General features: G+C 55.3%; 49 protein-coding genes, 1 pseudogene and 1 other annotated feature (1 of these 51 running past the window's edge). Of the genes and pseudogenes, 19 read left to right on the top strand and 31 right to left on the bottom strand.

Annotation, left to right across the window (positions count from 1 at the left end):
* The 5 genes from araA to rluA form a co-directional block, all read left to right on the top strand.
* A protein-coding gene (araA, locus tag SK53_RS16245; RefSeq protein ID WP_003856405.1) for an L-arabinose isomerase crosses the window boundary here: on the top strand, positions 1-962 show its 3' portion. 541 nt of this gene lie to the left of the window's left edge; the window shows 962 of its 1,503 coding nt (coding positions 542-1,503); its start codon lies beyond the left edge, outside the window; it ends in the stop codon at positions 960-962.
* An 86-nt stretch (positions 963-1,048) separates the two neighbouring features.
* On the top strand, positions 1,049-1,744 hold the full coding sequence (gene araD, locus SK53_RS16240; RefSeq protein WP_045330930.1) for an L-ribulose-5-phosphate 4-epimerase: 696 nt from the start codon (positions 1,049-1,051) through the stop codon (positions 1,742-1,744).
* 156 nt (positions 1,745-1,900) lie between these two features.
* Positions 1,901-4,258 (top strand): DNA polymerase II, encoded by a 2,358-nt coding sequence (polB, locus tag SK53_RS16235; protein ID WP_048209785.1) that lies wholly within the window; start codon positions 1,901-1,903, stop codon positions 4,256-4,258.
* Between the two features lie 127 nt (positions 4,259-4,385).
* Entirely contained in the window at positions 4,386-7,292 is a 2,907-nt protein-coding gene (rapA, locus tag SK53_RS16230) for an RNA polymerase-associated protein RapA (protein WP_003856411.1), read from the top strand.
* Positions 7,293-7,304: 12 nt separating this feature from the next.
* On the top strand, positions 7,305-7,964 hold the full coding sequence (gene rluA / locus SK53_RS16225; protein ID WP_003856412.1) for a bifunctional tRNA pseudouridine(32) synthase/23S rRNA pseudouridine(746) synthase RluA: 660 nt from the start codon (positions 7,305-7,307) through the stop codon (positions 7,962-7,964).
* Positions 7,965-7,994: 30 nt separating this feature from the next.
* On the opposite strand, the gene djlA is transcribed toward rluA, so the two are convergent.
* On the bottom strand, positions 7,995-8,810 hold the full coding sequence (gene djlA / locus SK53_RS16220; protein ID WP_023315375.1) for a co-chaperone DjlA: 816 nt from the start codon (positions 8,808-8,810) through the stop codon (positions 7,995-7,997).
* 239 nt (positions 8,811-9,049) lie between these two features.
* Here djlA and lptD point away from each other — a divergent pair, with 239 nt between their 5' ends.
* From lptD to apaH, 6 genes are read left to right on the top strand one after another with little or no spacing between them, the layout of a single operon-like run.
* A complete protein-coding gene (gene lptD, locus SK53_RS16215; RefSeq protein WP_048209784.1) occupies positions 9,050-11,401 on the top strand; it encodes an LPS assembly protein LptD in 2,352 nt (783 codons plus the stop codon).
* A 53-nt stretch (positions 11,402-11,454) separates the two neighbouring features.
* A complete protein-coding gene (gene surA / locus SK53_RS16210; protein WP_003856417.1) occupies positions 11,455-12,741 on the top strand; it encodes a peptidylprolyl isomerase SurA in 1,287 nt (428 codons plus the stop codon).
* Complete coding sequence (gene pdxA / locus SK53_RS16205) at positions 12,741-13,727, top strand: 4-hydroxythreonine-4-phosphate dehydrogenase PdxA (RefSeq protein ID WP_003856419.1); 987 nt, start codon at positions 12,741-12,743, stop codon at positions 13,725-13,727. Before surA ends, pdxA begins: the two co-directional genes overlap by 1 nt.
* Entirely contained in the window at positions 13,724-14,545 is an 822-nt protein-coding gene (gene rsmA / locus SK53_RS16200; protein WP_003856423.1) for a 16S rRNA (adenine(1518)-N(6)/adenine(1519)-N(6))-dimethyltransferase RsmA, read from the top strand. The genes pdxA and rsmA overlap by 4 nt, the downstream gene beginning before the upstream one ends.
* A gap of 3 nt (positions 14,546-14,548) precedes the next feature.
* Positions 14,549-14,926 (top strand): Co2+/Mg2+ efflux protein ApaG, encoded by a 378-nt coding sequence (apaG, locus tag SK53_RS16195; protein ID WP_003856425.1) that lies wholly within the window; start codon positions 14,549-14,551, stop codon positions 14,924-14,926.
* 4 nt (positions 14,927-14,930) lie between these two features.
* On the top strand, positions 14,931-15,779 hold the full coding sequence (gene apaH, locus SK53_RS16190; protein WP_023324139.1) for a bis(5'-nucleosyl)-tetraphosphatase (symmetrical) ApaH: 849 nt from the start codon (positions 14,931-14,933) through the stop codon (positions 15,777-15,779).
* A gap of 39 nt (positions 15,780-15,818) precedes the next feature.
* Here apaH and folA read toward each other — a convergent pair whose 3' ends face one another.
* From folA to kefF, 3 genes are all read right to left on the bottom strand, one after another.
* A complete protein-coding gene (gene folA / locus SK53_RS16185) occupies positions 15,819-16,298 on the bottom strand; it encodes a type 3 dihydrofolate reductase (RefSeq protein ID WP_003856431.1) in 480 nt (159 codons plus the stop codon).
* A 114-nt stretch (positions 16,299-16,412) separates the two neighbouring features.
* Positions 16,413-18,278 carry a glutathione-regulated potassium-efflux system protein KefC gene (gene kefC / locus SK53_RS16180; RefSeq protein WP_048209783.1) on the bottom strand — a complete coding sequence of 622 codons (1,866 nt, stop codon included), beginning with the start codon at positions 18,276-18,278 and terminating at the stop codon, positions 16,413-16,415.
* Entirely contained in the window at positions 18,271-18,801 is a 531-nt protein-coding gene (gene kefF / locus SK53_RS16175) for a glutathione-regulated potassium-efflux system oxidoreductase KefF (RefSeq protein WP_003856435.1), read from the bottom strand. Before kefF ends, kefC begins: the two co-directional genes overlap by 8 nt.
* 374 nt (positions 18,802-19,175) lie before the next feature.
* On the opposite strand from kefF, the gene SK53_RS16170 reads away from it, so the two are divergent.
* On the top strand, positions 19,176-22,169 hold the full coding sequence (locus tag SK53_RS16170) for an autotransporter family protein (RefSeq protein ID WP_082137263.1): 2,994 nt from the start codon (positions 19,176-19,178) through the stop codon (positions 22,167-22,169).
* A gap of 48 nt (positions 22,170-22,217) precedes the next feature.
* Here the strand turns inward: SK53_RS16170 and SK53_RS16165 are convergent, their stop codons facing one another.
* The 10 genes and pseudogenes from SK53_RS16165 to SK53_RS23950 form a co-directional block, all read right to left on the bottom strand.
* Positions 22,218-22,451 (bottom strand): YgdI/YgdR family lipoprotein, encoded by a 234-nt coding sequence (locus SK53_RS16165; protein WP_003856439.1) that lies wholly within the window; start codon positions 22,449-22,451, stop codon positions 22,218-22,220.
* A gap of 140 nt (positions 22,452-22,591) precedes the next feature.
* Positions 22,592-25,816 carry a carbamoyl-phosphate synthase large subunit gene (carB, locus tag SK53_RS16160; protein ID WP_023315370.1) on the bottom strand — a complete coding sequence of 1,075 codons (3,225 nt, stop codon included), beginning with the start codon at positions 25,814-25,816 and terminating at the stop codon, positions 22,592-22,594.
* A gap of 18 nt (positions 25,817-25,834) precedes the next feature.
* Positions 25,835-26,983 (bottom strand): glutamine-hydrolyzing carbamoyl-phosphate synthase small subunit, encoded by a 1,149-nt coding sequence (gene carA / locus SK53_RS16155; protein WP_023324136.1) that lies wholly within the window; start codon positions 26,981-26,983, stop codon positions 25,835-25,837.
* Between the two features lie 454 nt (positions 26,984-27,437).
* Positions 27,438-28,259 carry a 4-hydroxy-tetrahydrodipicolinate reductase gene (dapB, locus tag SK53_RS16150; RefSeq protein ID WP_032661540.1) on the bottom strand — a complete coding sequence of 274 codons (822 nt, stop codon included), beginning with the start codon at positions 28,257-28,259 and terminating at the stop codon, positions 27,438-27,440.
* A 205-nt stretch (positions 28,260-28,464) separates the two neighbouring features.
* Entirely contained in the window at positions 28,465-29,415 is a 951-nt protein-coding gene (gene ispH / locus SK53_RS16145) for a 4-hydroxy-3-methylbut-2-enyl diphosphate reductase (protein ID WP_048209782.1), read from the bottom strand.
* 1 nt (position 29,416) lies between these two features.
* Entirely contained in the window at positions 29,417-29,866 is a 450-nt protein-coding gene (gene fkpB / locus SK53_RS16140; RefSeq protein ID WP_003856450.1) for an FKBP-type peptidyl-prolyl cis-trans isomerase, read from the bottom strand.
* A gap of 116 nt (positions 29,867-29,982) precedes the next feature.
* Positions 29,983-30,483, bottom strand: coding sequence for a signal peptidase II (gene lspA, locus SK53_RS16135; RefSeq protein ID WP_003856452.1), 501 nt, complete (start codon positions 30,481-30,483; stop codon positions 29,983-29,985).
* Entirely contained in the window at positions 30,483-33,299 is a 2,817-nt protein-coding gene (ileS, locus tag SK53_RS16130) for an isoleucine--tRNA ligase (RefSeq protein ID WP_039268722.1), read from the bottom strand. The genes lspA and ileS overlap by 1 nt, the downstream gene beginning before the upstream one ends.
* Positions 33,300-33,344: 45 nt before the next feature.
* Positions 33,345-34,271 (bottom strand): bifunctional riboflavin kinase/FAD synthetase, encoded by a 927-nt coding sequence (ribF, locus tag SK53_RS16125; RefSeq protein ID WP_003856456.1) that lies wholly within the window; start codon positions 34,269-34,271, stop codon positions 33,345-33,347.
* 7 nt (positions 34,272-34,278) lie between these two features.
* A pseudogene (locus SK53_RS23950) lies at positions 34,279-34,484 on the bottom strand (DUF2575 domain-containing protein); the annotation flags it as partial.
* A 115-nt stretch (positions 34,485-34,599) separates the two neighbouring features.
* Between SK53_RS23950 and rpsT the strand changes: the two are divergent.
* The gene (gene rpsT / locus SK53_RS16120) at positions 34,600-34,863 is read left to right on the top strand and encodes a 30S ribosomal protein S20 (protein WP_003856458.1); all 264 of its coding nucleotides are present in this window, start codon (positions 34,600-34,602) and stop codon (positions 34,861-34,863) included.
* A 58-nt stretch (positions 34,864-34,921) separates the two neighbouring features.
* Here the strand turns inward: rpsT and nhaR are convergent, their stop codons facing one another.
* From nhaR to dnaK, 4 genes are all read right to left on the bottom strand, one after another.
* Positions 34,922-35,821 carry a transcriptional activator NhaR gene (gene nhaR, locus SK53_RS16115; RefSeq protein ID WP_003856462.1) on the bottom strand — a complete coding sequence of 300 codons (900 nt, stop codon included), beginning with the start codon at positions 35,819-35,821 and terminating at the stop codon, positions 34,922-34,924.
* 58 nt (positions 35,822-35,879) lie between these two features.
* Entirely contained in the window at positions 35,880-37,055 is a 1,176-nt protein-coding gene (gene nhaA, locus SK53_RS16110) for a Na+/H+ antiporter NhaA (protein WP_022650383.1), read from the bottom strand.
* A gap of 173 nt (positions 37,056-37,228) precedes the next feature.
* A complete protein-coding gene (gene dnaJ / locus SK53_RS16105; protein WP_008502040.1) occupies positions 37,229-38,374 on the bottom strand; it encodes a molecular chaperone DnaJ in 1,146 nt (381 codons plus the stop codon).
* A gap of 87 nt (positions 38,375-38,461) precedes the next feature.
* Positions 38,462-40,375, bottom strand: coding sequence for a molecular chaperone DnaK (gene dnaK, locus SK53_RS16100; protein WP_003856470.1), 1,914 nt, complete (start codon positions 40,373-40,375; stop codon positions 38,462-38,464).
* Positions 40,376-40,670: 295 nt separating this feature from the next.
* Between dnaK and satP the strand changes: the two genes are divergently transcribed.
* A complete protein-coding gene (gene satP, locus SK53_RS16090) occupies positions 40,671-41,237 on the top strand; it encodes an acetate uptake transporter (RefSeq protein WP_023324131.1) in 567 nt (188 codons plus the stop codon).
* Here the strand turns inward: satP and SK53_RS16085 are convergent.
* The 3 genes from SK53_RS16085 to tal all read right to left on the bottom strand — a co-directional run bounded on the left by SK53_RS16085 (position 41,214) and on the right by tal (position 44,310).
* Positions 41,214-42,536, bottom strand: a complete 1,323-nt coding sequence (locus tag SK53_RS16085; RefSeq protein ID WP_048209781.1) for an MFS transporter — start codon at positions 42,534-42,536, stop codon at positions 41,214-41,216. The genes satP and SK53_RS16085 overlap by 24 nt on opposite strands.
* A 122-nt stretch (positions 42,537-42,658) precedes the next feature.
* Positions 42,659-43,246: a molybdopterin adenylyltransferase gene (mog, locus tag SK53_RS16080; RefSeq protein WP_003856479.1), complete on the bottom strand. Its 588-nt coding sequence runs from the start codon at positions 43,244-43,246 to the stop codon at positions 42,659-42,661.
* A 110-nt stretch (positions 43,247-43,356) separates the two neighbouring features.
* On the bottom strand, positions 43,357-44,310 hold the full coding sequence (gene tal, locus SK53_RS16075; RefSeq protein ID WP_003856481.1) for a transaldolase: 954 nt from the start codon (positions 44,308-44,310) through the stop codon (positions 43,357-43,359).
* A 262-nt stretch (positions 44,311-44,572) separates the two neighbouring features.
* On the opposite strand from tal, the gene SK53_RS16070 reads away from it, so the two are divergent.
* Entirely contained in the window at positions 44,573-46,006 is a 1,434-nt protein-coding gene (locus SK53_RS16070; protein WP_022650382.1) for an alanine/glycine:cation symporter family protein, read from the top strand.
* 66 nt (positions 46,007-46,072) lie between these two features.
* Entirely contained in the window at positions 46,073-46,846 is a 774-nt protein-coding gene (yaaA, locus tag SK53_RS16065) for a peroxide stress protein YaaA (protein ID WP_022650381.1), read from the top strand.
* Positions 46,847-46,877: 31 nt separating this feature from the next.
* On the opposite strand, the gene SK53_RS16060 is transcribed toward yaaA, so the two are convergent.
* The 7 genes from SK53_RS16060 to yjjY form a co-directional block, all read right to left on the bottom strand.
* A complete protein-coding gene (locus SK53_RS16060) occupies positions 46,878-47,165 on the bottom strand; it encodes a DUF2502 domain-containing protein (RefSeq protein ID WP_003856489.1) in 288 nt (95 codons plus the stop codon).
* Between the two features lie 246 nt (positions 47,166-47,411).
* Positions 47,412-48,698 (bottom strand): threonine synthase, encoded by a 1,287-nt coding sequence (thrC, locus tag SK53_RS16055; RefSeq protein ID WP_048209780.1) that lies wholly within the window; start codon positions 48,696-48,698, stop codon positions 47,412-47,414.
* A 3-nt stretch (positions 48,699-48,701) separates the two neighbouring features.
* Complete coding sequence (gene thrB, locus SK53_RS16050; RefSeq protein ID WP_003856492.1) at positions 48,702-49,631, bottom strand: homoserine kinase; 930 nt, start codon at positions 49,629-49,631, stop codon at positions 48,702-48,704.
* A 1-nt stretch (position 49,632) separates the two neighbouring features.
* Positions 49,633-52,095, bottom strand: coding sequence for a bifunctional aspartate kinase/homoserine dehydrogenase I (gene thrA, locus SK53_RS16045; protein ID WP_045347318.1), 2,463 nt, complete (start codon positions 52,093-52,095; stop codon positions 49,633-49,635).
* Positions 52,096-52,119: 24 nt separating this feature from the next.
* Positions 52,120-52,237: a sequence feature (Thr leader region), on the bottom strand.
* On the bottom strand, positions 52,176-52,244 hold the full coding sequence (thrL, locus tag SK53_RS22895) for a thr operon leader peptide (RefSeq protein WP_015572623.1): 69 nt from the start codon (positions 52,242-52,244) through the stop codon (positions 52,176-52,178). Its footprint overlaps the feature before it by 62 nt.
* 211 nt (positions 52,245-52,455) lie before the next feature.
* Complete coding sequence (locus tag SK53_RS16040; protein ID WP_003856496.1) at positions 52,456-53,142, bottom strand: tRNA/rRNA methyltransferase; 687 nt, start codon at positions 53,140-53,142, stop codon at positions 52,456-52,458.
* A gap of 399 nt (positions 53,143-53,541) precedes the next feature.
* On the bottom strand, positions 53,542-53,682 hold the full coding sequence (gene yjjY / locus SK53_RS23645; protein WP_001541509.1) for a YjjY family protein: 141 nt from the start codon (positions 53,680-53,682) through the stop codon (positions 53,542-53,544).
* 95 nt (positions 53,683-53,777) lie between these two features.
* Here yjjY and arcA point away from each other — a divergent pair, with 95 nt between their 5' ends.
* Entirely contained in the window at positions 53,778-54,494 is a 717-nt protein-coding gene (arcA, locus tag SK53_RS16035; RefSeq protein WP_003856501.1) for a two-component system response regulator ArcA, read from the top strand.
* Positions 54,495-54,543: 49 nt separating this feature from the next.
* On the opposite strand, the gene creA is transcribed toward arcA, so the two are convergent.
* Positions 54,544-55,014 carry a protein CreA gene (creA, locus tag SK53_RS16030; protein ID WP_048209779.1) on the bottom strand — a complete coding sequence of 157 codons (471 nt, stop codon included), beginning with the start codon at positions 55,012-55,014 and terminating at the stop codon, positions 54,544-54,546.
* A gap of 215 nt (positions 55,015-55,229) precedes the next feature.
* Between creA and robA the strand changes: the two genes are divergently transcribed.
* Positions 55,230-56,099: an MDR efflux pump AcrAB transcriptional activator RobA gene (robA, locus tag SK53_RS16025; protein ID WP_003856504.1), complete on the top strand. Its 870-nt coding sequence runs from the start codon at positions 55,230-55,232 to the stop codon at positions 56,097-56,099.
* On the opposite strand, the gene gpmB is transcribed toward robA, so the two are convergent.
* Positions 56,096-56,743, bottom strand: coding sequence for a 2,3-diphosphoglycerate-dependent phosphoglycerate mutase GpmB (gene gpmB / locus SK53_RS16020; protein ID WP_032661523.1), 648 nt, complete (start codon positions 56,741-56,743; stop codon positions 56,096-56,098). The two genes, robA and gpmB, sit on opposite strands and share 4 nt — an antisense overlap.
* Before the next feature lie 48 nt (positions 56,744-56,791).
* Between gpmB and yjjX the strand changes: the two genes are divergently transcribed.
* A complete protein-coding gene (gene yjjX / locus SK53_RS16015; RefSeq protein WP_022646994.1) occupies positions 56,792-57,307 on the top strand; it encodes an inosine/xanthosine triphosphatase in 516 nt (171 codons plus the stop codon).
* A 27-nt stretch (positions 57,308-57,334) separates the two neighbouring features.
* Here the strand turns inward: yjjX and trpR are convergent, their stop codons facing one another.
* Entirely contained in the window at positions 57,335-57,664 is a 330-nt protein-coding gene (trpR, locus tag SK53_RS16010; protein WP_003856511.1) for a trp operon repressor, read from the bottom strand.
* Positions 57,665-57,671 lie beyond the last annotated feature (7 nt).

Raw genomic sequence — 57,671 nt, 5'->3', positions numbered from 1 at the left:
TCGGCGACAACATGCGCGAAGTGGCGGTCACCGACGGTGATAAAGTGGCCGCGCAGATTAAATTTGGCTTTTCCGTCAACACCTGGGCGGTGGGCGACCTGGTGCAGGTGGTGAATGACATCAGCGATGGCGACGTTAACGCGCTGGTGGACGAGTACGAAAGCAGCTACCGTCTGACGCCTGCGGCACAAATCAACGGCGACAAGCGCCAGAATGTGCTGGACGCGGCGCGCATCGAGCTGGGCATGAAGCGCTTCCTGGAACAGGGCGGCTTCCACGCTTTTACCACCACCTTTGAAGACCTCCACGGTCTGAAACAGCTGCCGGGTCTGGCGGTACAACGTCTGATGCAGCAGGGCTACGGCTTTGCGGGCGAAGGCGACTGGAAAACTGCCGCTCTGCTTCGCATCATGAAGGTGATGTCGACCGGTCTACAGGGCGGCACCTCTTTTATGGAGGACTACACCTACCACTTCGAGAACGGCAACGATCTGGTGCTCGGCTCGCACATGCTGGAAGTGTGTCCATCCATCGCGGTTGAAGAGAAACCGATCCTCGACGTGCAGTACCTCGGCATTGGCGGCAAAGCGGATCCGGCCCGTCTGATCTTCAACACCCGTACCGGCCCGGCCATTAACGCCAGCCTGATCGACCTCGGCGACCGTTTCCGCCTGCTGGTGAACTGCGTCGATGCGGTGGAAACTCCGCATTCTCTGCCGAAACTGCCGGTCGCCAACGCCTTGTGGAAAGCGCAGCCTGACCTGCCAACCGCGTCGGAAGCCTGGATCCTGGCCGGCGGCGCGCACCACACCGTATTCAGCCACGCGCTTGACCTGAACGATATGCGTCAGTTTGCCGAGCTGCACGACATCGAACTGACCGTGATTGATAACGATACCCGTCTGCCAGCCTTTAAAGACGCGCTGCGCTGGAACGAAGTCTATTACGGTTCAAAACGCTAAGCCCTGAATGCCCGGTGGCACTTCGTTTACCGGGCCTACGGTTCTGTAGGCCGGATAAGCGAAGCGCCATCCGGCAGGAGACGACAATGTTAGAAGATCTCAAACGTCAGGTACTCGAAGCCAACCTGGCGCTGCCAAAACATAACCTGGTGACCCTGACCTGGGGCAACGTCAGCGCCGTTGACCGGGAAAAAGGGGTGTTCGTGATCAAGCCTTCCGGCGTGGATTACACGGTAATGACCGCAGAAGACATGGTGGTGGTCAGCATCGAAACGGGTGAAGTGGTTGAAGGCAATAAAAAGCCCTCCTCCGATACGCCCACTCACCGCCTGCTGTATCAGGCCTTCCCGACCATCGGTGGGATTGTGCATACCCATTCGCGTCACGCGACCATCTGGGCGCAGGCGGGCCAGCCTATTCCGGCGACCGGCACCACCCACGCGGACTACTTTTACGGCACCATTCCCTGCACGCGTCTGATGACCGATGCGGAGATCAACGGTGAGTACGAATGGGAAACCGGGAACGTGATCGTCGAAACCTTCGAAAAACAGGGAATCGACGCGGCGCAAATGCCCGGCGTGCTGGTGCACTCCCACGGCCCGTTTGCCTGGGGTAAAAACGCGGAGGACGCTGTGCACAACGCGATCGTGCTGGAGGAAGTCGCCTATATGGGGATCTTCTGCCGCCAGATGGCACCGCAGCTGCCGGACATGCAGCAAACCCTGCTGGATAAGCATTACCTGCGTAAGCACGGTGCGAAAGCCTACTACGGGCAGTAAACCTTTGCCCGGTGGCGCTGCGCTTACCGTGACTGCGGAACCTCTAGGCCGGATAAGCGCAGCGCCATCCGACTGAACAGGCACTGTATAAAACCCCAGCAAACACCCCTCAACCAGGCTATAATCAGGCCTGGTTTTGTTTTATGGGATAACGCCGTGACGCAGGCGCAAGAAGGCTTTTTACTGACCAGACACTGGCGGGATACCCCTCAGGGTACTGAGGTTGAATTCTGGCTGGCAACGGACAACGGCCCGCTAAACGTTACGCTCCCGCCGCAGGAGTCCGTGGCCTTTATTCCTGAAGCTCACGTCGAGAAAGTGAAACAAATGCTGCGCGGCGAAAACGGCTGGCGCATAACCCCGCTTGAACTGAAAGATTTCCACCGCCAGCCGGTTTACGGCCTCTATTGCCGCGCCCATCGCCAGTTAATGCGCTATGAAAAACTGCTCCGTGAAGCGGGCGTGACGCTTTACGAGGCCGACATTCGCCCGCCTGAACGCTTTCTGATGGAGCGGTTTATCACCGCCCCCGTCTGGGTAGATGGCACCGCGCAAAATGGCAGGATCGTTAACGCGCGCCTCAAGCCTAGCCCGAATTATCGCCCCCCGCTCAAGTGGGTCTCGCTGGATATCGAAACCACCCGCCACGGCGAACTGTACTGCATTGGTCTGGAAGGCTGTGGGCAGCGGGTTGTCTATATGCTCGGGCCGCCAAACGGCGATGCGTCCGCGCTGGATTTTAATCTGGAGTACGTCAACAGCCGCCCGCAACTGCTGGAGAAGCTTAACCAGTGGTTTGCCGAGCACGATCCGGATGTTCTGATCGGCTGGAACGTAGTGCAGTTTGACCTGCGCGTGCTGCAAAAACATGCCGAGCGTTACCGTATCCCGCTGATGCTGGGGCGCGGAAACAGCGAGCTGGAGTGGCGCGAGCATGGTTTTAAGAACGGTATTTTCTTCGCGCAGGCCAATGGTCGCCTGATTATCGACGGCATCGAGGCGCTGAAATCCGCCTTCTGGAACTTCTCTTCCTTCTCGCTGGAAGCGGTCGCCCAGGAACTGCTCGGCGAAGGTAAATCCATCGACAATCCCTGGGACCGAATGGACGAGATCGACCGGCGCTTTAATGAAGACAAACCCGCGCTCGCCACCTATAACCTGAAAGATTGCGAGCTGGTGACGCAGATCTTCCACAAAACCGAGATCATGCCCTTCCTGCTGGAGCGGGCGACGGTGAACGGCCTTGCGGTCGACAGGCACGGCGGCTCGGTAGCGGCCTTCAGCCACCTCTATTTCCCGCGGATGCACCGGGCGGGCTATGTCGCCCCTAACCTCGGCGACGTGCCGCCGCAGGCCAGCCCCGGCGGTTACGTGATGGATTCACGGCCCGGGCTGTATGACTCGGTGCTGGTGCTGGATTATAAAAGCCTGTATCCGTCCATTATCCGCACGTTTCTGATTGATCCGGTGGGGCTGGTGGAGGGGATGGCGCAGCCAGACGATGCGCACAGCACCGAAGGTTTTCTTGGAGCACGCTTCTCGCGGGAAAAACACTGCCTGCCCGAAATTGTGGGAAACATCTGGCACGGCCGCGATGAGGCCAAGCGCCACGGCAACAAGCCGCTCTCACAGGCGCTGAAAATCATTATGAACGCCTTTTACGGCGTGCTGGGTACCAGTGCCTGCCGCTTCTTTGATCCCCGTCTGGCGTCGTCCATCACCATGCGCGGGCACGAGATTATGCGCCAGACCAAAGCGCTGATTGAATCCCGGGGCTATGATGTGATTTATGGCGATACAGACTCCACCTTTGTCTGGCTGAAAGCCGCCCATTCGGAAGACGACGCCGCACAAATCGGCAAAGATCTGGTCGCCTTTGTGAACGACTGGTGGCGCGAAAGTTTGCAAAAAGAGCGGTTAACCAGCGCGTTAGAGCTGGAGTTTGAAACCCATTTTGCCCGCTTTTTAATGCCGACCATTCGCGGAACCGACCAGGGCAGCAAGAAGCGCTACGCCGGGCTGATTCAGGAAGGTGACACGCAGCGGATGGTGTTTAAAGGGCTGGAGACAGTGCGCACCGACTGGACGCCGCTGGCACAGCAGTTCCAGCAGACGCTCTACCTGCGGGTGTTCCGTAATGAGCCTTATCAGGATTATGTGCGCGACACCATCGCCAGCCTGATGGCGGGTGAACTGGATGACCAACTGGTGTATCGCAAGCGCCTGCGCCGCCCGCTGGCCGAATATCAACGTAACGTTCCTCCCCACGTACGCGCCGCGCGGCTGGCGGATGAAGAGAACGTTCGCCGGGGCCGTGCGCCGCAGTTTCAGAACCGGGGAACGATCAAATACGTCTGGACCACTAACGGCCCGGAACCCGTTGATTACCAGCAGTCTCCGCTTGATTACGATCACTACCTGACCCGCCAGCTTCAGCCGGTTGCGGAGGGAATTTTACCGTTCATCAATGACGACTTTGCTACACTAGTGACAGGACAACTTGGGCTATTTTGACGCGTGACGAAACCGTTGCCATCCAGTACCATAGCGCCCTTTCCATTCCCGGACCCATTTTTCGATGACCGTCTTTTTTGACGGGGTCGAACTATTGCCTGCAATTAAAGATTAGAGCCGAACAACTATGCCTTTTACACTTGGTCAACGCTGGATCAGCGATACAGAAAGCGAACTTGGATTAGGAACCGTCGTTGCCGTCGATGCGCGCATGGTTACCCTCCTTTTCCCTGCTACCGGTGAAAACCGCCTGTACGCTCGCAATGACTCCCCTGTTACCCGCGTAATGTTCAATCCGGGCGACACCGTGACCAGCCACGAAGGCTGGCAGCTGAAGGTTGAAGACGTAAAAGAAGAGAATGGACTGCTCGCCTACATCGGTACGCGTCTTGATACCGACGAGACGAATGTTATCCTGCGTGAAGTGCTGCTCGACAGCAAACTGGTTTTCAGCAAGCCGCAGGACCGTCTGTTTGCCGGGCAAATCGACCGAATGGATCGCTTCTCTCTGCGCTACCGCGCGCGTAAGTTCCAGAGTGAACAGTACCGCATGCCGTGGAGCGGCCTGCGCGGTCAGCGTACCAGCCTTATTCCCCATCAGCTGAATATCGCCCATGACGTGGGCCGTCGCCATGCGCCTCGCGTGCTGCTGGCTGACGAAGTGGGCCTGGGTAAAACCATCGAAGCAGGCATGATCCTGCACCAGCAGCTGCTCTCTGGCGCTGCCGAGCGCGTGCTGATTGTGGTGCCGGAAACGCTGCAACACCAGTGGCTGGTCGAGATGCTGCGCCGCTTTAACCTGCGCTTCTCCCTGTTCGACGACGAGCGCTATGCCGAAGCCCAGCACGACGCGGACAACCCGTTTGAAACCGAACAGTTGGTCATTTGTTCCCTGGACTTCGTGCGCCGCAGCAAGCAACGCCTGGAGCATCTGTGCGACGCTGAATGGGATCTGATGGTCGTCGACGAAGCACACCACCTCGTCTGGAGCGAGGACGCGCCAAGCCGCGAATACATGGCGATTGAGCAGCTTGCCGAGCGCGTACCAGGCGTTCTGCTTCTGACCGCCACCCCGGAGCAGCTGGGTCTTGAGAGCCACTTCGCCCGTCTGCGCCTGCTCGATCCGAACCGTTTCCACGATTTTGAGCAGTTTGTTGAAGAGCAGAAAAACTATCGTCCGGTGGCGGACGCCGTCGCGCTGCTGCTGGCCGGTAATCGTCTCTCTAATGATGAACTTAACACCCTCAGCGATCTTATCGGCGAGCAGGATATTGAGCCGCTGCTTCAGGCCGCGAACAGCGACAGCGATAATGCGGGATCTGCGCGTAAAGAGCTGATCGACATGCTGATGGACCGCCACGGCACCAGCCGCGTGCTGTTCCGTAACACCCGTAACGGTGTAAAAGGCTTCCCGAAACGCGAACTGCACACCATCAAATTGCCGCTGCCGACCCAGTACCAGACGGCGATCAAAGTCTCCGGCATTATGGGCACCCGTAAATCTGCGGAAGATCGCGCGCGCGACATGCTCTATCCGGAGCAGATTTATCAGGAATTTGAAGGCGACACTGGCACCTGGTGGAACTTCGATCCGCGCGTGGAGTGGTTGATGGGTTATCTGACCGCGCACCGTTCCCGGAAGGTGCTGGTGATCTGCGCCAAGGCAGCCACCGCCCTGCAACTTGAACAAGTGCTGCGCGAGCGCGAAGGTATTCGCGCCGCCGTGTTCCATGAAGGCATGTCTATTATCGAGCGCGACCGCGCTGCGGCGTGGTTTAGTGAAGAGGACAGCGGCGCGCAGGTTCTGCTGTGCTCCGAAATCGGTTCTGAAGGCCGTAACTTCCAGTTCGCCAGCAATCTGGTGATGTTCGATCTGCCGTTTAACCCAGATCTGCTTGAGCAGCGTATCGGCCGTCTGGATCGTATCGGTCAGGCGCACGATATCCAGATCCACGTTCCGTATCTGGAGAAAACCGCCCAGTCCGTTCTGGTTCGCTGGTACCACGAAGGCCTGGATGCGTTTGAACATACCTGCCCGACCGGCCGCACCATTTACGATCAGGTGCATGCAGACCTGATCGGTTACCTTGCGGCGCCGGAAAACACCGAGGGCTTTGATGAGCTGATCAAATCCTGTCGAGAGAAGCACGACGCGCTGAAAGCCCAGCTGGAGCAGGGGCGCGATCGCCTGCTGGAGATCCACTCCAACGGCGGTGAAAAAGCGCAGCAGCTGGCCGAAAGTATTGAAGAACAGGACGATGACACCAGCCTGATTAGCTTCTCCATGAACCTGTTCGACATCGTCGGCATTAACCAGGACGATCGCGGCGAGAACATGATCGTGCTGACCCCGTCCGATCATATGCTGGTGCCGGATTTCCCGGGCCTGCCGGAAGACGGCTGCACCATCACCTTTGAGCGTGATGTGGCGCTGTCCCGCGAAGACGCACAGTTCATCACCTGGGAGCACCCGCTGATCCGCAATGGCCTGGATCTGATCCTCTCAGGCGATACCGGCAGCAGCACCATCTCCCTGTTGAAGAACAAAGCCTTACCTGTGGGCACGCTGCTGGTGGAGCTGATCTACGTTGTGGAAGCGCAGGCGCCGAAACAGCTTCAGCTTAACCGCTTCCTGCCGCCAACCCCGGTGCGTCTGCTGCTGGATAAAAACGGTACGAACCTGGCCGGTCAGGTGGAGTTTGAAAGCTTCAACCGTCAGCTGAGCGCGGTGAACCGCCATACCGGCAGCAAGCTGGTGAATGCGGTGCAGCAGGACGTGCATGCCATTCTGCAACTGGGTGAAGCCCAGGCCGAAAAAGCGGCCAGAGAACTGATCGATGCGGCGCGTAGCGAAGCCGATGAGAAGCTTTCTGCCGAGCTGTCGCGCCTGGAAGCGTTGAAAGCGGTGAACCCGAACATTCGTGACGATGAGCTGGCCGCTATTGAGAGCAATCGCCAGCAGGTGCTGGAAAGCCTGAATCAGGCGGGGTGGCGTCTCGACGCCCTGCGTCTTATCGTTGTGACGCATCAGTAAGCGGAGCGCAAGATGGTAATGGAGCCCTACAATCCCCCGATGGATCCGTGGCTGGTCATTCTGTATCAGGATGAGCACATTATGGTGGTTAACAAGCCGAGCGGCTTGTTATCCGTGCCGGGGCGTCTGGAAGAGCATAAAGACAGCGTGATGACGCGTATCCAGCGTGATTATCCTCAGGCCGAGTCTGTCCATCGTCTGGATATGGCGACCAGCGGCGTGATTGTGGTGGCTCTGAATAAAGCGGCAGAACGCGAGCTGAAGCGTCAGTTCCGCGAGCGCGAGCCGAAGAAGCAGTATGTCGCGCGCGTCTGGGGTCATCCGGCGCAGGCGGAAGGGCTGGTGGATTTACCGCTGATTTGCGACTGGCCGAACCGGCCAAAGCAGAAGGTGTGTTATGAAACCGGCAAGGCCGCGCAAACCGAGTATGAAGTGCTGGAGTACGCGCCGGATAACACCGCGCGCGTCCTGCTAAAGCCGATTACCGGGCGCTCCCATCAGCTGCGTGTGCATATGCTTGCGATGGGTCACCCGATTCTGGGGGACAGATTCTATGCGCCGCCAGAAGCGCTGGCCTTAGCGCCGCGCCTGCAACTGCATGCGCAGACGCTCACCATTACCCACCCTGCTTTCGGCAACGCCATGACGTTCAAAGCCCCGGTGGACTTCTGAAAAAATGGCCCGACAGTGTCGGGCCATTTTTTATTTAAAACCTTTCTGCTCTTTAATCAGCTCGTAGGCTTTCTGAATTTCCTGCGCTTTTTGCTTCGCCATCTCCATCATCTCTGGCGGCAGGCCTTTCGCCACCAGCTTATCCGGATGGTGCTCGCTCATCAGCTTACGATAGGCGCGTTTGATGGTCGTGACATCGTCAGACGGCTTCACGCCGAGGACGTTGCAGGCATCTTCAAGCGTAGGGCCACGCTGCGCCTGCTGCCAGCCGCCGGAGGAGTGCTGTTGCTGATAACCACCGCCAAACTGCGCGCCGCCCTGCATCATACGCAGGAACTGGTCGAACTGCATGCGGGAAATGCCCAGCTCTTCGGCAATCACATATAAAACGTCCCGTTCATTCGGATGCAGAGAACCATCCGCGAAGGCGGCCTGGATTTGAATTTCCAGAAACATCCGAATTAAATCAAAACGCCCGAAACAGATGCTACGGAACTGCCGCATTTTTTCACGCAGCGGGTAGTTATCTGATTTACCAATCCGGAACGCATTCTGCGCCGCGATACGGGATTCGCCGTGCAGATTCATGCGATCCATAAAGACGCTGGCCACCTGAATATCGGCTTCCGTTACGCGCCCTTTTGATTTGGTTAAGTGCCCCATCACCTCGAAGGTGGTGGAGAAGAAGAGTGACTGGCGCTCGCGCTGGTTGGCAAACCAGGCCATTTTGCGGCTGCGTGCTTTATCAAACATATGGCCGATAATGAGGCCAAGAACGACACCCCAGAATCCGGCACCCATAATAATTGCGAACGCAACGCCGATTATTTTACCCCAATACTGCATATACTCCCCGAATGGTCATGTTCCTGGCCGACGCAACGCCATCATTACAGTGGTCGCGCCACGGTCAATTGAGGGACATCGCCTATAATTTGCATTATCATACTCGTCATTCGATAGCGAGCCTAACACTCTGGCGCGCAAACGGGCAGGATTAACGCTGGTACTGCGCTGATGAGTAAGATAGTCTCTGAGCGTTTGTAAGCCGTAGCCACTGATGACGGAACAATAAAATACAACGTATGAAAAAACGTATCCCCACCCTTCTGGCCACAATGATTGGCACCGCCCTGTATAGCCAACAGGGGCTCGCAGCCGATCTCGCCTCGCAGTGTATGCTTGGCGTCCCAAGTTACAATCGCCCACTGGTGAAAGGCGATACGAATGACTTACCCGTCACCATTAATGCCGACAGCGCAAAAGGTAATTATCCTGACAATGCAACCTTTACGGGCAATGTCGATATTAACCAGGGCAACAGTCGCCTGCTTGCTGACGAAGTGCAATTGCACCAGAAGCAACCGGAAGGTGCTCAGGCGCCTGTCCGTACGGTGGATGCGCTGGGTAATGTGCACTATGACGACAATCAGGTCATCCTGAAAGGTCCGAAAGCCTGGTCGAATCTGAATACCAAAGACACCAACGTCTGGGAAGGTGATTACCAGCTGGTCGGTCGTCAGGGGCGCGGTACCGCGGACCTGATGAAGCAGCGCGGCGAAAACCGCTACACCATTCTCGAAAACGGCACGTTTACCTCCTGTTTGCCAGGGTCAAATACCTGGAGCGTTGTGGGCAGTGAAGTGATCCACGACCGTGAAGAACAGGTTGCAGAGATCTGGAACGCTCGTTTTAAACTCGGCCCGGTGCCCATTTTCTATAGTCCTTACCTGCAACTGCCCGTGGGTGACAAACGTCGTTCAGGTTTCCTGATCCCGAACGCCAAGTACAGCACATCGAACTACTTTGAGTTCTACCTGCCGTACTACTGGAACATTGCGCCCAACATGGACGCCACGATCACGCCGCACTATATCCATAAGCGCGGCAACATCATGTGGGAGAACGAATTCCGCTATCTGACCAAGGCGGGCGCGGGTCTGATGGAATTTGATTATCTGCCATCAGATAAGGTCTTCCAGGACGAGCATCCGAGCGAAGGTGATAAGCACCGCTGGATGTACTACTGGAAGCACGCCGGGGTATTGGATCAGGTGTGGCGCTTCAACATCGACTACACCAAAGTCAGCGATCCGTATTACTTCAACGACTTTGATTCTAAATACGGCTCCAGTACCGACGGTTACGCCACGCAGAAATTCAGCGTGGGCTACGCCATTGAGAACTTTGACGCGACGGTGTCGACCAAACAGTTCCAGGTGTTTGATACGCAATCGCGTAGTACCTATGGTGCCGAGCCGCAGCTGGACGTGAACTGGTATCAGAACGATGTGGGTCCTTTCGACACGCGCGTTTACGCTCAGGCGGTCCATTTCGTCAACACCAACTCGGATATGCCGGAATCAACGCGTCTGCATATCGAGCCGACGATCAACCTGCCGTGGTCAAACGACTGGGCGAGTCTGAATACCGAAGCCAAAGTGATGGCCACCCACTACCAACAGAAGAATCTGGACTGGTATAACAAACGTTATGGCACCGATCTTGAAGAATCGGTAAACCGTACGCTTCCGCAATTCAAAATGGACGGGAAGCTGATTTTCGAACGTGATATGGCTCTTCTCGCGGATGGATACACCCAGACGCTTGAGCCACGTATGCAGTATCTTTATGTGCCTTATCGCGATCAGAGCAAAATTCAAAACTATGACTCGTCCTTCCTGCAATCAGACTACAGCGGCCTGTTCCGTGACCGTACCTACGGCGGCCTTGACCGTATTGCGTCTGCTAACCAGTTAACGACCGGCGTCACAACGCGCGTATATGATGATGCTGCCGTTGAACGTTTTAACGTTTCTGTTGGTCAAATCTACTATTTCACCGAGTCTCGCACCGGTGATGACGACATTAACTGGGAGAAAGACAACAAAACGGGCTCACTGGTATGGGCAGGCGACACCTACTGGCGCATGACGGATCGTTGGGGTCTGCGCGGTGGTGTTCAATACGATACACGACTGGACAATATCGCGACGGGCAGCGCTGCCATCGAATATCGTCGTGATGAAGACCGCATGTTGCAGTTAACGTACCGTTACGCCAGCCCGGAGTATATCCAGGCGACACTGCCAAACTATGCGAATACAGACCAATACAAAGACGGTATTTCACAGGTGGGTACCGCCGCGAGCTGGCCGATTGCCGATCGTTGGTCAGTCGTCGGGGCCTACTACTATGACACGAATGCCCAAAAACCTGCTGACCAGATGCTGGGTCTGCAATATAACTCCTGCTGTTACGCAATACGTGTCGGTTACGAACGCAAACTTAACGGTTGGGATACGCAAAACAGTCAGGGCAAATACGATAACGTGATTGGCTTTAATATCGAGTTGCGCGGCCTGAGTTCTAACTACGGTCTGGGCACGCAGCAGATGCTGCGCTCGAACATTCTGCCGTATCGTAGTTCATTGTAATATGCTTGATTTACAACGTAATCCGCTTTGCGGTTAATTGAAATGGAAAAAGTATGAAGAACTGGAAAACGCTGCTACTCGGTGTCGCTATGGTTGCGAATACCAGCTTCGCGGCCCCACAGGTTGTCGATAAAGTCGCGGCTGTGGTTAACAACGGCGTCGTGCTTGAAAGTGACGTTGACGGTTTGATGAAATCTGTAAAGCTCAACTCGGGCCAGGCAGGTCAACAACTTCCGGATGACGCTACGCTGCGCCACCAGATCCTGGAACGTTTGATCATGGATCAGATTGTCCTGCAAATGGGCCAGAAAATGGGTGTGAAGATCTCTGACGAGCAGCTCGATCAGGCGATCGCCAACATTGCAAAGCAGAACAACATTACCCCGGACCAGATGCGTAGCCGCCTCGCCTATGACGGCATCAGCTACGCCACCTACCGCAATCAGATCCGTAAAGAGATGCTGATTTCAGAAGTGCGTAATAATGAAGTCCGTCGCCGCGTCACCATCCTGCCGCAGGAAGTGGATGCCCTGGCAAAACAGGTGGGGAATCAGAATGATGCCAGCACAGAGCTTAACCTGAGCCACATCCTGATCCCACTGCCGGAAAACCCAACCTCCGATCAGGCGGCAGAGGCGGAAAGCCAGGCGCGCGCTATCGTTGAGCAGGCGCGTAATGGCGATGACTTCGGCAAGCTGGCGATCACCTATTCCGCTGACCAGCAGGCGCTGAAAGGCGGCCAGATGGGCTGGGGGCGTATTCAGGAGCTGCCATCCCTGTTTGCCCAGGCGCTGAGCACCGCGAAGAAAGGCGATATCGTCGGTCCAATCCGTTCCGGTGTGGGCTTCCACATTCTGAAAGTGAACGACCTGCGCGGCCAGAGCCAGAACATTTCGGTTACTGAAGTGCATGCGCGTCATATCCTGCTTAAGCCGTCTCCGATCATGACTGACGATCAGGCCCGTGCGAAGCTGGAACAGATCGCCGCAGACATCAAGAGCGGTAAAACCACCTTCGATAAAGCAGCAAAAGAGTTCTCTCAGGATCCTGGCTCTGCAAACCAGGGCGGTGACCTGGGTTGGGCGGCCGCTGATATTTACGATCCGGCTTTCCGCGATGCGTTAATGAAGCTGAATAAAGGCCAGATGAGCGCGCCGGTACACTCCTCCTTCGGCTGGCATCTGATCCAGCTGATGGACACGCGCAACGTGGATAAAACCGACGCGGCGCAGAAAGACCGCGCGTATCGCATGCTGTTTAACCGTAAGTTCTCTGAAGAAGCCGCAACCTGGATGCAGGAACAACGCGCCAGCGCTTACGTGAAAGTGTTGAGCAACTGATGAAACCGCATCGTGTTGTGATCACCCCCGGCGAACCCGCCGGGATTGGGCCTGACCTGGTGGTTCAGCTCGCCCAGCGCAGCTGGCCGGTAGAGTTGGTTGTCTGTGCAGATGCAACACTGTTACAAGACCGGGCAGCTTTGCTCGGTCTGCCTTTAACGCTCCTCCCTTACGTTGAAGGCCAACAGCCCGCACCGCAGCAGTCTGGTACTCTCACCCTGCTTTCTGTTCCGCTCCGTGCGCCTGTTGTCCCCGGCGAATTACACACCGAAAACGGCCACTACGTTGTCGAGACGCTGGCGCGCGCCTGTGACGGTTGCCTTCAGGGCGAATTTGCCGCCCTGATCACCGGTCCGGTGCATAAAGGCGTGATCAATGACGCGGGCATTCCGTTTACCGGGCATACCGAATTTTTCGAAGAGCGTTCGCACAGCCCGAAAGTGGTGATGATGCTGGCAACCGAAGCAATGCGCGTTGCGCTGGTGACAACGCACCTGCCGATCAAAGCCATTCCGGATGCCATTACGCCTGAACTCCTGCGTGAGATCATTGGCATTTTGCATCACGATCTGCAAACCAAATTCGGCATTCCGCAGCCGCATGTGCTGGTTTGCGGCCTGAATCCGCACGCGGGTGAAGGCGGACATATGGGCACCGAAGAGATAGACACCATCATTCCGGTGCTTGAGGAGATGCGGGCGAAGGGGATGAACCTCAGCGGGCCTCTGCCTGCCGACACCCTTTTCCAGCCCAAATACCTGGATAATGCCGACGCCGTACTCGCGATGTACCACGATCAGGGTCTGCCCGTGCTAAAATACCAGGGCTTTGGCCGCGGGGTGAATATCACCCTCGGTTTACCCTTTATTCGAACGTCCGTTGACCACGGTACTGCGCTGGATCTGGCAGGCCAGGGAAAAGCGGATGTCGGCAGTTTTATTACGGCGCTTAATCTCGCCATCAAAATGATTGTTAATACTCAATGACTAATCGAGTCCATCAGGGCCACTTAGCCCGTAAACGCTTCGGGCAAAACTTCCTCAACGATCAGTTTGTGATCGACAGTATCGTTTCTGCCATTAATCCGCAGAAAGGTCAGGCCATGGTCGAAATCGGCCCGGGACTTGCCGCGCTGACCGAGCCGGTAGGCGAACGCCTCGACGAACTGACCGTTATCGAACTCGACCGCGATCTGGCCGCGCGTCTGCAAACGCACCCGTTCCTCGGGCCGAAGCTGACGATTTATCAGCAGGATGCGATGACCATGAACTTTGGCGAACTGTCAGAAAAAATGGGACAGCCGCTGCGCGTGTTCGGTAACCTGCCGTACAACATCTCCACCCCGCTGATGTTCCATCTGTTTAGCTATACTGATGCCATTGCCGACATGCACTTCATGTTGCAAAAAGAGGTCGTTAACCGTCTGGTTGCAGGGCCGAACAGTAAAGCGTATGGTCGTTTAAGCGTGATGGCGCAATATTACTGCAACGTGATCCCGGTATTAGAAGTACCGCCTTCCGCGTTCACGCCACCGCCAAAAGTAGATTCTGCGGTTGTGCGCCTGGTGCCGCACAAAACGATGCCGTACCCGGTCAAAGACCTGCGCGTGCTGAGCCGTATCACGACAGAAGCCTTTAACCAGCGCCGTAAAACGATTCGTAACAGCCTTGGCAATCTGTTTACCGTTGACGTGTTAGCTGAGTTGGGCATCGACCCGGCAATGCGTGCGGAAAATATTTCCGTAGAGCAGTACTGCAAGCTGGCTAATTACATCAGCGACAATGCGCCGCCGAAGGAGAGCTAAGCCATGATTGATTCGCCCCGCGTCTGTGTTCAGGTTCAAAGCGTCTACATTGAGTCCCAATCCACACCGGATGAAGAACGTTTTGTCTTTGCTTATACCGTAACCATTCGCAATCTGGGGCGGATGCCTGTGCAACTGCTCGGGCGCTACTGGCTTATCACCAACGGCAATGGCCGTGAAATTGAAGTCCAGGGCGAAGGTGTGGTCGGTGAACAACCCCATATCGCCCCTGGCGAAGAGTATCAGTACACCAGCGGCGCGGTAATTGAAACGCCGCTGGGTACCATGCAGGGCCATTACGAAATGGTCGATGCCGACGGTAATGCTTTCCGCATTGCTATTCCCGTATTCCGTCTCGCCGTACCTACACTTATTCATTAATCTAATGTCTACATATCTGATTGGCGACGTTCACGGTTGCTACGATGAACTGATCGCATTATTAAAACAGGTCGACTTCACCCCCGGGCAGGATACGCTCTGGCTGACGGGCGACTTAGTGGCGCGCGGTCCCGGTTCCCTGGACGTTCTCCGCTATGTCAAATCGCTGGGCGACAGCGTGCGCATGGTGCTGGGCAACCACGATCTGCATCTGCTGGCCGTATACGCCGGGATCAGCCGTAATAAGCCGAAAGATCGCATTACCCCCCTGCTGGAAGCGCCGGATGCCGATGAGTTGCTCAACTGGCTGCGTCGCCAGCCGCTGCTACAGATTGACGAAGAGAAAAAACTGGTGATGGCGCATGCCGGCATCACGCCTCAGTGGGATCTTGAGACGGCAAAAACCTGCGCGCGCGACACCGAAGCGGTGCTGGCGAGCGACTCCTACCCGTTCTTCCTCGATGCGATGTACGGCGACATGCCAAATAACTGGAGTGATGATCTCAGCGGCCTGGCGCGACTGCGTTTTATCACCAATGCCTTTACGCGCATGCGCTACTGCTTCCCGAACGGACAGCTGGATATGTATTGCAAAGATACGCCGGAAAATGCGCCTGCGCCGCTTAAGCCGTGGTTTGCCATTCCGGGCCCCGTGACAAACGAATACAGCGTGGTATTTGGGCACTGGGCATCGCTGGAAGGAAAAGGCACCCCGGAAAATATCTACGCGCTGGATACCGGATGCTGCTGGGGCGGGGATTTAACCTGCTTACGCTGGGAAGATAAAACTTACTTTGTGCAGCCATCCAACCGACAGCTGGACTTAGGCGAGGGTGAGGCAGTCGCCTCCTGAAGATGTTTATCCTCTCCCTTCGGGGAGAGGATAAAACCGTTAACGACGTTCCAGAATTTCGAAGCAGTAGCTGTGTGAGTTTTGCGCATCCGCATCGTGAAACTCACTGAATACAGACTCCCACTCGTCCGGATCGTAATCCGGGAAATGGGTATCCCCTTCCACTTCCGCATCAATGTGCGTCAGATACAGTTTCTGCGCTTTTGGCAGGAACTGCTCATACACACGCCCGCCGCCGATCACCATGATCTCTTCGGCATCGCCGCAGGCGGCAATGGCTTCATCAACGGACTTAACCCACTGAACGCGATCGTCGGTGCCCGGCTGGCTACTGATCACAATATTCTTACGACCCGGCAATGGACGACCAATCGACTCCCAGGTCAGGCGGCCCATCACTACCGGCTTGTTTAACGTAGTACGTTTAAACCATGCGAGATCGGCAGGCAGGTTCCACGGCATGGCGTTTTCCATGCCGATAACGCGGTCTACCGCCAGCGCTGCAATCAGACTGATCATTGAAAATTTCCCGGATGCAAAAAATTGCCGCCACTATACGGAAAGCTTAATCTTTCGTCGACTGGCGGCAGGGTAAAGAATTAGAAATTTTTTAATATTGCTGGCAACTCCACTTCACGCAGAGGGTTTACTCTCCGGTTCATCCTCAGGATCACCGGTATGCTTGCCCTCTTCCGTTCCTTGCCAGCCGTGGCGCTGAACCAGCGACAGGTGATTACGATCCTCGTTGATGATCTCCGTCAGCATGGTGCTGGTGCGTTTAAACACCGCAGCGCGTTCGGTTGCCGTACTGCTCGCCATCGCCACCATCTCTTCCACCATCTCATGGTTAAAACGGCGGAATAAATCGGCACGCTCACGCGCTTCATACGCGCCAAGTCCCAGGCTTTCAAGCGCCATGCGGCCAGATTTGAGCGCCCCTTCGAAGGTTTCACGTTCAGGGGATGCCACACCCGCCTGACGGAGCTGGATGTAATGATCCACATCGCGCGCACGAGAGATAATGGTCAGATGCGGAAAATGCTCTTTGACCAGCTCAACCATCTGCATACTGGTCTCTGGATCGTCGATGGCGTTAATCAGCACCTCGGCCTTCGCCGCGCCGGCGGATTCCAGCAGATCAACCCGGGTCGCATCACCGTAAAATACTTTCATATCGAATTTACGCAGCGTATCCACATGGTCAGGATCGTGATCGAGGATAACCATTTTGACTCCGCTGGAGAGCAGTAAACGGCCGGTAATCTGCCCGAAGCGGCCAAATCCGGCGATGATCACCCGCGGCTGCTCCTCGTCGATCTCATCGGCTTCTCGTTCCTGTTCGCTTCCCGTTTTTTCCAGACGCGTCAGCAACACCAGCAGGATCGGCGTTGCGGCCATCGACAGCGCAACCGCCAGCGTCAGCGCTTTTGCCCATTCCGGATCGAGTACATTTGCCATCTGCGCTGCGCCAAAGACCACGAAAGCAAACTCACTCCCCTGCCCCAGCAGCACGGCAAACCAGCGGCGCTGCGGTTTTGGCACGTTTAACGGGCGGGCGATCAGCCACAGCATCGCCATTTTAATGACCAGGAAACCTACCAGCAGAATGATGATGCGCAGCGGATGGGTCACCAGCGTCCCGAAGTCGATAGACATCCCGACGCCGATGAAAAACAGCCCCAGCAGCAATCCTTTAAACGGCTCGATATCGCTTTCCAGCGCGTGACGGTATTCGGAGCTAGCCAGTAAGACCCCCGCGAGGAAGGCGCCCATTGCCATCGACAGCCCGGCCTCTTCAAGCAGCAATCCAAAACCAAACACCAGGAATAACGCAACGGCGCTGAAGACTTCGCGCAGGCCAGAGCGAGCAACAAAGCGCAGCAGCGGACGCGTTACGTAGCGACCAAGCAGAACAACCAGCGCCAGCGCACCAACAACCTTCAGCGCTGATAAGGCAAATGCCCCCAGCGTCGTTGATGCGCCGCTGGTTGCCAGCAGCGGGATCATCGCCACCAGCGGGATGGCGGCAATATCCTGGAACAACAGTACGGAGAAGGTGCTGCGCCCCATTTGCGACACCGTCAGGTTACGCTCGTTCATAGCCTGCATGGCAATAGCCGTCGAGGAGAGCGCCAGCGTCATGCCGATCAACTCCGCGACTTTCCACTCCATCCCGAGCAGAATGCAGAACCCGCCCAACAGCAGACCGCAGGCCAGCATTTGCAGAGCACCTCCGCCAAACACCGAGGCGCGCAGTTTCCACAGCCGCTGCGGATCCAACTCCAGGCCAATCACGAACAGCATAAGCACCACGCCGATCTCCGCAAAATGCAGGATCGACTCGGCATCCGTCACCAGCCGAAAACCCCAGGGGCCAATTACACACCCGGCAATCAGATAGCCGAGCACCGAGCCCAGCCCCAGACGAACCGCCACGGGCACAATTAATGCCGCCGCGCCAAGATAAATCAGCGCCTGTATCAGCGTATGGCTATCCATTGTGCGTCTCCTGCCACTCAAGTAAGCGTTGTTTGTAGTGACGAGCCTGCGCCTGCAAGGTTTCATCGTCGCAGACAAAGGTACAGTGCATCGCAAAAGGCGGAAGCCAGTTCAGACCGCAGTAAAGGGCAGTAGCCTGGAGCGGCTGCGCCAGCACGTCAAATCCGGGGAAGGCGCCAATCTCAAAATGGCTTTCCCCCCCGCCGGTGGTAACAGCCCACATCAGGCTTTTGCCATGAAGCGCGTTGCCGTTGTGTCCGTATGCCCAACCGTGGGAGAAAACTTTGTCGATCCACAATTTCAGCAGCGGAGGGGTGCTGTACCACTGCATCGGATGCTGCCAGACGATCAAATCGGCACGAGAGAGCGCCTCCTGTTCGGCGGCGACATCGATATTAAAATCAGGATAGAGTTGATAGAGGGAACGTATCTCTACGTTTTCGAGCGTCCTTGCCTGCTCAAGCATCCGCTTATTCGCATGCGAATGCTGCGGATAGGGGTGCGCATAAATTATCAGAACCATGAATATGCCTGTCTTCTGCTTTTCTTGTAGCAATGAGTGTAGACAGTTCCCCCCCCAACTGAAAGAGGCTAACGACCGCTTCAAAGTAAATCGCAAGGATTGGCAACCTTTGTCGCCATACAAACGCGACTGACGCGAAAGAAGGAGCACCACGCTAGCGACGAATTAACCCTGCAAAATGATTATGCAGACTCATATTTTTAACGAATATTTTTAGATTATCTTAAGTCATATTTTAATAAATCAACCTGTACATAACTCATTGAAAAAATAATAATTTTATGCTTTTTTGTTTTGAGCTCAACCTTAAAGATAGTCAATATACGTTTTACACACGTTATCTGATGTTCCTTCTCACTCAAATGGATGTGTACATGAGCAAAAAATTCTTCAAATTAAATAATACAACCAAAACTCTAGGGAAGATATTTCCTGCTTTGTTGATATGCACCCCCGCGGTTGCATTTTCTGCAATCATTGATCAATCAACCTCTGTCCCTCAAGATTTTTCAGCCGATGCTGAATATGTTATTAATAAAGACGTGACGATATCCTCCGCGGGTAGTGAAGCGGCGGTGTCTGTCACTGGGTTTACTACCACTACTACCACTAATTATGGCAATATTTCTGGCACGGGAAATGGCCTGGATATTAATACTGGTGAACAGCGCATTTTAATTAATAACGACATCGGTGCAACCATTTCCTCCACCACCGCGAATGCTGTTAATATTCAGTCAATGCTCGGTGATTTTAATAACAGTGGAAATATTATCGGTGCGGAAAATGGCATGTTTGTCGGCGAAAACTCTTCCGCAGTAAACATTATCAATACCAGCAACGGAATGATAAAAGGAAAAACGGGTCTAAGTACTCGGTATGGTATTGGCATTAATAACAGTGGCGCAATTATCGGTACAAATGGTGATGCTATTACGGCAACTAATGGCAACACCAAGCTTACTAACAATGCCCTTGTGCAGGGAACCGAGAACGGTATCAATGTAAAAGATACTGCAAAATTGGATATCAAGAATAGCGGAACGATTAGTGGTAATACAGCCGCTATTATGTTTGCCAGCAATAAAAATAACACGCTGGTGCTTGATACGGGTTCCGTCCTTGTCGGTGACGTTATTTCCACCAATTCCACGGGAAACACCCTCACTCTGATCGGCACCGGTACAGAAGACAGCAATTTTGTGGGTCTGAATGAAGGGGACGGTTTTGCCAGCGTCACAATGAACGGCGAAAACTGGGCGCTGTCGGGCGATATTGACATTATTGGCTCTGGCGACTCCTTGATGATAGACAAGGGCGCGTTAACCCTGGCGGGCGAAGTATCCAACACCGGTAATACGCGGGTGGCCAAACACGCCTCGCTGCAACTGGGCGATGGCGAAAAAACTGCGACGCTCAGCGGTGGGATCACCAACAACGGTACCGTCATTTTCAATCAGGGTAGCGATTTCACTTTCGCCACCGACATGACCGGTAGCGGTAACGTCGAAAAAGTAGACTCCAACACCCTGACCCTGACGGGCAAAAATAGCTACAAAGGGGATACGGTTCTGCACGGCGGCACCACGCTGGTCTCCACCGGCGCAACGCTCGGCGTCAAGGGCAGTAACGCCACTGTTACCGTTGAAAATGGCGCGACCTTTGCCACCGCAGGCGAAGTGAACAACAACATCGCAGTTCTTAGCGGCGGTACGCTGGCGGCATGGAATGCCGTCCAGGGTAACTCCACGCTCAGCGCTTCCGACGTCGATACCATCAACGGCAACGTGACTAATGGTGGTACGCTGTTACTCAGTGCGGCTGATAATAGCGTTGGCAATAATTTTACGATTAATGGCGACTACACCGGCTCTGACGGTAGCCAGATTGTGATGAACAGCACCCTGGGTGAAGATAATTCACCAACTGACCACCTCACTATTACGGGCAGCAGCTTCGGTCAGTCCGGCGTCAGCATTACCAACATTGGCGGCGCAGGCGCGCAAACCATTAACGGTATGGAAATTGTCAGCATCGGCGGCAGTTCCGAAGCCCAACTGACGCTGGCAAAACCGGTCGTCGCAGGCGCCTGGGAATATAACCTATACCAGCACAGTGACGGCAACTGGTATCTGGAATCAAAGGCGACGCCTTCTGATGATCCTTCTGACGACACCGATGACGGTGGCAATACCGATGATGGCGGCAACACCGATAACGGCGGCAACACCGATAACGGCGGCAACACCGATAACGGCGGTAACACCGATAACGGCGGTAACACCGATAACGGCGGTAACACTGACAACGGCGGCAACACCGATAACGGCGGTAACACCGACAACGGTGGTAACACCGACAACGGCGGTAACACTGACAACGGCGGCAACACCGACAACGGCGGTAGCACTGACAACGGCGGTAACAATGCGCCGGAAGTCATGGCGCCTGAAGTGGGTGCTTACTTAGGCAACTACCTTGCCGCACAGGGCATGTTCCTGCATAAACGTGACGATCGCGACCAGATCACCTTCCGCAATGAAGACGACCTGAACACCTGGATGTACGTTAAGGGTCGCTATCACGAGAACGATGCGGGTGGCGATAAAGTCAGCTATGACACCACCACGACCGTACTGCAAGTCGGCAGCGATTTCATGAGCAAGCCAATGGATAACGGTATCCTGCGTGCTGGCGGGATGTTCGGTGCAGGCCAGGCGAAGACCCACTCTGATGCGAAGCACAACGTGCGTGACGCTCAGGGTAAGGTTGATGGTTTCAATGTTGGGCTTTACGCCACCTGGCAGGAAGATCAGAAATTACGTCTGGGCAGCTACGTTGATACCTGGGCCGCATACAGCTGGTACAACAACAAAGTCACCAGCAACCGCAACGACGAAGACTACGATAGCGAAGGTTTCGCCGCGTCTGTTGAAGTCGGCCACGCGTGGGTTATCCAGTCAGAAAATGAACGTACCTGGAAGATCGAGCCGCAGGCGCAGGTGATCTACAGCTATCTCGATCAGGAAAATCATACCGATCGCGACGGCGTACGCGTCACTACCCTGGACAACGACAGCGTCTTTGGTCGTCTCGGCGTTAAAGCAAGCTACTTCCAGCAGAAGGACGTCAAGGCCTGGCAGCCGTACGTCGCGGTTAACTGGTTGAAAGGTGCTGGTCAAAACGATCTGGCATTCAACGACGAGACCGTCAGCAACGATACGCCGGAAGATCGTGGTCAGTTAGAGCTGGGCGTAACCGGCAACCTGAACGAAACCACGACAATCTCCCTGCGAGCCAGCGGCGAATGGGGTGAAAACAGCTATGCCGCATACGGCGGTCATATTTTGTTAAACCATCGGTGGTAATCGATCATTCTGAAGCAAAAAAGCAGTGGCATGTGCCACTGCTTTTTTTTAGTTATCCAGCTCACCCATTGATTTAACCTGGTCGCGGTTAATCTGTTCAGTTTGACCGGTTTCGGCGTTTTTGTACGATACCAGACCGGTATCGTCATCCACCTGCGGTTTCCCGTCAGTAACAATCGTTTTGCCATCGGTGGTTTTTACGGCCTGATTGGACGAACAGCCCGCCACGGTGAACATTGCGGTGGCAGCCAGAACGGAAGCGATCAGTAATTTATTTTGCATGGTGTATTCCCCTGCTCTCAGTTGAATTTTCGTTATCGACCTAACTATTTTAGGCTAACTGACTGAAAGCGGATGAAAAACCAGAAGGTTCTTAAGATGGGAAAATTGCCCGGTAACCGAACGGTACCGGGCAATGGGGGTTACTTGCTAATCTGCGCGTGCATTTCCTGCACCGAAATCACCTTCTCGGTGGCATCCGCATTCAGCGCCATCGCTGTTGCGAAACCGCCGTTCAGGGTGGTGTCGTAGTGCACTTTGTATTGCAGCGCGCTGCGGCGAATCAGCTTGGAGTCTTCAATCGCCTGGCGTCCTGCGGTGGTGTTGATGATGTAGGTATATTCGCCATTCTTGATACGATCCTGAATGTGCGGACGACCTTCATGCACTTTGTTCACCAGACGCGGGTTGATACCCGCTTCACCCAACACAATCGCCGTACCGTGAGTGGCGTCCAGCTCGAAGCCCTGTTTCAGCAGCTTGGCGGCCAGGTCAACCACGCGCTCTTTATCGCCTTCGCGAACGGAGAGCAGCGCACGGCCAGATTTTCTCATGGTGGAGCTACTGCCCAGCTGCGCTTTCGCAAACGCTTCTGCGAAGGTGCGGCCCACGCCCATTACTTCCCCGGTAGAGCGCATCTCTGGCCCTAACAGCGGGTCAACGCCCGGGAATTTGTTGAACGGCAGCACCACCTCTTTCACCGAGTAGTACGGCGGGATGATTTCTTTCGTGACGCCCTGCTGAGCCAGCGTCTGGCCAGCCATCACGCGCGCCGCCACTTTCGCCAGCGGAATACCGGTCGCTTTAGAGACAAACGGTACGGTACGCGCCGCACGCGGGTTGACTTCAATCAGATAGACTTCGTTGTCTTTTACCGCGAACTGAACGTTCATCAGGCCGCGAACCTGAAGCTCGAAGGCCAGCTTCTGCACCTGCTGGCGCATCACGTCCTGAATCTCCTGGCTCAGGGTGTACGCTGGCAGAGAACAGGCGGAGTCACCCGAGTGCACGCCCGCCTGCTCGATGTGCTCCATGATGCCGCCAATCAGCACCATTTCGCCGTCGCAGATGGCATCCACGTCGACTTCAACCGCGTCGTCGAGGAAGCGGTCGAGCAGCACTGGCGCATCGTTGGAAACGCTCACCGCCGTCTGGAAGTAGCGACGCAGGTCCGCTTCGTCGTAGACGATTTCCATCGCGCGGCCGCCCAGTACGTAGGATGGACGCACCACCAGCGGGTAGCCGATCTCTTTCGCTTTCTCAACGGCCATTTCAATCGCGGTCACGGTGGCGTTCGCCGGCTGTTTCAGCTTGAGACGGTCAACCGCCTGCTGGAAACGCTCGCGGTCTTCCGCACGGTCAATCGCATCCGGGCTGGTGCCGATAACCGGTACACCTGCTGCTTCCAGCGCGCGCGCCAGCTTCAGCGGAGTCTGGCCGCCGTACTGCACGATCACGCCTTTTGGCTTCTCGATGCGCACGATTTCCAGCACGTCCTCCAGGGTAACCGGCTCGAAGTAGAGGCGGTCGGAGGTATCGTAGTCGGTCGAGACGGTTTCCGGGTTACAGTTGACCATGATGGTCTCGTAACCGTCTTCGCGCAGCGCCAGAGAGGCGTGTACGCAGCAGTAGTCAAACTCGATGCCCTGGCCGATACGGTTTGGACCGCCGCCCAGCACCATAATCTTGTCGCGGTCGACGGACGGGTTCGCTTCGCACTCGTCTTCATAGGTGGAGTACATGTACGCGGTATCGGTCGAGAACTCTGCCGCACAGGTGTCCACGCGCTTGTAAACCGGATGCAGGTCATACTGGTCGCGCAGCTTGCGGATCTCCGCTTCGCGCACGCCCGCCAGCTTAGCCAGACGCGCATCGGCGAAGCCTTTACGCTTCAGCATGCGCAGGAAGTCTGCGTCCAGGCCGTTGATGCCCAGCTCAGCCACTTTCTCTTCCAGACGCACCAGCTCTTCAATCTGTACCAGGAACCAGCGGTCGATGTTGGTCAGGTTGAACACGCCGTCGACGGACAGGCCGGCACGGAAGGCGTCGGCGATGTACCAGATGCGCTCCGCACCCGCGTCTTTCAGCTCGCGGCGGATTTTGGTCAGCGCTTCAGGGTCGTCCAGGCTCACTTTCGGGTCAAAGCCGGTCGCGCCCACTTCGAGGCCGCGCAGCGCTTTCTGCAGGGATTCCTGCTGCGTGCGGCCAATCGCCATCACTTCACCGACGGATTTCATCTGGGTGGTCAGGCGGTCGTTGGCGCCGGCAAATTTCTCGAAGTTGAAGCGTGGAATTTTAGTCACAACGTAGTCGATGGACGGCTCGAAGGACGCAGGGGTGCGGCCACCGGTGATGTCGTTCATCAGCTCGTCGAGGGTATAACCCACCGCCAGTTTCGCCGCCACTTTCGCAATCGGGAAGCCGGTCGCTTTAGAGGCCAGCGCGGAGGAACGGGACACGCGCGGGTTCATTTCGATAACAATCAGACGGCCGGTTTTCGGGTTCACCGAGAACTGCACGTTAGAACCGCCGGTTTCCACGCCGATTTCACGCAGTACCGCCATCGAGGCGTTACGCATGATTTGGTACTCTTTGTCGGTCAGCGTCTGAGCTGGCGCAACGGTGATAGAGTCGCCGGTGTGGATCCCCATCGCGTCGAAGTTTTCGATGGAGCAGACGATGATGCAGTTGTCGTTTTTATCACGCACCACTTCCATCTCGTACTCTTTCCAGCCAATCAGCGATTCATCAATCAGCAGCTCTTTGGTTGGGGAGAGATCCAGGCCGCGCTCACAAATCTCTTCAAACTCTTCGCGGTTGTAGGCAATGCCGCCGCCGGTGCCGCCCATGGTGAACGATGGACGGATGATGCACGGATAGCCCACTTCAGCCGCAACGGCCAGCGCTTCTTCCATATTGTGCGCGATACCGGAACGCGCGGTATCAAGGCCAATTTTTTTCATTGCCACGTCGAAGCGGCGACGGTCTTCTGCTTTATCAATCGCGTCGGCGGTCGCACCGATCATGGTCACGCCGAACTCTTCCAGCACGCCCTGACGCTCCAGCTCCAGCGCACAGTTCAGCGCCGTCTGGCCGCCCATGGTCGGCAGCACCGCGTCCGGACGCTCTTTCTCGATAATTTTGCGTACCACTTCCCAGTGAATCGGCTCAATGTAGGTTGCATCAGCCATTTCCGGGTCGGTCATGATGGTCGCCGGGTTAGAGTTCACCAGGATAACGCGGTAACCCTCTTCACGCAGGGCTTTACACGCCTGCGCGCCAGAGTAGTCAAATTCACAGGCCTGGCCGATAACGATCGGGCCAGCGCCAAGGATCAGGATGCTTTTTATGTCTGTACGTTTTGGCATGGTCTTCTCAGCTCCTGATTATTTAGCGGTCTTACGGTATTGCTCGATAAGTTCGATGAAGTGATCGAACAGCGGCGCGGCGTCGTGCGGGCCCGGGCTCGCTTCCGGGTGGCCCTGGAAGCTGAACGCTGGCTTATCGGTACGATGGATACCCTGCAAGGTACCATCGAACAGCGACTTATGGGTCACGCGCAGGTTAGCCGGCATCGTCGCTTCATCGACGGCGAAGCCGTGGTTTTGTGCGGTGATCATCACCGTGTTGTTATCGATATCTTTCACCGGGTGGTTACCACCGTGGTGGCCGAACTTCATCTTGACGGTGTTCGCACCGCTCGCCAGCGCCAGCAGCTGATGGCCGAGGCAGATGCCGAATACCGGGATATCGGTTTCCAGGAAGGACTTGATGGCAGCGATGGCATAATCGCACGGCGCCGGGTCGCCAGGGCCGTTAGAGAGGAAGATGCCGTCCGGGTTCATCTTCAGAACATCTTCCGCAGACGTTTGTGCCGGGACGACCGTCAGGCGGCAGCCACGGTCAACCAGCATACGCAGGATGTTGCGCTTGGCGCCAAAATCGTAGGCCACCACGTGGAACGGCAGCTCGCTTTCCGGTTTCGCTTCCGGCAGGTCGCCTTCCAGCGTCCAGCTACCCTGCGTCCAGCTGTAGGCTTCCGCCGTGGTCACTTCTTTCGCCAGGTCCATACCGTTCAGACCCGGGAAGGCTTTCGCTTTTTCCAGCGCCAGCGTCGCATCGAGGTTATCCCCTGCGATGATACAACCGTTTTGTGCGCCCTTCTCGCGCAGCAGACGCGTCAGCTTACGGGTATCGATATCGGCAATCGCCACAATGTTATGGCGCTTCAGGTAAGAAGAGAGGTCTTCGGTGTTGCGGAAGTTGCTGGCAATCAGCGGCAGGTCGCGAATGACCAGGCCTTGCGCATGTACCTGAGAGGATTCTTCGTCAGCCGCATTGGTGCCGACATTGCCGATATGAGGATAAGTAAGAGTAACGATTTGGCGAGAATAGGAAGGATCAGTGAGGATTTCTTGATAACCGGTCATTGAAGTATTGAAAACGACTTCCCCAACCGCCGAACCCGTTGCCCCTATGGCCCGACCGATAAACTGGGTTCCGTCTTCCAGAACCAATAGCGCTGACTTAATCAAAACACCCTCCAGAGAATATTCACTCACTTTATTTGCATATTAATTCATAACCATATCATGGATCAATGCAAATGTGTTGCCAGCGGATTTTTGGCAAACGGCGGCATTCTGGGGATTTGCCATGTAAAAGTCAACTTAAAACGGGAGTTTTGTTTATTCTTTTGCAAGCCTGGCATCTGGAATGGGATTTAATGGGCAAAAAGATCAGGTAAATCATCCCGGAAAACGCTTGCGCGGCAGGTTTGTTAGAATTTTAGGGAGGCGGGTGACAAAAAGTGGACCAGATGGTCAAAATTTACATATATTTCACAGAAAAATGGCACATCAATAAGCTTTATACCGCCTAAGCATTATTTTTTATCTAAAACGGATAAAATAAGAGGGCAATAAATTATTGCCCCATGCAATCAAGTAATTACGACTGCAATAACCACATCACGATGGGTAATATCGCTTACAAATTATTGAGATCAAGCACATCTCGCATATCAAAAATACCCTTTTCCTTCGCGTTAAGCCACAAAGCGGCGCGAACTGCACCATTCGCAAACGTCATGCGGCTTGACGCTTTGTGGGTAATCTCAACACGTTCGCCAATATCGGCGAACATCGCCGTATGTTCACCGACGATATCGCCTGCACGAACGGTTGCGAAACCAATTGTCCCGGGCACGCGTTCGCCGGTATGTCCTTCACGGGTATAGACCGCGCACTCTTTTAAATCCCTATCAAGTGCATGAGCAATCGCTTCGCCCATCGCCAGCGCCGTGCCTGATGGAGCATCAACTTTATAGCGGTGGTGTGCTTCAACAATCTCAATGTCGGTATAATTGCCCATCACCTTCGCTGCCTTTTCCAGCAGTTTCAGCATGACGTTAACGCCGACGCTAAAGTTCGCAGCGAAGACAATCGCAATGTCGGTGGCTGCGTCCTGAATGGCCTGTTTACCGGCATCATCGAAACCAGTGGTACCAATCACCATCCCTTTACCGTGCTGACGGCAAAACGCCAGATGAGCCAGCGTGCCTTCCGGACGGGTAAAGTCGATGAACACATCAAAGTCTTCTTTCACTGCCTCAAGGCTGCTCTGTACGGTTACGCCTGTCTTGCCCGCGCCCGCCAGTTCGCCTGCATCGGCTCCCAGCAGGGATGAACCCTCACGCTCCAGCGCCGCGCCGAGTGCCACGCCATCCATCTGTAGTGCCGCCTGAATCAGCTGGCGACCCATACGTCCACCCGCGCCCGCAATAGCAACGCGGATCTGTGCATCATGCATAGTTATTCTCTTACGTTAAAATGATGTAAACCGTTTTCAGATTAACCAGCCTTGGCAAAGCCTGCCAACTGAAAACACCGATAATTAGAATTTAACGTGAAACCGACTTAAATATCAGTAAAAGACATGATTTTGTCGTCACGATAAAGTTTGGGGCAAAAAAAAAGCCAGCACAGGAGGTGCTGGCCTTTCATCAGATAAAGAACTATTCCACTTCTCGCGCGTCAATACGCAACTCTTTCGGCACTTCAAAGACAATGTTCTCTTCGCGGCCTTCCAGCGGCACCGCTTCGCCACCGCCCAGCTCTTGCAAGCGGGCAATGACGTTCTGCACCAGAATATCCGGCGCTGAAGCGCCTGCGGTAACACCGACGCAGACCGCGTTTTTCACCCACGCTTCCTGAATGTCCGTTGCGTCGTCGATTAAAAACGCCGCTTTCCCCATACGCTGCGCCAGTTCGGCCAGACGGTTAGAGTTAGAGGAGTTTTTCGAGCCGACCACCAGCACCACGTCCGCCTGTTCAGCCAGCGCGCGCACGGCTTCCTGACGGTTGGTGGTTGCGTAGCAGATATCATCTTTGCGCGGCCCGACGATTTTCGGGAAGCGCTGGCGCAGGGCGTCAATCACGTCTGAGGTGTCGTCCACGGAAAGCGTCGTCTGGGTCATAAACGACAGTCGGGCTTCGTTTTTCACATTCAGCGTAAAGACGTCTTCCGGTGACTCAACCAGATACATGCCCCCTTCCGGGTTGCTGTACTGGCCCATGGTGCCTTCCACTTCCGGGTGACCGGCGTGACCAATCAGAATTGACTCTTCACCGCGACGGCTGGCGCGCGCCACTTCCATATGCACCTTAGTCACTAACGGACAGGTGGCATCGAAAACGGTCAGGTCACGGCTTTTCGCTTCGTTACGCACCGCCTGCGACACCCCGTGGGCCGAGAAGATCAGGATCGCGCCGTCCGGCACTTCGCTAATCTGCTCAATGAAGATAGCGCCGCGCTCGCGCAGGCTGTCCACCACGTAGCGGTTGTGCACCACTTCGTGACGCACGTAAATCGGCGCGCCGTAAATCTCCAGCGCGTTTTCAACAATGCTGATAGCGCGGTCTACACCGGCGCAAAAACCGCGCGGGTTAGCCAACAGGATCTGCATTTCAGGCCTCCAGTGCCGGATCGATCTCCAGCACTTCTACATCAAAATGGACAGTGCGCCCGGCAAGCGGATGGTTGAAGTCAACGGTAATCGAGTCGCCGTTGATTTCGCGGATCACGCCAGGCATTTCGCTGCCGTCCATAGCGGTAAAGAGCATAATTGCCCCGATCTCCGGTTCACCCGCGTCCATAAACTCACGACGGGAGAAGTACTGGATCAGATCCGGGCTTGGCACGCCAAACGCGGCATCCGGCTCCAGCGAAAAGGCTTTTTTCTCACCCTCTTTCAGACCGAGAAGCTGCTGCTCAAGACCTTCAGACAGGGAGGTATCGCCAAGACGAAACAGGGCTGGTTTGCCGTTGTTGCGGGTGGATTCGGCCGTAGAGCCGTCATCCAGCTTCAGCGTAAAGTGAACGAGAACCGCGCTGTTGCTCTGTACGGATTTAGACATGCAAATTGCTCGCTTGTTTTGGGTCACCTGTTGCCCGGTGGCGCTACGCTTACCGGGCCTACGGGGGCCACAAATTCTGTAGGCCGGGATCGCTACGCGTCACCCGGCTGGTTTTGTTACGCCTGCTCTTTCGCAGCCGGTTTAGGCAAGAAGCCTTCCAGCACGATTAACGCCGCACCAACGCATATTGCGCTATCGGCGAGGTTAAAGGTCGCGAAGTGCCAGTCGCCGACGTAGAAGTCGATCATATCGACCACAAAGCCGTGCCACAGGCGGTCAAACAGGTTACCCAGCGCGCCGCCAATGATCAGCGCGTAGGCGATGTTATTCAGCTTTTGCGTGGCCTTCGAGCGGTACATCAGCACCGCCAGCACGACGCAGATACCGATAGCGATACCCGCGAAGAACCAGCGCTGCCAGCCACCGCTGTCGGCAAGGAAACTAAACGCCGCACCGTAGTTGCGGGCGTAGTGCAGGTTAAGCGACGGGAACAGCGGGACCGTATCCCCCAGAGCGAAATTCTGGAGGATCAGGAACTTGCTGCCCAAATCAATAATCAGCACCACTACCACCAGCCACAGCCAGCGCAGTCCTGTTGAACAGAGAGTTTTACTCATCAGGCAAACTTACGTTTTTCGCCGTCACCGGCGACGTTGCTTACACAGCGTCCGCAGATGTCTGCGTGTTCCGCCACCTGACCGACATCGGTAGTGTAATGCCAGCAACGCGGGCATTTCTCACCGTCGGCTTTGCTCAGTGCGACCTTCAGTCCTTTGAGCAGTTCGCTCTGCTGAGCATCAGCAGACGCCTCGGCATAATCCGCAACTTTCGCACCGGAGGTCAACAGGACAAATCGTAATTCATCGCCCAGCGCGGTCAGCTTCGCGGCCAGCTCAGGCTCTGCGTACAGGGTCACCGTCGCTTCCAGAGAGCCACCGACTTTCTTGTCAGCGCGCGCCTGCTCGATAACCTTGTTCACTTCGCCACGCACTTTCAGCAGCTCGTCCCAATAGGCATCGTTCATCGCTTCGGTGCTGGAGAGATCGAACAGACCTTCATACCACTCGCCGGTGAAGACATACTTCTCACGGTCGCCCGGCAGGTAACCCCAGATTTCATCCGCGGTGAAGGACATGATCGGCGCCATCCAGCGCACCAGCGCTTCTGCGATGTGGTACAGCGCAGACTGACAGCTGCGGCGCGCCACGCTGTCCGCTTTCGCGGTGTACTGACGGTCTTTAATGATGTCGAGGTAGAACGAGCCCATCTCGATGGAGCAGAAGCGCATCAGGCGCTGCACCACTTCGTGGAAATCGTAAGACTCATACGCTTTCAGGATATCTTCCTGCGCCGCTTTCGCGCAGCCTACCGCCCAGCGATCGAGCACGACCATCTCTTCCGGCTTCACCATATCTTTTACCGGATCGAACCCGTTCAGGTTCGCCAGCAGGAAGCGCGCGGTGTTACGGATACGACGATAGCTGTCGGCAGCACGCTTCAGGATCTCGTCAGACACCGCCATTTCGCCGGTGTAGTCGGTAGAGGCTACCCACAGACGCAGGATGTCCGCGCCCAGCTTGTTCATTACGTCCTGCGGCGAAACGGTGTTACCGATGGACTTGGACATCTTACGGCCCTGACCATCCACGGTGAAGCCGTGAGTCAGTACCTGACGGTAAGGTGCTTTGCCCTTCATGGCGGTGGAGATCATCAGGGATGACATGAACCAGCCGCGGTGTTGGTCGGAGCCTTCGAGATACATGTCGGCAGCGTGACCGGCGAACTCAGGGCGCACGTCAACCACAGAGGCATGGGTTGAACCGGAGTCGAACCACACGTCCAGGGTATCCGGCACTTTCTCGTAGTTGTCCGCGTCCGCGCCCAGGATGTCGCGGGCGTCGAGATCCCACCACGCCTGAATGCCGTCAACTTCAACGCGTTTCGCCACTTCTTCCATCAGTTCCAGGGTGTTCGGATGCAGTTCCTGCGTCTCTTTGTGCACGAACAGCGACATCGGCACGCCCCAGGTGCGCTGACGGGAGATACACCAGTCAGGACGGTTAGCCACCATGGATTCGATACGCGCCTGGCCCCAGTCCGGGATCCACTGCACGCCTTTGATCTCTTTCAGAGACTGCTCGCGCAGGCCCTTCTGATCCATGCTGACGAACCACTGCGGGGTCGCACGGAAGATGATTGGCGTCTTGTGACGCCAGCAGCACGGATAGCTGTGCTGCATTTTTTCAACGTGCAGCAGCGCGCCGCTGGTGCGCAGCATGTCGACAATAATGTCGTTCGCTTTGAAGACGTTGATGCCGTCCAGCGCCGGGTAGGTGCCAGGCAGGTAGGAGCCGTCCGGCCCAACCGGGTTGGCGATTTCCAGACCGTACTTCAGGCTGATGTTGTAGTCGTCAGGGCCGTGGCCACCGGCGGTATGTACCGCACCGGTACCCGCGTCCAGCGTTACGTGGTCGCCCAGAATCGCCGGAACGTCGAAGTCCAGGAATGGGTGTTTGAAGCGCATCAGTTCCAGCGCGTCGCCTTTTACGGTGCCCAGCACGGTGTAATCGGTGATGTTCGCGCGTTTCAGTACGCTTTCGACCAGGTCTTTCGCCAGGATAACCGCACGGCCATCAATCTGCACCAGCGCATACTCAAACTCGCCAGAGAGGGAGATCGCGCGGTTAGCAGGCAGCGTCCACGGGGTAGTTGTCCAGATAACCAGCGAGACTGGACCGCTTACCCCAGGCAGACCAAATTTAGCTTTGATCGCATCCTGATCGACCGCTTCGAACGCCACGTCGATAGAAGGCGAGGTTTTGTCGTAATACTCTACTTCCGCTTCTGCCAGCGCAGAACGGCAGTCCACGCACCAGTGCACCGGCTTCGCGCCTTTGTGCAGGTGACCGTTACCGATGATTTTACCCAGCGCACGGATGATGTTGGCTTCGGTTTTGAAATCCATGGTCAGGTACGGATGCGACCAGTCGCCCAGTACGCCCAGACGGATAAAGTCAGCGCGCTGACCGTCAACCTGGGTGGCTGCGTATTCGCGGCACTTCGCGCGGAATTCTGCGGCGGTGAACTTCTCACCCGGCTTTCCGTACTCTTGCTCCACTTTCAGCTCGATTGGCAGACCATGGCAGTCCCAGCCCGGAACGTAAGGCGAGTCATATCCCGCAAGTCCTTTGGACTTCACGATAATGTCTTTCAGAATCTTGTTTACAGAGTGACCAATATGAATGCTGCCATTCGCATATGGAGGGCCATCATGCAGAATGAAGGTTTTTTTGCCTTTTTTGGCTGCACGAATGATGCCGTACAGGTCATCATCGGTCCAACGCGCCAGCATTCCCGGTTCACGCTTGGCGAGATCGCCGCGCATCGGGAACCCTGTTTCCGGCAAATTCAGGGTTGATTTATAGTCACTCATCAGATTCTCGGTTCCGTATTTATCACGTAGGCAGTTAAGCCGGTTCTAAAGCCCAAAAAACTCGCGGGCCGTTAATTCATCTCGCGCGATTTGCGCCTTAAGTTCATCCAGCGAAGCGAATCGCTGTTCATTGCGTATTTTTTTACGCAGTATCACATCTATATGGCGACCATACAGGTCCATTACAACGTCCAGCAGGTGTACTTCTAACTGTTGACGCACACCGGCAACCGTTGGACGTGTGCCAATGTTGGCGACGCCGTAGAAAGGCTTCTCGCCCAGTCCTGCCACTTCCACCGCATAGACCCCTTTAACCGGGGAGACCTGACGACGCAGCGGTATATTCGCCGTCGGGAAACCTATCGTGCGGCCCAGCGCATCGCCATGGACCACGCGACCTGAAATCGTGAACGGGTGACCCAGCAGCGTTTCTGCCGTGTCCAGTTCATCGTTCGCCAGCGCCTGACGTACCGCCGTGCTGCTGACGCGCACGCCGCCCTCGCAGAAGGTCATTGTACTGGTGACGTCAAACCCGTACTCCAGGCCAGCCTTCTGTAATAACAAGAAATCGCCCTGACGACCAGCGCCAAAGCGGAAATCATCGCCCACGGCGAGAAACTGCACGCCAAGCTGCCTGACCAACAGGTCGCTGACAAAATTTTGTGCGGTCAGCGCGGCAAAACGACGGTCGAACCGTACACACAGGACGTAGTCCACCCCTGACTCCGCCAGGTAGCGTAACTTCTCACGCAGACGCGTCAGCCGCGCGGGGGATTTCTCGCCTGCAAACAGCTCCAGCGGCTGAGGCTCGAAAATCATCACCACGACGGGCAGGCCTCGCGCCTCGCCTTCTTTACGCAATCCCTGCAACAGCGCCTGATGCCCACGATGCACGCCGTCGAAATTACCAATGGTCAGCACGCACCCGTGCGGGGCTTGACTGAGATTATGTATGCCGCGTATCAGCTTCATGACTGGCTCAAAACAGTGAAAATCGCCAAAGTATACCTTGTACAGCGGTTAAGGTTAACCGGCGATTGTTCACGCTAAACAGAAAGCCGTATGATTTCATCACGCTGACCTTTCACAGCAAAAAAATCTGCCCGCCAACTGCGATTTTTACGCCGAAAAGCTGTATTCACGAACGACAAGCTGGTAGAATCCTGCGCCATCACTACGTAACGTAGCGTCGCCATATTAACGGCGCTTATTTGCACAAATCCATTGACAAAAGAAGGTATAGAGGGCATATTCCTCGGCCTTTGAATTGTCCACATAGATCATATTTGGGAGTTGGACCTTGGCTAATATCAAATCAGCTAAGAAACGTGCCGTTCAGTCTGAAAAGGCTCGTAAGCACAATGCAAGCCGTCGCTCTATGATGCGTACTTTCATCAAGAAAGTATACGCAGCAATCGAAGCTGGCGACAAAGCTGCAGCGCAGAACGCATTTAACGAAATGCAACCAATCGTGGATCGTCAGGCTGCTAAAGGTCTGATCCACAAAAACAAAGCAGCGCGTCATAAAGCAAACCTGACCGCGCAGATCAACAAACTGGCTTAATCGCCACTTGTTGTTGCTTGTTTGAAAGAACCCGCTTAACGCGGGTTTTTTTATGCCTTCAGATTGCCGGCGGCGTAAACAGCGCCGAGTAGTCCCGGTTGCAGATTCGCTGCACCGCCGGATGCTGAATCATCCTTTCGGCGAATATGGCGTGATACTCTTCCATCACGTTATCCACCCTGCCAATCTCGGTAATCTTGTCGTCTGAATAGAGATCGTGCGCATACAGCGTCGGGGCAACGAAGATAGCGTTGTGCGCCTCGCCAAAGGCTTTCATCAGCGCCGCATCGTCGAACTCACCGAGAATTTCTACGTTTAGCCCCTGCGAGTTAAACCAGTTCAGCAGCTTACGTCCGAGCATGGACCGCCTCCCCGGAACCAGCAAGCGGCGCTCTTCCAGGCAAGCCGGAAACGGTTTTTCCGGCGGTGGATTGATGCACCAGAAACTGACACCGCATTCGCCAATTTTCACCGAGAACAAGCCTTCCTGCTGCGTGGAATCGATAGGACAATCCGAAATAATCATATCCAGCTTATGCTGGCTCAGCTGTTCCAGCAGCATCTCGTGAGTGGACTCAAAGCAGCGTAAATGTATCTGTTCATCTTCCACCACCGCCGCATCCAGCACACCGCTTACCAGCCGTTTGGACAACGCATCCGCCACGCCCACGTCAAAGAGCAGGTTCGACTCTTTGCGATAGTTAACGATATCCAGCATCTCCTGGCTCAGGGTGAACATCTTGTCCGCATAGCGGAATACCAGTTCACCCAGCTCGCTCGGCTCAATGCCACGCCCTTTCCGCTTAAAAAGCTTTCCCTGCAAGCGCTCTTCCAGGGCTTTGATTTGCCCGGTGATAGTCTGTGGCGTCAGGTAGAGCGCCTCTGCGGCACCCACGACCGAGCCCTGCTTGTAGACATGCCAGAAGTAATAGAGATGGTTATAGTTCAAATGAGACATCACGTTTTCACTCCCTGATAGTTTATCGGGAGAAGGCTTCCCTTCTCCCGGTTTCCTGTTATGCCTGGACAGCCTGTCCGGACAACTTCACCTTCAACAAGGTGTAACCCATAACCGCGGCCAGGAACGACCCGATAAGAATGCCGAGTTTCGCCCAGACGATAAGCTCAGGCGCGCTTGCGCCAAACGCCAGCGTCGAGATAAAGATCGACATGGTGAATCCAATACCGCACAGCACGCCAACGGCCATAATCTGGCTAAAGGTGGTTCCGTTTGGCAATGACGCCAGCTTCAGCTTCAGCGCCAGCCAGCAGAACAGGCTGATGCCCAGCGGCTTACCAATAAACAGACCGGCGATGATACCCAGCGGCAGCACAGAGGTGAGTCCGTCCAGGGTAACCCCGGCCAGGGAAACACCCGCGTTGGCAAACGCAAACAGCGGCAGGATCATAAAACCCACCCACGGATGAAGCACATGCTCCAGCTGTCTGGCAGGCGATTTGCCGTCCTGTTCCTTCAGCGGAATAAAGAAGCCAACGATGACGCCCGCCAGCGTGGCATGCACGCCAGACTTCAGCACCGCCGTCCACAGCACCATCCCCACCAGAATATAAATCCCCGTGCGTCGAACGTTGAAGACGTTCAGCAACGCCAGCACCGCAATAGCCACGGCCGCCACGCTCAGCGACAGAACGGACAGATCGCTGGTGTAGAACAGCGCGATAATCACAATAGCGCCAAGATCATCGATAATCGCCAGCGCCATCAGGAAAATTTTCAGTGCTACCGGGACGCGGCTACCGAGCAAGGCTAAGACCCCGAGCGCAAACGCGATATCCGTTGCGGCCGGGATCGCCCAGCCGTCACGAGCAACCGGATCCTGCCACGCAAATGCGAGAAAGAGCAACGCCGGAACGATCATCCCGCCAATCGCCGCGATCACCGGAAACGCCGCACGCTGACGGCTGGCAAGCGAACCGCTCACCAGCTCACGTTTAACCTCCAGGCCCACCAGCAGGAAGAACACCGCCATCAGCGCATCATTGATCCACAGCAGCATGTTCTTGTTAATTTCCAGCGCCCCGACCTTCAGCTCGACGGGCGTTTCCAGAAATGCGTGATAGAGATCGCGTGTCATGCCCATATTGGCGAGCAGCATGGCAGCCGCAGCAGCAATAATCAGGATGACGCCGCCGGATGCCTCACTGCTAAAGAAACGGTGTAGTAATTTCACGTTTAAACTCTCTTTTACAACAATACCTCGGTAAAACCATAATATCAGCGCAAACAGATCGGTAAAAACAGATTAATATTGGTTATAGATTCAGTTTAACCGAGGTATAACGCTATAAAGCAAAAAGCCCGGAATCGCTTCCGGGCTTTAAATGATAGTAACCAGCTGGCGGGTTAGCGGGTTAAATCGTCGAAGAATTTTTTGACGCCATCGAAGAAGCTTTTGGAGCGCGGGCTGTTTTTCTCACCTGTCGGGCCACCAAAGCTTTCCTGAAGCTCTTTCAGCAGCTGTTTCTGCTTATCGTTCAGGCCGACCGGCGTTTCCACGACCACGCGGCATAACAGGTCACCCTGCGCGCCACCGCGAACGGATTTAACGCCTTTGCCGCGCATGCGGAACAGTTTCCCGGTCTGGGTTTCGCCAGGGATTTTCAGGTTAACGCGACCGTCCAGCGTCGGCACTTCGATTTCGCCGCCCAGCGCCGCCATCGCAAAGTTGATCGGCACTTCACAGTACAGGTTGTTACCTTCACGCTCGAAGATGGCGTGCTGCTTCACCTGAACCTGAACGTACAGATCGCCTGCCGGTGCGCCGTGCTCGCCGGCTTCACCCTCACCTGCCAGACGGATGCGGTCGCCCGTATCGACGCCTGCCGGGATCTTAACGGACAGCGTTTTGGTTTTCTCCACGCGACCGTGACCATGACATTTGGTGCACGGATCTTTAATCAGCGTACCGCGACCATGACAGTGCGGACAGGCCTGCTGCACCGCGAAGAAGCCCTGGCGCATCTGCACCTGACCGGAACCGTGACAGGTTGGGCAGGTCTGTGGCTGAGTCCCCGCTTTCGCACCGCTGCCGTGGCAAACGTCACACTCTTCCAGCGTCGGAATACGGATCTCTTTGGTGACGCCGCGAACCGCTTCTTCCAGCGTCAGGTCCATGTTGTAGCGCAGGTCTGCGCCGCGCGCCGCGCGCTGACGGCCACGCCCGCCACCGAAGATATCGCCAAATACATCACCAAAGATATCGCTGAAATCAGCGCCGCCGCCGAAGCCGCCGCCACCAAATCCACCGCCGCCCATGCCGCCCTGTTCAAAGGCCGCGTGACCATATTGATCATAGGCCGCACGTTTTTGTGCATCGGTCAGGACTTCGTAGGCTTCTTTAATCTCTTTAAATTTGGCTTCAGCCTCTTTGTCACCCTGATTACGGTCAGGGTGGAATTTCATGGCCAGGCGCTTATACGCCTTTTTGATTTCACGCTCTTCCGCAGTTTTCGGAACGCCTAAAATCTCGTAATAGTCTTGCTTTGCCATTGGTTTTTTTAAGCCCCTTAACATGCGAGCACGGGCGTGGAGAATTCTCCTACGCCCGTGCCGATTACTTACCCTGCATCAGGGCGATTATTTTTTGTCTTTCACTTCTTCGAACTCAGCGTCGACAACATCGTCGTCTTTCGCGTTGTTCGCCGAAGCATCAGCGCCCGCCTGCTGCTGTGCGTGCTGCTGCTGAGCGATTTCCATCAGCTTCTGAGAAACCTGTGCCAGCTCCTGCATCTTCGCTTCGATGTCCGCTTTGTCTTCGCCTTTCAGAGACGTTTCCAGCGCGCTCAGTGCAGTTTCGATTGCAGTTTTGTCTTCCGCTGGCAGTTTATCGCCCGCTTCTTCAACCTGCTTACGGGTGCTGTGCAGCAGATGGTCACCCTGGTTACGGGTCTGAACCAGCTCTTCAAACTTACGGTCGGATTCCGCGTTAGCTTCGGCATCACGAACCATTTTTTCGATTTCCGCTTCGTTCAGGCCAGAAGATGCCTTGATGGTAATCTTCTGCTCTTTACCGCTGTTTTTGTCTTTCGCAGACACGTGCAGGATACCGTCAGCATCGATGTCGAAGGTGACTTCGATCTGTGGCATGCCGCGTGGTGCCGGGTTAATACCGTCCAGGTTGAACTGACCCAGAGATTTGTTATCCGCCGCGCGCTTACGCTCACCCTGAATCACATGGATGGTTACCGCAGACTGGTTGTCTTCAGCGGTAGAGAACACCTGGCTGTGTTTCGTCGGGATAGTGGTGTTTTTGTTGATGAGCGGAGTCATCACGCCACCCATGGTTTCGATACCCAGAGACAGCGGGGTAACGTCCAGCAGCAGTACGTCTTTCACTTCACCGGTCAGTACACCACCCTGAACCGCAGCACCGATAGCAACCGCTTCGTCCGGGTTCACGTCTTTACGTGGCTCTTTACCAAAGAATTCAGCCACTTTCTTCTGAACCATTGGCATACGAGTCTGACCACCTACCAGGATAACGTCCTGAATGTCAGACACGGACAGGCCAGCGTCCTGCAATGCAACTTTCAGTGGCTCGATAGAACGGTTCACCAGGTCTTCTACCAGGCTTTCCAGTTTCGCACGGGTCACTTTGATGTTCATGTGTTTTGGACCGGTCGCGTCTGCAGTGATGTACGGCAGGTTCACGTCGGTCTGCTGAGCGGAAGACAGCTCGATCTTCGCTTTCTCAGCGGCTTCTTTCAGGCGCTGCATAGCCAGCGGGTCGTTACGCAGGTCAATGCCCTGATCTTTCTTGAACTCGTCAACGAGGTAGTTGATCAGACGGGTATCGAAGTCTTCACCACCCAGGTGGGTATCACCGTTGGTTGCCAGAACTTCGAAGGTTTTTTCGCCGTCAACATCGTCGATTTCGATAATAGAAATATCGAAGGTACCACCACCCAGGTCGTAAACCGCGATAGTACGGTTGCCAACTTCTTTATCCAGACCGTAAGCCAGTGCTGCTGCGGTTGGTTCGTTGATGATACGTTTTACTTCCAGGCCTGCGATACGGCCAGCATCTTTGGTTGCCTGACGCTGAGCATCGTTGAAGTAAGCAGGTACGGTGATAACAGCTTCAGTTACCGGTTCACCCAGGTAATCTTCCGCAGTTTTCTTCATTTTCTTCAGCACTTCAGCAGAGATCTGCGGAGGTGCAGTTTTGGTGCCTTTCACATCAAGCCATGCATCGCCGTTATCGGCTGCGATGATTTTGTAAGGCATGATGGAAACGTCACGCTGAACTTCTTCGTCCTGGAAGCGGCGGCCAATCAGGCGTTTGATCGCAAACAGGGTGTTTTGCGGGTTTGTCACTGCCTGACGTTTAGCCGGCTGACCAACCAGAGTTTCACCATCCTGGGTATAAGCAATGATAGAAGGCGTGGTGCGATCGCCCTCGGCGTTCTCCAGCACACGTGCAGTAGTGCCATCCATAATCGCTACACAAGAGTTGGTAGTACCCAGGTCGATACCAATAATTTTACCCATCTAAACGTCTCCACTAAAAATTCAGTCAACATGTGGTTGTGTACCTGTAATAAGGGCAGAACGTGCTTTTTCAACTGCCCAGATTTGATTTTTTTCAGGTCCACACACTGCGGTTGCTTACAAGATGGGGTCACAACGGCATCCATCAAGGGGGAAGGATAAAAAATTTTTTAATTTCACCCCGGTGAGATCATAGACGGCGTCGATGCCGCCCATTATGATGCCGCGCCCCGTCAGGGAGAACTGGCGCGGGTTTAACCATTTCACCATATTAATGATGATTTTTTGAGGACTTATGGGCAACACTAAGTTGGCTAATCCGGCTCCGCTGGGCCTGATGGGTTTTGGCATGACCACCATTCTGCTGAACCTGCACAATATCGGGATGTTCCCGATGGACGGCATTATCCTGGCGATGGGCATTTTTTACGGCGGTATCGCACAGATCTTTGCGGGCCTGCTGGAATATAAGAAAGGCAACACCTTCGGCTTAACCGCCTTTACCTCTTACGGTTCCTTCTGGCTGACTCTGGTCGCAATTCTGCTGATGCCTAAAATGGGCCTGGCAGAGGCGGCAAACGCCCATTTCCTGGGCGTGTACCTGGGACTGTGGGGCGTGTTCACCCTGTTCATGTTCTTCGGTACCCTTAAGGCGAACCGCGCACTGCAATTCGTCTTCCTGAGCCTGACCGTCCTGTTCGCCCTGCTGGCCATTGGTCACCTGGCGGATAACGAAGGCATCGTTCACGTTGCCGGCTGGGTCGGTCTGGTTTGCGGCGCAAGCGCAATCTACCTGGCCATGGGTGAAGTGCTGAACGAGCAATTCAACCGCACCATTCTACCGATTGGTGAAAAACACTGATCCCTCTGTCGTGCCCGCGTCGCGGGCACGACGTCCCTCTGACTGGCGAAGCCACACCCCCAATACCAGCCCCATCAGCGATAACGCCAGCACGTACCACGCAGGTGCAAGGGGTGACATCCCCATCAACACCGTCACCACAATCGGCGTTAGCCCACCGAAAATGGCATACGAGACGTTATAAGAGAAAGAGATCCCGGTGAAGCGTACCTCCGGCGGGAAGGCGCGGACCATTACGTACGGTACGGCGCCAACGACGCCCACGCACAGCCCGACGACACCGTACAGCAGGAACAGCTGTTCAGGATGGGTGCCCGCAAGATGATAAAATGCCCAGCTCGACGCGGCCAGCAGCAGGCTGCCGACAATAAAGGTCGCGCTGGCGCCGAAACGATCCGCCGCCAGCCCGGCGGCCAGACAGCCAAAGCAGAGCATAATTGTCGCGATACTGTTCGCCTGTAACGTCACGGCAGGCGCAAAACCGTACTGTTTTTGCAGCCAGACCGGCGACATCAAAATGACCACCACGATACCCGCAGACAGCAGCCAGGTCAGAAGCATCGACACGACTACCGCTTTTTTATGCCGCACCACCACGGTTTTCACCGGCAGTTCTTGCGCCAGCGCCTTCCGCTGCTGCATTTCCAGAAATATTGGCGTCTCCTGCAACCAGCGTCGCAGGTACATTGCCACCAGCCCGAACGCCCCGCCCAGCAGGAACGGGATACGCCAGCCCCAGTCATGAACGGCCTGTTGCGTCATGCTGGTATTGATGATGGTTGCAACCACGGAGCCAAGCAGGATCCCGATCGTCAGCCCTGCGGTCAGCGTTCCACACGCAATGCCGATGCGGCGCACCGGGACATGCTCAGCGACAAACACCCAGGCGCCAGGCACTTCCCCGCCGATGGCCGCACCCTGGAGAATACGCATCAGCAGCAGCAATAACGGGGCGATAATGCCCATCGACTCATAGGTAGGCAAAAGGCCAATCGCCAGCGTCGGCACGGCCATTAGCAGGATGCTGAGGGTAAACATCTTCTTGCGCCCAACCAGATCGCCAAAGTGCGCCATGACAATGCCGCCCAGCGGACGCGCCAGATACCCGGCAGCGAAAATGCCGAAGGTTTGCACCTGACGCAGCCATTCCGGTATATCCGCCGGGAAAAACAGCGCCCCCACAACGGCGGCGAAGAAGACAAAGATGATGAAATCGTAAAACTCCAGCGCGCCGCCCAGGGCAGCGAGCGTGAGGGTTTTGTAGTCCTGTCGATTCAGAGGTCGGGTATTATGTGACATAGCGAACCATTGTGCATGTGTTGTGGATTATTTTTTACAGCAATCGTAAAGAAAAAATTACTATATCGTAAATCCATTTACACGCTACTGCGGCTGGCGCTTATGTCACATTTTAATCATTTTCAGGAGATTGTTTCGCGGCGAGCGCTTTTAGGGCGAAATGCTGCTACCACGTTGCCGTCAGTTTCCACGTACGGACCGTCAAGCAGTTGTATACAATACGGTACACTTGCAAAGATACCGTGGACGATAACGCTTCCGTCCTCGGCTTTTACCCCTTCCAGCGTCTCTTTTATCGACTTCGGCTGCCCCGGCAGGTTCAGGATCAGCGCCTGTTTGCGGATCACCCCGACCTGACGGGAAAGAATGGCCGTCGGGACAAAGTGTAGACTGATCTGGCGCATCTGTTCACCGAAGCCCGGCATTTCACGATCGGCGATAGCCAGCGTCGCGTCCGGTGTCACATCGCGGCGCGCGGGGCCGGTGCCGCCCGTCGTCAGCACAAGGTGGCAGCTCATCTCATCCACCAGCTCACACAGGGTTTGCTCAATGATCGGCTGCTCATCCGGGATCAGGCGAGTCTGGATCTCAAACGGGGTAGTGAGCGCGCTGCCCAGCCACGCTTCCAGAGCAGGGATGCCTTTATCCTGATAAACACCGCTGGAGGCGCGGTCAGAAATCGACACTAAGCCGATGCGTAAGGTATTCATATCCATTCCATTCAAAAAGTACTGATTAAAGGGAATGATACACGCAGAGAGAAAATTCAGACAGAGGCGGGGGAAAGACGCGTGACCGGGAACCCGGTCACGCAGAATGATTACAGCAGGTCGCCGATCATTTTTTCCAGTTTTTCCTGGTCGATAGCAAACTTACGGATACCGTCCGCCAGTTTATCTACGGCCATTGGATCCTGGTTGTGCTGCCACAGGAACTCGGACTCGGTGATGCGCTCAGGGCGCGCTTTCACTTCGCCAGTGTAAGACAGTTTACGCTCGATAGCACCTTCGCTTTCTGCCAGCTCTTTCAGCAGCGCAGGGGCGATGGTCAGGCGGTCACAGCCAGCCAGCTCGATGATTTCGCCGACGTTACGGAAGCTTGCGCCCATAACAACGGTCTCATAGCCGTGCTGTTTGTAGTATTCGTAGATTTCAGTCACAGAAATCACGCCTGGATCTTCAGACGCCGCGTACTCTTTCTTGTCGGTGTTGGCTTTGTACCAGTCCAGAATACGGCCCACGAACGGAGAAATCAGGTATACGCCAGCTTCGGCACATGCACGCGCCTGTGCGAAGGAGAACAGCAGAGTCAGGTTACAGTTGATGCCTTCTTTTTCCAGCTGCTCAGCAGCGCGGATGCCCTGCCAGGTAGAGGCCAGTTTAATCAGGATACGGTCGTTGCTGATGCCCGCATCGTTGTACAGTTTGATCAGGCGTTTTGCTTTGGCGATAGAGGCTTCGGTGTCGTAGGACAGGCGAGCATCAACTTCGGTAGAGATACGGCCAGGAACGAGCTTCAGGATTTCCAGACCGATGTTCACTGCCAGTTTGTCAGTGGCATCCACAACCTGCTGCGCGCGGTCATTGCTCTGTGCTTTTGCCCAGGTCACCGCCTCGTCGATCAGTTTGCGATACTCAGGGATCTGCGCGGCGTTAAGGATCAGAGAAGGGTTGGTTGTGGCATCCTGCGGCTGGTACAGCTTCATTGCCGCGATATCTCCGGTGTCAGCGACGACAGTGGTGAACTGACGAAGGGAGGTCAATTTATCCGTCATGATAGTGTTTCTCTTTTAACGTGCCCTGGATAATTCACACTACCGACAGCTTGCCAGCAGCGGAAAAATGACAGGTTTACTTGTTAGGGGGATGTAACCGGTCTGCCCTGATGATAACACGAGTGAGAGGCAGCGCAACCGCAGACAGTGCGCTTAGGCAGAGTATGATAAACTCAGAATATTAACAGGCTGCTAAGTAACAGCATGCACACTCAGTGGTAGCGCTTACATATTCACTTTGGCATCAACAAGAGGGACGTTAGTGCCTGATTTCTTTTTCTTTATTAACGAAGTCCTCTGGGGTTCGATCATGATATACCTGCTTTCTGGAGCAGGTATCTGGTTTACGTGGCGCAGCGGGCTGATTCAGTTTCGCTATATCCGCAAATTTGGCAGAAGTCTGAAAAACAGCGTCACCCCACAGCCGGGCGGCCTGACATCGTTTCAGGCGCTCTGTACTAGCCTTGCCGCGCGCGTCGGCAGCGGTAACCTGGCCGGTGTCGCGCTGGCGATCGGCGCGGGCGGTCCGGGCGCGGTATTCTGGATGTGGGTGACGGCGATTATCGGTATGGCCACCTCCTTTGCTGAATGCTCGCTTGCGCAACTCTACAAAGAAAAAGACGGCAAAGGTCAGTTTCGCGGCGGTCCCGCCTGGTATATGGCTCGCGGGTTGGGAATGCGCTGGATGGGCGTTCTGTTCTCGATCTTTTTGCTGATTGCCTATGGCCTTATTTTCAATACCGTTCAGGCAAATTCCGTCGCCCACGCGCTGCGCTTTGCCTTTAATTGCCCGGAGTGGCTGACGGGCGGCGCGCTTGCCCTTCTCACCCTGCTGACCATTGTGACCGGGCTCAAAGGGGTTGCCCGCCTGATGCAATGGCTGGTTCCGCTGATGGCGCTGCTGTGGGTGTCCACCAGCGTGATGGTATGCGCGATACATATTGACGAGGTGCCGAACGTCATCGTCACCATTTTCCAAAGCGCGTTCGGCTGGCGCGAAGCGGCTTCAGGCGCGTTGGGTTACACCCTTAGCCAGGCTCTCACTGCGGGTTTTCAGCGGGGTATGTTCTCCAACGAAGCGGGAATGGGCTCCACGCCGAATGCCGCCGCAGCGGCCGCATCCTGGCCCCCGCATCCCGCCGCGCAGGGCATTGTACAGATGATTGGCGTCTTCACAGACACCATTGTTATCTGCTCCGCCAGCGCGATGATCATGCTGCTGGCCGGTGCCGCTGAGCAACCGTCCGGTAGTACGGCAGGCATTCATTGGGTACAACAGGCGCTGGTCTCCCTCGTCGGCGGCTGGGGCGCGGGCCTTGTCGCACTTGTCGTGGGACTTTTTGCCTTTAGTTCCATTGCGGTGAACTATATCTATGCCGAAAACAACCTTATCTTCCTGAAAGTCAATTCGCGTCTGACCCGCAACGTCCTTCGCGCGGGTGTGCTGGGAATGGTTTTCGTCGGCTCCCTGCTCAGTATGCCGTTGGTCTGGCAAATAGCGGACGTCATCATGGCGCTGATGGCCATCACGAACCTGACGGCCATTTTGCTGCTTTCACCGGTTGTGGCGCTGATCGCGCGCGATTATCTGCGTCAGCGCAAGCTCGGCGTACAGCCCGTCTTTGACGCCTCACGCTATCCCGAAATCGAGTCACAAATTGCCCCTGGCACCTGGGATGATTTGCCGCGGCAATAACAGCTATCGATCAATTCAGGGCGATTTTTTGTTAAAGTCGCTCTAAATTTCCTGCAAGGACTGGATATGCTGATTCTGATTTCACCTGCCAAAACGCTCGACTACCAGAGCCCGCTCGCCACTGAGCGTTATACCCAGCCGGAATTGCTGGACTACTCGCAACAGTTGATCCACGAAGCGCGTAAGCTTTCGGCTCCGCAAATCGCTTCGCTGATGAGCATCAGCGATAAACTTGCCGACCTGAACGCCACCCGTTTTCATGAGTGGCAGCCTGACTTCACGCCCGCCAACGCCCGCCAGGCGCTGTTGGCCTTCAAAGGTGACGTCTACACTGGCCTGCAAGCAGAAACGTTTAGCGAAGCCGATTTCGATTTTGCCCAGCAGCATCTGCGCATGTTATCCGGCCTGTACGGGGTGCTGCGCCCGCTGGATCTGATGCAGCCGTATCGTCTGGAGATGGGTATCCGCCTGGAAAACGCTAAAGGTAAAGATCTGTACCAGTTCTGGGGCGATGTCATTACCGACAAGCTTAACGCGGCGCTGCAAGCCCAGGGGGACAACGTGGTGATCAACCTGGCCTCCGATGAGTACTTCAAATCGGTGAAACCGAAAAAGCTGGATGCGGACATTATCAAGCCGGTATTCCTCGACGAGAAAAACGGCAAATTTAAAGTAATCAGCTTCTACGCCAAAAAAGCGCGCGGTCTGATGAGCCGCTTCATCATTCAAAACCGCCTGACGAAGCCAGAGCAGCTCACCGGCTTTAACAGTGAAGGGTATTTCTTCGACGAGGCATCGTCAGGAAAAAACGAGCTGGTGTTTAAGCGTCACGAGCAATAAAAGACAACCCCGCCAGCTGGCGGGGTTTATGTTAATGGTGCTTCCGGTCCGGGCCGGGGCGGCGCTCGTCATGACGGTGGTGATCGTCACGATCGCGATGTTCATCGTGCGGACGCCAGTGGTTATCGCGCCAGTCATAGTGTGCTTTCCACCAGTCATGGTCGCGCCAGCGGCCGCCATCCCAGTAGTGCCCGTTATTATCCCGATCGCCAATTTGCAGTTTTACCGCGGGCACGAGGGTGATCTCAGCTGCCTGCACCGCCATGGGAGCGACCAGCATCAGTGAAAGCGCGATAAGTGCAGGTTTCAGGGTAGACATAGGTGACTCCTTATTCTTCTTGCCCAACGTGGGCCGATGTAAGGAGAGTACGTGATGGGAACGGGGGATGTTATTCTCTGCAATCCTAAACGCTAAGTGACCGCATTTATTGGGAATTTCTGCTTTTTTCCTGCTGTTTTTCTCCTTAATTTCTCCATAAAAAAGCCGGGTGGCGCTGCGCTTACCCGGCCTACGTTCTGAGCCGTTGTAGGCCCGGTAAGGCGTAGCCGCCACCGGGCAACAAACTTACGCTCGGGTCATCATCAGCTTACGCAGCGCGGCAAAGTCTGCGGGCAGCACATGAGACAGCAGCGGCAGGTCGGCACGCTCGGCCAGCTCTTTTGGCAGCGGCAGCGTTTCCCCCAGGATCGCTTCCACGCTCTCTTTGAACTTGGCCGGATGGGCGGTGCCGAGGAACAGGCCATACTCACCCGGTTGAAGCTGATCGCGCAGGGCACGATAGGCAATCGCCGCGTGCGGCTCAGAGGTATAGCCCACCGCTTTCAGCTCGCGCATGGTGGCTTTCGTGGTTTCGTCCGTCACCGCTGCGTAACCCAGATCGCCCAGACGCCAGACCTTACGGCGGAACAGCTCTTCCACACGCGGCCAGTTGTTAGGCTGTGACACATCCATCGCATTGGAGAGCGTGGCCTGAGTCGCGTTCGGCGCCCATTTTCCGTCCTTCAGGAAACGCGGCACGGTGTCGTTGGCGTTGGTGGCGGCGATAAAGCGCTTCACCGGCAGGCCGAGTGATTTCGCCAGCAGGCCTGCCGTCAGGTCGCCGAAGTTCCCGCTTGGCACGGAAACCACCAGCTGATTGCGCGCGTCCTGCGGCAACTGCGCCACCGCTTCGAAGTAGTAGCAGATCTGCGCCAGCAGACGGCTGATGTTGATGGAGTTGGCAGAGTTCAGCCCCAGCGCCGCCTTCAGCTCTTCGTCATCGAAGGCTTGCTTCACCAGCGCCTGACAGGCATCGAAATCGCCGTCGATCGCCACGGTTTCAATGTTGCCCCCAAGGGTGCAGAACAGTTTTTCCTGAAGCGGGCTGATTTTGCCTTTCGGATAGAGGATCACCACGCGGACGTTTTTCAGGCCGTAGAACGCATGGGCCACCGCCGCACCGGTATCGCCTGAAGTCGCGGTCAGAATGGTCACCGGTTTGTCGCCGCTGATGTGGGTCAGCATCTGCGCCATAAAACGACCGCCGAAATCTTTGAACGCCAGCGTCGGGCCGTGGAACAGCTCCAGACAGCCAACGTCAGGCTCCACCTGCTTCACCGGCGCCGGGAAAGCAAACGCCGCACGCACGCGCTCTTCCAGCAGCTCCTGTGGGATTTCGTCGCCGATAAACGCAGACAGAATTTTGGTGCTGCGGGTGACAAAGTCCTGCTTCAGCAGTTCATCGATTTCGGTCAGCTGAAATTCCGGCAGGTCGTGGGGGAAGAACAGCCCCTGATTTTTGCCCAGCCCCTGCGTTACCGCCTGCGCAAAGCTGACCTGCTCGTTATGATCTTTAAGGTTGTAGAGTTTCATTCGTTATCCCAGTACTCGTGCGCCAGCCGTGTCCAGACGGCAAATATGAACAAAGCCTTCCTGATTTTGCAGGTAGTGTTTAGAGAGCCAGTCCGCCACGCGCTGCGCGGTGTCTGGCTTGTCGCATAAGGCGAACAGCGTCGGGCCGGAGCCGGAGATGCCGCACGCCTGTGCGCCGATATCCATGGATGCCTGTCGCGCTTCGTTAAAGCCCGGCAGCAGCTTCGTGCGATACGGCTCGGCAATAATGTCTTTCATCAGTTTCGCCGCCAGCTGCGGCTGTCGGGTGTAGCAGGCATGAATAAAGCCCGCCAGATGACGCCCGTGGGCAATACAGTCCTGACGACGATACTGCGCCGGCAGGATCGCACGCGCTTCGGCGGTAGACACTTTAATGCCCGGATAGGCCAGCACCCACAGCCACTCATCAAACCCTGGCACCTGCTGGCTGATGATGCCATTTTCTTCAATCATCAGCTGCATGCCGCCAAGGAAGCACGGCGCCACGTTATCATAATGAATGCTGCCGGAGATGCGCCCTTCCAGCTCGCCCATCAGCGCCAGCAGACGGCTGTTGTTCAGCGGCTTGCCGCAGTGCTCATTCATCGCCACCAGCGCGGCAACCACCGAGCAGGCGCTCGAGCCCAGCCCCGAACCAATCGGCATGCTCTTTTCCAGCGTCATGGCGACCGGCACGTTTTTGCCAATCTCCTGACAGAAGCGTTCCCAGCACTGATAAACGATATTCTCGCGCGGTTCAGACGGCAGCTTACTGGCGAAACGGCCGATGTTATTCAGGCTGAAGCGCTCTGCTGCCTCAACCGTAACCGTATCGCCCAGCAGCGAACCGTCCACCGGCGTTACCGCCGCGCCCAGCACGTCAAATCCGACGCTCATATTGGCGCTGGAAGCCGGGGCATATACTTTAACCATCTTAAACTCCTAACTTCCATGACAGGGTACGCAGCAGATCGGCAAACACGCCTGCCGCCGTCACATCATTCCCTGCGCCATAGCCGCGAAGCACCAGCGGCAGTGGCTGATAATAATGGCTGTAGAACGCCAGAGCGTTCTCGCCGTTTTTCACCTTGTACAGCGGATCGTTGCCATCCACTTCGGCAATCTTCACCCGGCAGACGCCGTCTTCTTCAATGTTGCCAACATAGCGCAATACCTTACCTTCATCACGGGCTTTCGCAACGCGTGCGGCAAAGGCATCGTCAAGCTGAGGTAAATTCGCCATAAAGGCGCTGACGTCACCGCTGTCATCAAATTCTGCTGGCAGCACCGGCTCAATCACGATATCCGAAAGCTCCAGCTCGCGGCCGGTCTCGCGCACCAGGATCAGCAGCTTACGCGCCACGTCCATACCGGAGAGGTCGTCGCGCGGATCCGGCTCGGTGTAGCCCAGCTCGCGCGCGGCGCGGGTGGCTTCCGACAGGCTCATCCCTTCGTCCAGCTTGCCGAAGATAAACGACAGGGAGCCGGAGAGGATGCCGGAGAAACGCTTTAGTTCGTCGCCCGCGTTCAGCAGGTTTTGCAGGTTCTCGATGACCGGCAGGCCCGCGCCCACGTTGGTGTCATACAGAAACTTGCGGCGCGACTTACTCGCCGCCAGACGCAGCTGGTGATAGTAATCCATCGACGAGGTGTTGGCCTTTTTGTTCGGCGTCACCACGTGGAAACCTTCGCGCAGGAAATCCGCGTACTGATCGGCCACCGCCTGGCTGGAGGTACAGTCAACGATCACCGGGTTAAGCAGGTGATATTCTTTCACCAGACGGATCAGGCGGCCCAGGTTAAACGGCTCTTTCGCCTCTTCCAGCTCCGCCTGCCAGTTTTCCAGGTTCAGACCGTGGACGTTAGTCAGCAACGCTTTCGAGTTCGCAATGCCGCAGACGCGCAGATCGATATGTTTCTTCTTAAGCCACTCCTGCTGACGCTTTACCTGCTCCAGCAGCGCGCCGCCGACGCCGCCGACGCCCACCAGGAACAGCTCAATCACCTGGTCGGTGTTGAACAGCATCTGATGCACCACGCGCACGCCGGTAGTGGCGTCATCGTTATCCACGACAACGGAAATGGAACGCTCGGATGAGCCCTGGGCAATCGCCACGATATTGATATTGGCCCGCGCCAGCGCGGCAAAGAATTTGGCGGAGATACCGCGCAGGGTGCGCATACCGTCGCCGACCACCGAGATAATCGCCAGACGCTCCTGAATCGAGAGCGGCTCCAGCAGCTCTTCTTTCAGCTCCAGATAGAACTCTTCTTCCAGCGCGCGACGGGCGCGCAGGCAATCGCCCTGCGGAACGCAGAAGCTGATGCTGTATTCGGAAGAAGACTGCGTGATCAGCACCACGGAGATCCCGTTGCGGGACATAGCGGCAAAGACGCGTGCCGCCATGCCGACCATGCCCTTCATCCCCGGGCCGGAGACGCTGAACATCGCCATGTTATTGAGGTTAGAAATGCCTTTCACCGGCAGGTCATCTTCATCCGCGCTGGCGCCAATCAGCGTACCCGGCGCCTGCGGATTACCGGTATTCTTAATCAGGCAAGGGATCTGGAACTGGGCAATCGGGGAGATGGTACGCGGGTGAAGCACTTTGGCGCCGAAGTAGGAAAGCTCCATCGCTTCCTGGTAGGACATCGACTTCAGCAGCCTGGCGTCCGGCACCTGACGCGGATCGCAGGTATAAACGCCGTCGACATCAGTCCAGATCTCACAACAGTCTGCGCGTAAACAGGCCGCCAGCACCGCAGCGGAGTAGTCAGAGCCGTTACGCCCCAGCACCACCAGTTCGCCCTTCTCGTTACCGGCGGTAAAGCCTGCCATCAGGATCATATGGTCAGACGGGATTTTGCTCGCCGCAATACGGCGTGTCGACTCGGCAATGTCGACGGTGGATTCAAGGTAGTGGCCCACAGCCAGCAGTTTTTCAACCGGATCGATGACCGTCACGTGGTGACCGCGCGCTTCCAGCACGCCTGCCATGATGGCGATAGAGAGTTTTTCACCCCGGCAAATCAGCGCCGCGTTGATGCTGTCCGGGCACTGGCCAAGCAGGCTGATACCGTGAAGAACGTGTTTAATCTGGGCAAATTCAAGTTCAACGGTGCTTTTCAGCTGCGCCAGCGGGAAACCAGGCTGGGCGTCGGCCAGCCCCTGAAGCAGATCGGCGAAGATACGCTCGGCGTCGCTGATGTTCGGCAGTGCATCCTGACCACCGATGGTTTTTTCAATCATCGCCACCAGGTGGTTCGTGATTTTGGCCGGGGCAGAGAGCACGGTGGCAACCTGCCCCTGCCTGGCGTTGCTTTCCAGGATATCGGCAACACGCAGAAAACGTTCTGCATTTGCCACTGACGTACCGCCGAACTTCAACACTCGCATGGTTCTACCTCATTTCCTTTAGCCGAAAAAAAAGCCCGCACTGTTCAGGTGCGGGCTTTTTTCTGTTTTTCCTGTACGCGTCAGCCCGCATCGTTACCTGTGGTAATGATGATGGTTGTAGTAATGGTGGTGATGCTGATGCGTTTCATGGATGTTGTGTACTCTGTCATTATTATCTGTCTGTGCTCTATTCTTTTAGGGTTAAAGGATCGAGCCCCTTAAGTCAATGAATTTTTAATTCGATCACAATTCGGGACATTCTCACGTCCCGCTGCGCGCAGATTTATTTTCATCGGAATACCCCAGTTGCAACCCCAGACATCAGCAGGATCGGCCATAATAAAAACCTATGGCACTATTTTACTCGGCTAATTTTTTTTCAATATCATGAAGCAATCGGTGCAGCATTGCCGTGTCGCGCTGTTCAAGACGCCCCAGGCGCTGCTGTAACCAGTCCACCATTTTTTGATCGTCAGCGACGCCCAACTGCGCAAGAAGCTTATCTGCACGAACACGCAGTGCCGCCAGCTGGTTTTCATCCGAAACTGTCACCGGTGGCTGAGAAATTTGTATTAAGGATGCTAATTGATAGCAATAGACCATCACCGCCTGCCCCAGATTGAGTGACGGATAATCCGCCACCATCGGCGCGCCCGTCAGCACGTCAGCCAGCGCCAGCTCTTCGTTAGTCAGCCCGGAATCTTCTCGCCCAAACACCAGCGCGGCTTTCTCCAGCCACTGGCTTTTCTCTTCCAGCATCGGCACCAGTTCAGCAGGCGTGGCGTAATAGTGAAACTTCGCCCGGCTGCGCGCGGTCGTCGCGACGGTAAACGAAATATCGTGGAGTGCGTCGGCGAGCGTAGCGTAAGTGGTTATATTATCGAGAATATCACCCGAACCGTGCGCCACCCAGCGCGCAGCAGGCTCCAGATGCGCCGTGCTGTCCACAATACGCAAATCGGTAAAACCCATAGTCTTCATGGCACGCGCCGCAGCGCCAATATTTTCAGCTCTTGCTGGTGCCACCAGCACAATCGACAGATGCATTTACGCTCTCTTTTTAGTCAGTTAGCAGGTAAAAATGTGATTCAGTTCAACATATTACGCAGCACGAATTTACATTTTTGCAACACAAATCACCGAAATAGCGTTTCATAACAATTAAAAAAAGCTAAACTATTTTGTGGCTGAACAATCAGTTAGAATGTTAACAGAAGACCATTATCCTTATGTTTTGTAATGATAATGACCATATGAATACTCATTTCTGATTGGATTCGTACCGTTTATCAATCAATGTCCGCAACTAGTTGGTTTATTGAAAAATTGTGACAAAGGCTAGCATTCAGCTACGATGATTTCATCAAACTGTTAACGTGCTACAATTGAACTTGATATATGTCAACGAAGCGTAGTTTTATTGGGTGTCCGGTATCACTTAGCCTGTTATGTTGCTGTTAAAATGGTTAGGATGACAGCCGTTTTTGACACTGTCGGGTCCAAAGGGAAAGTACCCACGACCAAGCTAATGATGTTGTTGACGTTGATGGAAAGTGCATCAAGAACGCAATTACGTACTTTAGTCACGTTAAGCCGATCATGTTAATTTGCGACATGCATCAGGCAGGTCAGGGACTTTTGTACTTCCTGTTTCGATTTAGTTGGCAATTTAGGTAGCAAACATGCAGACCCCGCACATTCTTATCGTTGAAGACGAGTTGGTAACACGCAACACGTTAAAGAGCATTTTCGAAGCAGAAGGCTACGATGTCTTTGAAGCGACCGATGGCGCAGAGATGCATCAGATCCTTTCTGAAAATGATATCAACCTGGTGATTATGGATATCAACCTGCCGGGCAAAAACGGGCTTCTTCTGGCGCGCGAACTGCGTGAACAGGCGAACGTCGCGTTGATGTTCCTGACAGGCCGTGACAACGAGGTTGATAAAATTCTTGGTCTGGAAATCGGCGCGGATGACTACATCACCAAGCCGTTCAACCCTCGCGAGTTAACCATTCGTGCACGCAACCTGCTGTCCCGCACCATGAATCTGGGTACGGTCAGTGAAGAGCGTCGTAGCGTCGACAGCTACAAATTCAACGGCTGGGAACTTGATATCAACAGCCGTTCGCTGATTAGCCCGAACGGTGAGCAGTACAAACTGCCGCGCAGTGAATTCCGCGCGATGCTGCACTTCTGCGAGAACCCGGGCAAGATTCAGTCTCGTGCAGAACTGCTGAAGAAAATGACCGGTCGTGAGTTGAAGCCACACGATCGTACCGTTGACGTAACCATCCGTCGTATTCGTAAACATTTCGAATCTACGCCTGATACGCCGGAAATCATCGCCACGATCCATGGTGAAGGCTATCGTTTCTGCGGTGACCTCCAGGAGTAATCCTCACATCACGCAGTAAAGAACGGCGCATTTGCGCCGTTTTTTTTTATTAATGCCACGGCATAATCGGCACCGCGCTAATCGCGTTTTTCGGTGAGCCTTCCACGACTTTGTCCGAGTAGGCCAGATAAGCCAGGGTATTACGCTTCGCATCATAAAAACGGATCACCTGTAGCTTTTTGAACACCAGCGAGGTCCGTTTCTGGAATACAACGTCGCCCTGCGCTTTGCCGTTTTTAATTTTGTCACTCAATTCCACCGGTCCAACCTGCTGGCAGGAGATGGCCGCGTCAGACGTGTCTTCAGCCAGCCCCAGGCCGCCTTTAATCCCGCCGGTCTTCGCCCGGCTGACATAGCAGGTGACGTTTTTAACGTCCGGATCGTCAAACGCCTCCACCACAATTTTGTGGTCCGGCCCAAACATTTTAAACACGGTATCCACGGAGCCAATTTGCTCCGCCTGCGCCACGCGCCCTGCCATCAGTGCCAGTGCTGCAAAGACTAAAACCTTGTATTTCATATTGTTACCATTCATAAAAAATTACGCTGAGCGATTATTCAACAGGTTAGATAAAAATGTAGCAAGATCACAGGATTAGAATATATCCGCACATAAATCACCATAAAAAGCATTTATGCGCAAAAAAAACACTGAATGCTAAAACGTCAAAAAATGCTATTATCCGCTAACCTGTAAACAGGCACCTGCGGCAGTTTTAAGGATGAGGATAGTATATGGATCAGGCTGGAATTATTCGCGACCTGCTCACCTGGCTGGAAGGTCATCTCGACCAGCCATTGTCACTGGATAATGTGGCGGCAAAAGCAGGCTATTCCAAGTGGCATCTGCAAAGGATGTTCAAGGATGTCACCGGTCATGCTATCGGTGCCTATATTCGCGCACGTCGTTTATCAAAGTCTGCTGTTGCGTTGCGCCTGACCGCGCGACCAATCCTTGATATTGCCCTGCAATATCGTTTCGATTCACAGCAAACTTTCACCCGCGCCTTTAAAAAGCAGTTCTCGTTAACGCCAGCGCTTTATCGCCGCTCGCCGGACTGGAGCTCCTTTGGTATGCGTCCGCCGCTGCGTCTGGGCGAGTTTGCGATGCCAAAATATGAAATCATCACCCTGCCAGAAACGCACCTGGTCGGCACCACGCAGAGCTACTCCTGTTCCCTTGAGCAGATCTCCGAGTTCCGCCATCAGATGCGCGTTCAGTTCTGGCGCGAATTTTTAAGCCATGCTCCGGCGATCCCGCCGATTCTGTATGGTTTGAACGAAACGCATCCAAGCCAGGAAAAAGATGACGAGCAGGAGGTGTTCTATACCACGGCGCTGACGCCTGATATGGCGAACGGTTACATTCATGGCTCGAAGCCTGTCGTGCTGGAAGGCGGCGAGTATGTGATGTTCTCATACGAAGGTTTAGGAACGGGCGTTCAGGAGTTCATCCTGACCGTTTACGGGACCTGCATGCCGATGCTGAATCTGAATCGCCGTAAAGGTCAGGACATTGAGCGCTACTATCCGGCGCAAGATGCTAAACCGGAAGAAGGCCCTATCAATCTGCGTATGGAATTCCTGATTCCGGTACGTCGTTAACGCTGCAATTCGTCCAGTGCAGGGGCATCAAGATGCGAAATGTCCCCTGCCATCTCAACCACCCACCCCGATGCCAGCCAGGCACTTTCCTGATAGTCGATACGGGAAATGGAACAGTTGCGCAGACGCAAACGGCGTTCGGCGTAAGCGGGCAGTCCCAGAATGGTGCTCACCAGACAACCCAGCGCGATACCGTGGCTCACCAGCAGCGGTCGGCTACCTGCCGGGAGTTTCAGGCACTCGGCCAGGGCGGCATGCATACGTACGCTGAGCTCCTGCATGGATTCGCCCTCAGGAATACGGCCATCTTCGGTACCGTTTACCAGCGTGCGTCGCCAGCCCTCTTCCGTTTCCGTCAGCGTATCGATAGGACGTTTTTCCAGCACGCCCATATCCAGCTCGCGCAGGCGCGGCTCAAGCATGACGTCACAGCCGCAGGCGTCTGCGATGATGCGCGCCGTCTGCTGTGTGCGACCTAAGTCGCTGGTAATCACGTGGGTAATGCCCAGCGTTCTGGCGCGTTCCGCCACCTGCCACGCTTGCTGCACCCCCTTCTCAGTGAGAGGACTGTCTGACTGGCCTTGAATACGTCGCTCGGCGTTCCACTGCGTTTCACCGTGGCGAACAAGGTATACCTGTAACATGCTTTTTTTCCGTTATACTGCGATGAATTTTTTAAATCGAGCTTAATTATGCACCATGTTGTCTCTGCTACCACCAATCCTGCCAAAATTCAGGCAATTCTAAGGGCATTTGAAGAGATCTTTGGCGAAGGATCCTGCCATATTGACGCCGTCGGCGTCGAGAGCGGTGTGCCGGAACAGCCGTTTGGCAGCGAGGAAACACGCGCTGGCGCACGAAATCGCGTGGCGAATGCAAAAGCCGCCGCGCCAGACGCTGACTTCTGGGTCGCGATTGAAGCTGGTATCGACGAAGGAGCGACCTTCAGCTGGGTTGTCATCGAAAGCCGCGAGCAGCGCGGCGAAGCGCGTTCTGCCACGCTGCCGCTGCCGGAGGTCATACTGGAGAAAGTCCGCGCGGGTGAGGCGCTGGGGCCGGTAATGTCGCACTATACCGGCATTGATGAGATTGGTCGTAAAGAGGGGGCGATTGGCGTCTTTACCGCGGGCAAGCTCACCCGTTCGAGCGTTTACCACCAGGCCGTTATTCTGGCGTTAAGTCCGTTCCATAACGCGATTTATCGTTAAGTCTGTAGGCCGGATAAGGCGAAGCCGTCATCCGGCGTTTTTCAGCAATACCGCTTCCAGCCACTGACGCAGTTCAACCGGCGCCGACTTCAGGCTGTTTGAACCACGGGTAATGGTCGCGATGCCCGCGCCCAGCTCGTTTTTCAGCTCGCGCTGGCTCATTTCGCCGCGCAGCAGTTCCTCAATAATGCGTACCCGCGTGCCCAGCGCTTCGCGTTCATCGGGCGTCAGCATCAGCTGTAGCAACGGTAAATGCAGATCTTTGTCGTAAGACTGGCGGAGCAACTCCACAAAACGAAGCCACTCCTGATGACGCTGTTCGGCCATGGCCGAGGAATACGGGGAATGCTGGGTCATGTTATGC

Source organism: Enterobacter sp. MGH119, from assembly GCF_001037675.1.
Taxonomy (GTDB): domain Bacteria; phylum Pseudomonadota; class Gammaproteobacteria; order Enterobacterales; family Enterobacteriaceae; genus Enterobacter; species Enterobacter hormaechei_C.
Note: the sequence above shows the minus strand (reverse complement) of the source record. Positions and strands in the feature narration are given on the sequence as shown.

What these genes read in the sequence shown, in the direction of transcription:
- dnaJ (WP_008502040.1), bottom strand. Translation starts at nt 38,374, where the DNA reads ATGGCAAAGCAAGACTATTACGAGATTTTAGGCGTTCCGAAAACTGCG.
- yaaA (WP_022650381.1), top strand. Translation starts at nt 46,073, where the DNA reads ATGCTGATTCTGATTTCACCTGCCAAAACGCTCGACTACCAGAGCCCG.
- yjjX (WP_022646994.1), top strand. Translation starts at nt 56,792, where the DNA reads ATGCACCATGTTGTCTCTGCTACCACCAATCCTGCCAAAATTCAGGCA.
- ileS (WP_039268722.1), bottom strand. Translation starts at nt 33,299, where the DNA reads ATGAGTGACTATAAATCAACCCTGAATTTGCCGGAAACAGGGTTCCCG.
- thrA (WP_045347318.1), bottom strand. Translation starts at nt 52,095, where the DNA reads ATGCGAGTGTTGAAGTTCGGCGGTACGTCAGTGGCAAATGCAGAACGT.
- folA (WP_003856431.1), bottom strand. Translation starts at nt 16,298, where the DNA reads ATGATCAGTCTGATTGCAGCGCTGGCGGTAGACCGCGTTATCGGCATG.
- apaG (WP_003856425.1), top strand. Translation starts at nt 14,549, where the DNA reads ATGATTGATTCGCCCCGCGTCTGTGTTCAGGTTCAAAGCGTCTACATT.
- SK53_RS16170 (WP_082137263.1), top strand. Translation starts at nt 19,176, where the DNA reads ATGAGCAAAAAATTCTTCAAATTAAATAATACAACCAAAACTCTAGGG.
- satP (WP_023324131.1), top strand. Translation starts at nt 40,671, where the DNA reads ATGGGCAACACTAAGTTGGCTAATCCGGCTCCGCTGGGCCTGATGGGT.
- dnaK (WP_003856470.1), bottom strand. Translation starts at nt 40,375, where the DNA reads ATGGGTAAAATTATTGGTATCGACCTGGGTACTACCAACTCTTGTGTA.
- rsmA (WP_003856423.1), top strand. Translation starts at nt 13,724, where the DNA reads ATGACTAATCGAGTCCATCAGGGCCACTTAGCCCGTAAACGCTTCGGG.
- kefC (WP_048209783.1), bottom strand. Translation starts at nt 18,278, where the DNA reads ATGGATAGCCATACGCTGATACAGGCGCTGATTTATCTTGGCGCGGCG.
- djlA (WP_023315375.1), bottom strand. Translation starts at nt 8,810, where the DNA reads ATGCAGTATTGGGGTAAAATAATCGGCGTTGCGTTCGCAATTATTATG.
- kefF (WP_003856435.1), bottom strand. Translation starts at nt 18,801, where the DNA reads ATGGTTCTGATAATTTATGCGCACCCCTATCCGCAGCATTCGCATGCG.
- fkpB (WP_003856450.1), bottom strand. Translation starts at nt 29,866, where the DNA reads ATGTCTAAATCCGTACAGAGCAACAGCGCGGTTCTCGTTCACTTTACG.
- nhaR (WP_003856462.1), bottom strand. Translation starts at nt 35,821, where the DNA reads ATGTCTCATTTGAACTATAACCATCTCTATTACTTCTGGCATGTCTAC.
- gpmB (WP_032661523.1), bottom strand. Translation starts at nt 56,743, where the DNA reads ATGTTACAGGTATACCTTGTTCGCCACGGTGAAACGCAGTGGAACGCC.
- SK53_RS16165 (WP_003856439.1), bottom strand. Translation starts at nt 22,451, where the DNA reads ATGCAAAATAAATTACTGATCGCTTCCGTTCTGGCTGCCACCGCAATG.
- rapA (WP_003856411.1), top strand. Translation starts at nt 4,386, where the DNA reads ATGCCTTTTACACTTGGTCAACGCTGGATCAGCGATACAGAAAGCGAA.
- thrB (WP_003856492.1), bottom strand. Translation starts at nt 49,631, where the DNA reads ATGGTTAAAGTATATGCCCCGGCTTCCAGCGCCAATATGAGCGTCGGA.
- lptD (WP_048209784.1), top strand. Translation starts at nt 9,050, where the DNA reads ATGAAAAAACGTATCCCCACCCTTCTGGCCACAATGATTGGCACCGCC.
- robA (WP_003856504.1), top strand. Translation starts at nt 55,230, where the DNA reads ATGGATCAGGCTGGAATTATTCGCGACCTGCTCACCTGGCTGGAAGGT.
- apaH (WP_023324139.1), top strand. Translation starts at nt 14,931, where the DNA reads ATGTCTACATATCTGATTGGCGACGTTCACGGTTGCTACGATGAACTG.
- lspA (WP_003856452.1), bottom strand. Translation starts at nt 30,483, where the DNA reads ATGAGTAAAACTCTCTGTTCAACAGGACTGCGCTGGCTGTGGCTGGTG.
- surA (WP_003856417.1), top strand. Translation starts at nt 11,455, where the DNA reads ATGAAGAACTGGAAAACGCTGCTACTCGGTGTCGCTATGGTTGCGAAT.
- mog (WP_003856479.1), bottom strand. Translation starts at nt 43,246, where the DNA reads ATGAATACCTTACGCATCGGCTTAGTGTCGATTTCTGACCGCGCCTCC.
- SK53_RS16040 (WP_003856496.1), bottom strand. Translation starts at nt 53,142, where the DNA reads ATGCATCTGTCGATTGTGCTGGTGGCACCAGCAAGAGCTGAAAATATT.
- dapB (WP_032661540.1), bottom strand. Translation starts at nt 28,259, where the DNA reads ATGCATGATGCACAGATCCGCGTTGCTATTGCGGGCGCGGGTGGACGT.
- creA (WP_048209779.1), bottom strand. Translation starts at nt 55,014, where the DNA reads ATGAAATACAAGGTTTTAGTCTTTGCAGCACTGGCACTGATGGCAGGG.
- ribF (WP_003856456.1), bottom strand. Translation starts at nt 34,271, where the DNA reads ATGAAGCTGATACGCGGCATACATAATCTCAGTCAAGCCCCGCACGGG.
- ispH (WP_048209782.1), bottom strand. Translation starts at nt 29,415, where the DNA reads ATGCAGATCCTGTTGGCTAACCCGCGCGGTTTTTGCGCCGGTGTAGAC.
- tal (WP_003856481.1), bottom strand. Translation starts at nt 44,310, where the DNA reads ATGACGGATAAATTGACCTCCCTTCGTCAGTTCACCACTGTCGTCGCT.
- thrC (WP_048209780.1), bottom strand. Translation starts at nt 48,698, where the DNA reads ATGAAACTCTACAACCTTAAAGATCATAACGAGCAGGTCAGCTTTGCG.
- SK53_RS16085 (WP_048209781.1), bottom strand. Translation starts at nt 42,536, where the DNA reads ATGTCACATAATACCCGACCTCTGAATCGACAGGACTACAAAACCCTC.
- arcA (WP_003856501.1), top strand. Translation starts at nt 53,778, where the DNA reads ATGCAGACCCCGCACATTCTTATCGTTGAAGACGAGTTGGTAACACGC.
- araD (WP_045330930.1), top strand. Translation starts at nt 1,049, where the DNA reads ATGTTAGAAGATCTCAAACGTCAGGTACTCGAAGCCAACCTGGCGCTG.
- SK53_RS16060 (WP_003856489.1), bottom strand. Translation starts at nt 47,165, where the DNA reads ATGTCTACCCTGAAACCTGCACTTATCGCGCTTTCACTGATGCTGGTC.
- carB (WP_023315370.1), bottom strand. Translation starts at nt 25,816, where the DNA reads ATGCCAAAACGTACAGACATAAAAAGCATCCTGATCCTTGGCGCTGGC.
- rluA (WP_003856412.1), top strand. Translation starts at nt 7,305, where the DNA reads ATGGTAATGGAGCCCTACAATCCCCCGATGGATCCGTGGCTGGTCATT.
- trpR (WP_003856511.1), bottom strand. Translation starts at nt 57,664, where the DNA reads ATGACCCAGCATTCCCCGTATTCCTCGGCCATGGCCGAACAGCGTCAT.
- pdxA (WP_003856419.1), top strand. Translation starts at nt 12,741, where the DNA reads ATGAAACCGCATCGTGTTGTGATCACCCCCGGCGAACCCGCCGGGATT.